Source organism: Burkholderia sp. AU45274, from assembly GCF_030482505.1.
Lineage (GTDB): Bacteria > Pseudomonadota > Gammaproteobacteria > Burkholderiales > Burkholderiaceae > Burkholderia.
In genome coordinates, this window is the sequence record NZ_JAUJQE010000009.1 from 55,815 (window position 1) to 113,021 (window position 57,207).

The 57,207-nt window shown below is 65.5% G+C and carries 54 protein-coding genes and 1 pseudogene (2 of these 55 running past the window's edge); 24 read left to right on the forward strand and 31 right to left on the reverse strand.

The genetic code is table 11. From position 1 onward, the window contains the following. From QZM35_RS27740 to QZM35_RS27755, 4 genes are all read left to right on the forward strand, one after another. Positions 1–988: the 3' portion of an acyltransferase gene (locus tag QZM35_RS27740; RefSeq protein ID WP_301777231.1), read on the forward strand. The gene continues 44 nt to the left of window position 1, outside the view; only the last 988 of its 1,032 coding nucleotides appear in the window; its start codon lies off the left edge, out of view; it ends in the stop codon at positions 986–988. A 63-nt stretch (positions 989–1,051) separates the two neighbouring features. Then, the gene (locus QZM35_RS27745; RefSeq protein WP_367620796.1) at positions 1,052–2,959 is read left to right on the forward strand and encodes a ShlB/FhaC/HecB family hemolysin secretion/activation protein; all 1,908 of its coding nucleotides are present in this window, start codon (positions 1,052–1,054) and stop codon (positions 2,957–2,959) included. A gap of 81 nt (positions 2,960–3,040) precedes the next feature. Continuing rightward, a complete protein-coding gene (locus QZM35_RS27750) occupies positions 3,041–6,601 on the forward strand; it encodes a GLUG motif-containing protein (RefSeq protein WP_301777232.1) in 3,561 nt (1,186 codons plus the stop codon). 176 nt (positions 6,602–6,777) lie between these two features. Next, positions 6,778–7,188 (forward strand): ESPR domain-containing protein, encoded by a 411-nt coding sequence (locus tag QZM35_RS27755; protein ID WP_301777233.1) that lies wholly within the window; start codon positions 6,778–6,780, stop codon positions 7,186–7,188. On the opposite strand, the gene QZM35_RS27760 is transcribed toward QZM35_RS27755, so the two are convergent. The 14 genes from QZM35_RS27760 to QZM35_RS27825 all read right to left on the reverse strand — a co-directional run bounded on the left by QZM35_RS27760 (position 7,155) and on the right by QZM35_RS27825 (position 24,848). Beyond that, positions 7,155–7,823, reverse strand: coding sequence for a hypothetical protein (locus QZM35_RS27760; RefSeq protein WP_254600291.1), 669 nt, complete (start codon positions 7,821–7,823; stop codon positions 7,155–7,157). The two genes, QZM35_RS27755 and QZM35_RS27760, sit on opposite strands and share 34 nt — an antisense overlap. A 77-nt stretch (positions 7,824–7,900) precedes the next feature. Beyond that, a complete protein-coding gene (locus QZM35_RS27765; protein WP_089428515.1) occupies positions 7,901–8,449 on the reverse strand; it encodes a hypothetical protein in 549 nt (182 codons plus the stop codon). An 8-nt stretch (positions 8,450–8,457) separates the two neighbouring features. After that, positions 8,458–9,186 (reverse strand): hypothetical protein, encoded by a 729-nt coding sequence (locus QZM35_RS27770; protein WP_143329859.1) that lies wholly within the window; start codon positions 9,184–9,186, stop codon positions 8,458–8,460. 378 nt (positions 9,187–9,564) lie between these two features. Beyond that, complete coding sequence (locus QZM35_RS27775; protein WP_089428516.1) at positions 9,565–10,038, reverse strand: hypothetical protein; 474 nt, start codon at positions 10,036–10,038, stop codon at positions 9,565–9,567. Further along, positions 10,038–10,700: a pilus assembly protein gene (locus QZM35_RS27780; RefSeq protein WP_089429193.1), complete on the reverse strand. Its 663-nt coding sequence runs from the start codon at positions 10,698–10,700 to the stop codon at positions 10,038–10,040. Before QZM35_RS27780 ends, QZM35_RS27775 begins: the two co-directional genes overlap by 1 nt. A gap of 28 nt (positions 10,701–10,728) precedes the next feature. Then, the gene (locus QZM35_RS27785; RefSeq protein WP_089433240.1) at positions 10,729–12,888 is read right to left on the reverse strand and encodes a TcfC E-set like domain-containing protein; all 2,160 of its coding nucleotides are present in this window, start codon (positions 12,886–12,888) and stop codon (positions 10,729–10,731) included. Positions 12,889–13,137: 249 nt separating this feature from the next. Beyond that, a complete protein-coding gene (locus QZM35_RS27790; RefSeq protein WP_089428517.1) occupies positions 13,138–13,686 on the reverse strand; it encodes a CS1 type fimbrial major subunit in 549 nt (182 codons plus the stop codon). Positions 13,687–14,166: 480 nt separating this feature from the next. Beyond that, positions 14,167–17,181, reverse strand: a complete 3,015-nt coding sequence (locus QZM35_RS27795; RefSeq protein WP_301777234.1) for a hybrid sensor histidine kinase/response regulator — start codon at positions 17,179–17,181, stop codon at positions 14,167–14,169. Positions 17,182–17,317: 136 nt separating this feature from the next. After that, positions 17,318–17,992 (reverse strand): response regulator, encoded by a 675-nt coding sequence (locus tag QZM35_RS27800; protein ID WP_089428519.1) that lies wholly within the window; start codon positions 17,990–17,992, stop codon positions 17,318–17,320. 465 nt (positions 17,993–18,457) lie between these two features. Then, the gene (locus tag QZM35_RS27805; protein ID WP_174975451.1) at positions 18,458–18,643 is read right to left on the reverse strand and encodes a hypothetical protein; all 186 of its coding nucleotides are present in this window, start codon (positions 18,641–18,643) and stop codon (positions 18,458–18,460) included. A 118-nt stretch (positions 18,644–18,761) separates the two neighbouring features. After that, the gene (locus tag QZM35_RS27810) at positions 18,762–21,821 is read right to left on the reverse strand and encodes an ATP-binding protein (protein ID WP_301777235.1); all 3,060 of its coding nucleotides are present in this window, start codon (positions 21,819–21,821) and stop codon (positions 18,762–18,764) included. Between the two features lie 338 nt (positions 21,822–22,159). Further along, positions 22,160–23,164: a hypothetical protein gene (locus QZM35_RS27815; RefSeq protein ID WP_301777236.1), complete on the reverse strand. Its 1,005-nt coding sequence runs from the start codon at positions 23,162–23,164 to the stop codon at positions 22,160–22,162. Between the two features lie 145 nt (positions 23,165–23,309). Beyond that, positions 23,310–24,137 (reverse strand): hypothetical protein, encoded by an 828-nt coding sequence (locus tag QZM35_RS27820; RefSeq protein WP_089428523.1) that lies wholly within the window; start codon positions 24,135–24,137, stop codon positions 23,310–23,312. A gap of 123 nt (positions 24,138–24,260) precedes the next feature. After that, positions 24,261–24,848: a tetratricopeptide repeat protein gene (locus tag QZM35_RS27825; RefSeq protein WP_089432014.1), complete on the reverse strand. Its 588-nt coding sequence runs from the start codon at positions 24,846–24,848 to the stop codon at positions 24,261–24,263. A gap of 360 nt (positions 24,849–25,208) precedes the next feature. Here QZM35_RS27825 and QZM35_RS27830 point away from each other — a divergent pair, with 360 nt between their 5' ends. From QZM35_RS27830 to atsR, 3 genes are read left to right on the forward strand one after another with little or no spacing between them, the layout of a single operon-like run. After that, entirely contained in the window at positions 25,209–26,081 is an 873-nt protein-coding gene (locus QZM35_RS27830; protein WP_089428525.1) for a helix-turn-helix domain-containing protein, read from the forward strand. A 42-nt stretch (positions 26,082–26,123) separates the two neighbouring features. Next, complete coding sequence (locus tag QZM35_RS27835; protein ID WP_069250582.1) at positions 26,124–26,627, forward strand: molybdopterin-dependent oxidoreductase; 504 nt, start codon at positions 26,124–26,126, stop codon at positions 26,625–26,627. After that, positions 26,624–28,444 carry a hybrid sensor histidine kinase/response regulator AtsR gene (gene atsR, locus QZM35_RS27840; protein ID WP_301777237.1) on the forward strand — a complete coding sequence of 607 codons (1,821 nt, stop codon included), beginning with the start codon at positions 26,624–26,626 and terminating at the stop codon, positions 28,442–28,444. Before QZM35_RS27835 ends, atsR begins: the two co-directional genes overlap by 4 nt. A gap of 43 nt (positions 28,445–28,487) precedes the next feature. Here atsR and QZM35_RS27845 read toward each other — a convergent pair whose 3' ends face one another. Continuing rightward, complete coding sequence (locus QZM35_RS27845; RefSeq protein WP_301777238.1) at positions 28,488–28,907, reverse strand: secondary thiamine-phosphate synthase enzyme YjbQ; 420 nt, start codon at positions 28,905–28,907, stop codon at positions 28,488–28,490. Positions 28,908–28,917: 10 nt separating this feature from the next. Further along, positions 28,918–29,236: pseudogene (locus tag QZM35_RS27850) on the reverse strand (thioredoxin family protein). A 227-nt stretch (positions 29,237–29,463) separates the two neighbouring features. On the opposite strand from QZM35_RS27850, the gene QZM35_RS27855 reads away from it, so the two are divergent. The 5 genes from QZM35_RS27855 (at position 29,464) to QZM35_RS27875 (ending at position 32,755) form a co-directional block, all read left to right on the forward strand. Beyond that, entirely contained in the window at positions 29,464–30,165 is a 702-nt protein-coding gene (locus QZM35_RS27855; RefSeq protein WP_301777239.1) for a flavin reductase family protein, read from the forward strand. Between the two features lie 198 nt (positions 30,166–30,363). Next, complete coding sequence (locus tag QZM35_RS27860) at positions 30,364–30,696, forward strand: DUF2322 family protein (RefSeq protein WP_041493406.1); 333 nt, start codon at positions 30,364–30,366, stop codon at positions 30,694–30,696. A 108-nt stretch (positions 30,697–30,804) separates the two neighbouring features. Then, a complete protein-coding gene (locus QZM35_RS27865; RefSeq protein ID WP_301777240.1) occupies positions 30,805–31,674 on the forward strand; it encodes a hypothetical protein in 870 nt (289 codons plus the stop codon). A 209-nt stretch (positions 31,675–31,883) separates the two neighbouring features. Continuing rightward, on the forward strand, positions 31,884–32,516 hold the full coding sequence (locus tag QZM35_RS27870; protein WP_089428531.1) for a LysE family translocator: 633 nt from the start codon (positions 31,884–31,886) through the stop codon (positions 32,514–32,516). A gap of 2 nt (positions 32,517–32,518) precedes the next feature. Next, complete coding sequence (locus QZM35_RS27875; RefSeq protein ID WP_301777241.1) at positions 32,519–32,755, forward strand: hypothetical protein; 237 nt, start codon at positions 32,519–32,521, stop codon at positions 32,753–32,755. Between the two features lie 103 nt (positions 32,756–32,858). Here QZM35_RS27875 and QZM35_RS27880 read toward each other — a convergent pair whose 3' ends face one another. The 3 genes from QZM35_RS27880 to QZM35_RS27890 form a co-directional block, all read right to left on the reverse strand. Continuing rightward, a complete protein-coding gene (locus QZM35_RS27880; RefSeq protein ID WP_089428532.1) occupies positions 32,859–33,560 on the reverse strand; it encodes a YebB family permuted papain-like enzyme in 702 nt (233 codons plus the stop codon). A gap of 137 nt (positions 33,561–33,697) precedes the next feature. Next, positions 33,698–34,267 carry a hypothetical protein gene (locus QZM35_RS27885; RefSeq protein ID WP_069252831.1) on the reverse strand — a complete coding sequence of 190 codons (570 nt, stop codon included), beginning with the start codon at positions 34,265–34,267 and terminating at the stop codon, positions 33,698–33,700. A 231-nt stretch (positions 34,268–34,498) separates the two neighbouring features. Further along, a complete protein-coding gene (locus QZM35_RS27890) occupies positions 34,499–34,957 on the reverse strand; it encodes an Lrp/AsnC family transcriptional regulator (protein WP_006486309.1) in 459 nt (152 codons plus the stop codon). Between the two features lie 124 nt (positions 34,958–35,081). On the opposite strand from QZM35_RS27890, the gene QZM35_RS27895 reads away from it, so the two are divergent. From QZM35_RS27895 to surE, 3 genes are all read left to right on the forward strand, one after another. Then, the gene (locus QZM35_RS27895) at positions 35,082–35,816 is read left to right on the forward strand and encodes an AzlC family ABC transporter permease (RefSeq protein ID WP_089428533.1); all 735 of its coding nucleotides are present in this window, start codon (positions 35,082–35,084) and stop codon (positions 35,814–35,816) included. Then, positions 35,809–36,117, forward strand: coding sequence for an AzlD family protein (locus QZM35_RS27900; RefSeq protein ID WP_011356491.1), 309 nt, complete (start codon positions 35,809–35,811; stop codon positions 36,115–36,117). The genes QZM35_RS27895 and QZM35_RS27900 overlap by 8 nt, the downstream gene beginning before the upstream one ends. Before the next feature lie 180 nt (positions 36,118–36,297). Beyond that, positions 36,298–37,077: a 5'/3'-nucleotidase SurE gene (gene surE, locus QZM35_RS27905; protein ID WP_089428534.1), complete on the forward strand. Its 780-nt coding sequence runs from the start codon at positions 36,298–36,300 to the stop codon at positions 37,075–37,077. Between the two features lie 295 nt (positions 37,078–37,372). Here surE and QZM35_RS27910 read toward each other — a convergent pair whose 3' ends face one another. The 6 genes from QZM35_RS27910 to QZM35_RS27935 all read right to left on the reverse strand — a co-directional run bounded on the left by QZM35_RS27910 (position 37,373) and on the right by QZM35_RS27935 (position 45,916). Then, positions 37,373–38,194, reverse strand: a complete 822-nt coding sequence (locus tag QZM35_RS27910; RefSeq protein WP_089432009.1) for an SDR family NAD(P)-dependent oxidoreductase — start codon at positions 38,192–38,194, stop codon at positions 37,373–37,375. A 14-nt stretch (positions 38,195–38,208) separates the two neighbouring features. Next, positions 38,209–38,349 carry a hypothetical protein gene (locus tag QZM35_RS27915; RefSeq protein ID WP_226272500.1) on the reverse strand — a complete coding sequence of 47 codons (141 nt, stop codon included), beginning with the start codon at positions 38,347–38,349 and terminating at the stop codon, positions 38,209–38,211. A gap of 223 nt (positions 38,350–38,572) precedes the next feature. After that, positions 38,573–41,239, reverse strand: a complete 2,667-nt coding sequence (locus QZM35_RS27920; RefSeq protein WP_301777242.1) for a GH92 family glycosyl hydrolase — start codon at positions 41,237–41,239, stop codon at positions 38,573–38,575. A 67-nt stretch (positions 41,240–41,306) separates the two neighbouring features. Continuing rightward, positions 41,307–43,778 carry a GH92 family glycosyl hydrolase gene (locus QZM35_RS27925; RefSeq protein ID WP_089428537.1) on the reverse strand — a complete coding sequence of 824 codons (2,472 nt, stop codon included), beginning with the start codon at positions 43,776–43,778 and terminating at the stop codon, positions 41,307–41,309. Positions 43,779–44,105: 327 nt separating this feature from the next. After that, positions 44,106–44,573 carry a cupin domain-containing protein gene (locus QZM35_RS27930; protein WP_089429195.1) on the reverse strand — a complete coding sequence of 156 codons (468 nt, stop codon included), beginning with the start codon at positions 44,571–44,573 and terminating at the stop codon, positions 44,106–44,108. Positions 44,574–44,692: 119 nt separating this feature from the next. After that, positions 44,693–45,916, reverse strand: coding sequence for a Zn-dependent hydrolase (locus QZM35_RS27935; protein WP_301777243.1), 1,224 nt, complete (start codon positions 45,914–45,916; stop codon positions 44,693–44,695). Positions 45,917–46,060: 144 nt separating this feature from the next. On the opposite strand from QZM35_RS27935, the gene QZM35_RS27940 reads away from it, so the two are divergent. After that, positions 46,061–46,978: a LysR family transcriptional regulator gene (locus QZM35_RS27940; RefSeq protein ID WP_089428539.1), complete on the forward strand. Its 918-nt coding sequence runs from the start codon at positions 46,061–46,063 to the stop codon at positions 46,976–46,978. A 3-nt stretch (positions 46,979–46,981) separates the two neighbouring features. Here QZM35_RS27940 and QZM35_RS27945 read toward each other — a convergent pair whose 3' ends face one another. From QZM35_RS27945 to QZM35_RS27965, 5 genes are all read right to left on the reverse strand, one after another. Further along, positions 46,982–48,334 (reverse strand): pyridoxal-dependent decarboxylase, encoded by a 1,353-nt coding sequence (locus QZM35_RS27945; RefSeq protein WP_301777244.1) that lies wholly within the window; start codon positions 48,332–48,334, stop codon positions 46,982–46,984. Positions 48,335–48,354: 20 nt separating this feature from the next. Beyond that, positions 48,355–48,654: a helix-turn-helix transcriptional regulator gene (locus tag QZM35_RS27950; protein ID WP_085038359.1), complete on the reverse strand. Its 300-nt coding sequence runs from the start codon at positions 48,652–48,654 to the stop codon at positions 48,355–48,357. 472 nt (positions 48,655–49,126) lie between these two features. Continuing rightward, complete coding sequence (locus QZM35_RS27955; RefSeq protein WP_174975468.1) at positions 49,127–49,546, reverse strand: type II toxin-antitoxin system VapC family toxin; 420 nt, start codon at positions 49,544–49,546, stop codon at positions 49,127–49,129. After that, positions 49,546–49,797, reverse strand: coding sequence for a type II toxin-antitoxin system Phd/YefM family antitoxin (locus tag QZM35_RS27960; protein WP_089429196.1), 252 nt, complete (start codon positions 49,795–49,797; stop codon positions 49,546–49,548). Before QZM35_RS27960 ends, QZM35_RS27955 begins: the two co-directional genes overlap by 1 nt. A 334-nt stretch (positions 49,798–50,131) precedes the next feature. After that, the gene (locus QZM35_RS27965) at positions 50,132–51,016 is read right to left on the reverse strand and encodes a LysR family transcriptional regulator (protein ID WP_089428542.1); all 885 of its coding nucleotides are present in this window, start codon (positions 51,014–51,016) and stop codon (positions 50,132–50,134) included. A gap of 131 nt (positions 51,017–51,147) precedes the next feature. Between QZM35_RS27965 and QZM35_RS27970 the strand changes: the two genes are divergently transcribed. From QZM35_RS27970 to QZM35_RS27995, 6 genes are all read left to right on the forward strand, one after another. Next, entirely contained in the window at positions 51,148–52,185 is a 1,038-nt protein-coding gene (locus QZM35_RS27970; protein WP_089432005.1) for an aldo/keto reductase, read from the forward strand. Between the two features lie 129 nt (positions 52,186–52,314). Then, positions 52,315–52,617: a helix-turn-helix transcriptional regulator gene (locus QZM35_RS27975; RefSeq protein ID WP_089428545.1), complete on the forward strand. Its 303-nt coding sequence runs from the start codon at positions 52,315–52,317 to the stop codon at positions 52,615–52,617. Positions 52,618–52,677: 60 nt separating this feature from the next. After that, the gene (locus QZM35_RS27980; protein ID WP_301777245.1) at positions 52,678–53,679 is read left to right on the forward strand and encodes a zinc-dependent alcohol dehydrogenase family protein; all 1,002 of its coding nucleotides are present in this window, start codon (positions 52,678–52,680) and stop codon (positions 53,677–53,679) included. Between the two features lie 283 nt (positions 53,680–53,962). Next, positions 53,963–54,439, forward strand: coding sequence for a GNAT family N-acetyltransferase (locus tag QZM35_RS27985; protein WP_089432002.1), 477 nt, complete (start codon positions 53,963–53,965; stop codon positions 54,437–54,439). Between the two features lie 155 nt (positions 54,440–54,594). After that, complete coding sequence (locus tag QZM35_RS27990) at positions 54,595–54,858, forward strand: helix-turn-helix transcriptional regulator (RefSeq protein ID WP_301777246.1); 264 nt, start codon at positions 54,595–54,597, stop codon at positions 54,856–54,858. Between the two features lies 1 nt (position 54,859). After that, positions 54,860–55,036 (forward strand): hypothetical protein, encoded by a 177-nt coding sequence (locus QZM35_RS27995; RefSeq protein WP_301777247.1) that lies wholly within the window; start codon positions 54,860–54,862, stop codon positions 55,034–55,036. Between the two features lie 14 nt (positions 55,037–55,050). Here QZM35_RS27995 and QZM35_RS28000 read toward each other — a convergent pair whose 3' ends face one another. Continuing rightward, entirely contained in the window at positions 55,051–55,776 is a 726-nt protein-coding gene (locus QZM35_RS28000) for a class I SAM-dependent methyltransferase (RefSeq protein ID WP_089432001.1), read from the reverse strand. 193 nt (positions 55,777–55,969) lie between these two features. Between QZM35_RS28000 and QZM35_RS28005 the strand changes: the two genes are divergently transcribed. Both QZM35_RS28005 and QZM35_RS28010 read left to right on the forward strand, forming a co-directional pair. Continuing rightward, the gene (locus QZM35_RS28005; protein WP_089428550.1) at positions 55,970–56,977 is read left to right on the forward strand and encodes a hypothetical protein; all 1,008 of its coding nucleotides are present in this window, start codon (positions 55,970–55,972) and stop codon (positions 56,975–56,977) included. Between the two features lie 222 nt (positions 56,978–57,199). Beyond that, a protein-coding gene (locus QZM35_RS28010) for a DUF4410 domain-containing protein (protein WP_301777319.1) crosses the window boundary here: on the forward strand, positions 57,200–57,207 show its 5' portion. It continues 583 nt past the right edge of the window; the window shows 8 of its 591 coding nt (coding positions 1–8); its start codon is at positions 57,200–57,202; the stop codon falls past the right edge of the window.

Below are 57,207 nucleotides of genomic sequence, written 5' to 3' on the forward strand. Positions count from 1 at the left end.
GTGCGCACGTGCGTTCGCGGCGCTCGCCGTCGTCGGTTATCACATGGGCGTGCTTCCGTTCGGACAGGCCGGTGTCGATGTCTTCTTCGTCATCAGCGGCTTCATCATGTCCGTCGTCACGCCGCGCGAGGGACGCGACTTCCTGCGCAAGCGCCTGATCCGGATCGTGCCGCTCTACTGGCTGACCACGCTCGGCGTGTTCGCGATCGCGGTCGTGAAGCCTCACTGGCTGAATTCGACGACGGCCGGCATCGACTATCTCGTCAAGTCGCTGCTGTTCGTGCCCTACGTGAAGGAGAACGGCCATTGGGGGCCGCTGAACCTCAACGGCTGGACGCTCGAATACGAGATGCTGTTCTACCTCGCCATCGCCGGATCGATGGGGTTCGTTCGCGCCCGTCATGCAACGACGTTCTCGGCGCTCGCGCTTGCGCTGCTCTGCGCATACGTGGCCGCCGGCGGCCCGGCTAGCGAAGTCGTCGCCCATCTTGGCCAGCCGTTCGTGCTCGAATTCGGGCTCGGCGTGCTCGCCTGTCGCCTTCTGGAAACCGGCATCGCGGGAAGTCTTCCGCGCGTCGCGTGGCTCGCGGTGGCCGCAACGGCGCTCGCGGCGATACCGCTCGCCGCCACCCTGTTCGGCACGCCGGCCGGCTTTGAACGTGTCTTCTGGTGGGGCGTGCCGGCCTGCGTATTGATCGTCGCCGCGGTCGCGCTCGACCTGTGGGGCTGGACCATTCGAAACGCGACGCTCGCCCGGCTCGGCGATGCGAGCTATTCGATCTATTTGCTGCATCCGTATGTGATCGGCGCGACGAACAAGATCGTCGGCGTGCGTCTCGATGCCGTCACGGGGTCGGGCATGGCGGCCGTGGTCGCGACGCTGGCCGCTGTTTGCGCGTGCGGCTACGCCTGTCATGCATGGATCGAGCGACCGATGCTTGCTGCGTTGAAGCGGCTGTCGTGGAGACGCCACGCATCGGCATCCTGAGCTCGGATGCAAGTGAATCGAATAATCTGACAAGAATGAATGATGGGGACAAGTCACTCGTACTTGTTCCATATTCATCCAAGGAAGCATTTCGTAACATCCTCGGCATTCCAAACGGCCGAGGCGAAAGACCATGCATCGGCCCAAAGGCGCAACCGATCGAGGTCGAAAATCCGCATCATCTATTCTCTTGACGCCGTGCCCGGGACGCCCGCGATGCCGGCGCAATTACCTGCCCCTCCTCCCGCCACGGTTGCGGTCGCGCTCCGTGCCTGCCCGCCAGACCACGCCAAACCAGTCACCGAAAGGCGATCAGGCCGGTTCCGCATCGCGTGCCTGACCAGCCTCGCGCTATCGCTTCACGCTGTCGCGCATGCACAGGTCCAGGTGCCCAATGCGGGCCAGTCGCTACGCGACGTCGAGACACTCCGCCCGGCACTGCCCGCTCCTGCCGCACCGGATCTCGCGATGCCCGCACCAGGCGAAGAGCCCTCGCCTGCCGCGGCTGACGGCCTGCGCATCCCGGTCAGCGCATTCGCGATCGAAGGCAACGCAGCGATTCCTGCCACGCGACTCGACGCGCTACTCGTCGATCTCGTCGGCCGCGAGCTGAGCTTCGGCGACCTGCAACAGGCCGCGGGTCGAATCACAACCTACTATCGCGAACACGGCTACGTCCTCGCCCGCGCGTATCTGCCGCGCCAGGACATCGAACACGGCGTCGTGCGCATCGCCGTCGTCGAAGGCCGCTACGGGCAGATCGAACTGCACAACCGCACGCGCGTGCTCGATCGCGCGCTGCGTCAGCCGCTTGCTTCACTACAGCCCGGCGAAATCGCTCACGGCAACCGTCTCGAGCGCAGCCTCATGCTGTTGAACGAGATGCCCGGCGTCGATGCGAAGGGCACGCTGCGCCCCGGCGGCGAACCCGGCACGACCGACCTCGTGATCGATGCCGAACCGGCCCGCTTCGCCACCGGCTCGATCGACCTCGACAACTTCGGCGATCCGCTGACCGGCCGCTATCGCGCGACCGGCAGCGTCGACGTCAACGCGCCGCTGCGCCTGGGCGATCGCTTCTCGCTGCGCGGCCTGACGAGCAACACGAACCAGCGCTACTACCGCGCGGCGTATCAGGTGCCGGTCGGCCCCGCATCCACTCGCGTCGGCGTCGCCTATTCCGACATGAACTACCGGATCGGCGGCAGTCTGAAGGAACTTCGCTACCACGGCGGCGCCGACGTCCGCTCCGCGTTCGTCACGCAGCCGCTGCTGCGCAGCCGGCGCACGAGCGTCGACGCGCAGGTCGTCTACGAAAACAAGCACCTGCGCGACGTGTACGGCGCGTTCGACGTGGTCAACGACAAGACCGTCGATCTGTGGTCGTTCGGCGTGAGCGGCAACCGCCAGGACAGCCTCGGCGGCGGCGGCCGCACCGGCTTCTCCGCGACCGTCGGCATCGGTCACCTGAGCGGCAACGATCCGCTCGACATGGACTACTACGTCCACACCATGGGCCAGTTCGCAAAACTGAATGTCAGCGCACTGCGACTGCAATCGCTCGGTTCGCGATTCCAGCTCTATACGCAATTCAGCGCACAACTGTCGTCCCGCAATCTCGACTCGTCAGAGAAATTCAGCCTCGGCGGCCCGTACGGCGTGCGTGCGTTCGCGCTCGGCGCCGGCAGCGGCGACCAGGGCTGGCAGGCCACGGCCGAACTGCGCTATCTCGCCTCGCCCGGCTTGCAGCTGAGCGCATTCGCCGATACGGGCCGCATCCAGCTCAGCAAGCAGCGCTGGTCGCGCGAGCGCAATACCGTGCAATTGTCGTCGCTCGGTATCGGCGCGAGCTGGTTCGGCACGCGCCATCAAATCAGCGTCACCGCCGCGCTGCCGATCGGCTACGCCGATCCGGTCGCATCGGCCACGCGCTCGCCGAGCGTCTGGTTGCAGGCCGCCCAGTATTTCTGAGCGGCATTCGACGAGCGGCTCGTCGGGCAGGGATGGGCCGCAAGTAGCACGGGCGGCGCAACCGCCCGCACCATCGGAAACGTGCATGCCACGTCTTTCCGCCTTCACCGCTTCGTTAGGTATACAAACCAAGCCGAAGCGATCTCCCAGTCCTTTTTAAAAGGGAAAAAACTCATGAACAAGACCTACGCACTGGTCTGGAACCAAGCCCAAGGATGCTGGAGCGCCGTCGGGGAAACCGCGCGCCGGCGCGCCAAACCCGGCAGCGCCAAGCGCGTCGCCGCCGCCCTCTCCCTGCTCGGCCTGACCTCGCTGCCCGCCTTCGCGTTGCCCACCGGCGAAAACATCACCGCCGGCAAGGCCGACATTCTGCGCGACGCGGACGGCAAGTCGATGTCCATCAACCAGCACACCGACAAGCTCATCACCAACTGGAACGACTTCAGCATCGCCGGCAACGAGCGCGTGTCGTTCCATCAGCCCGGCAAGCAGTCGATCGCACTGAACCGCGTGGTCGGCAACAACGGCAGCCAGATTCAAGGCCAGCTCGACGCCAACGGCAAGGTCTTCCTCGTCAACCCCAACGGCGTGCTGTTCGGCTCCGGCGCGCAGATCAACGTCGGTGGCCTCGTCGCGTCCACCCAGAACATCGCCGACGCCGATTTCCTCGCCGGCAACTATCGCTTCTCGGGTAACTCCACCGCATCGATCGTCAACGACGGCCGCATCGCCGCCGCCGACGGCGGCAGCGTCGCGCTGCTCGGCGCGCGCGTGTCCAACAACGGCGTGATCCAGGCGAAGATGGGCCGCGTCGCGCTCGGCGCCGGCAATGCGTTCAAGGTCAACTTCGACGGCAACGACCTGCTCAGCCTGCAGGTCGAAGGCGGCGCCGTCGACGCGCAGGCCAGCAACGGCGGCCTGCTCAAGGCCGACGGCGGCGAAGTGCTGATGACCGCGCGCGCCGCGGGCAACCTGCTGAACGCCGTCGTCAACAACACCGGCACGATCGAAGCGAAGGGGCTCGTCACCGACCTCAACGGCAAGATCGCGCTCGACGGCGGCAAGATCACGCTCGACGGCGACACGGTCACGGTCGCCGGCAAGCTCGACGCGAGCGCCGCCGAAGCCGAGGCGCCGGCAGGCTCCGTCGTCACGCGCGGCCAGCAGGTTCGCGTTGCACGCGACGCCACGGTCGACACGCGTGCGGGCAACACCGCCGGCACCTGGACCATCGAAGCGGCCAATGCAGGCGTCGCAAACAACAAGATCGACAGTCTCTATCCGGCCAACGCCTCGATCGATGCCGATACGCTGTCGAACAACCTCGGCACCACCAACGTCGCGCTCACCAACACGCAGGGCGACCTGACGGTCGGCGGCCCGGTCGCGTGGAACAGCGACCGCGCACTCACGCTCACGTCGCAGAAGGGCAACGTCGATCTGCAGCAAACGGTGTCCGCCACCGGCGCGAACGCGAGCCTGAACGTCAACGCCGCCGACAAGATCCGTATCGACGAGGCGGTCAAGCTCACCGGCCGCCATGCATACCTCGAACTCAATTCGAAGAACGGCCATACGCTGAACAACGGCGCTGCCGTGACGCTGTCCGGCGACAACGCGTCGTTCCGTTCGAACGGCGAGGACTACAAGGTGCTCCATACCGTCGCCGACCTGCGTAACGTCGATTCGAACCGCGGCGGCCGCTACGTGATCGGCAACACGATCGACGGTGCCAATACGAGCCTCCGCAGCATCGGCGGCAACCAATCGTTCTACGGCGTATTCGACGGCCTCGGCAACACGGTCGAGCGCCTGCGCATTTCCAACCCGGGCCAGACGACCGTCGGCCTGTTCTCGCACAACGCCGGCCGCATCGCCAACCTCAACCTGCGCGACATCGCGACGACCGCATCGGGTCTGCCGTACGGCTATCCGATTTCCGTCGGCACGCTCGCCGGCAGCAACTCGGGCACGATCTCGAACGTGACGGCCGACAACGTCGCAGTCTCGGCGACGGGGACGGCGATCATCGGCGGTCTCGTCGGCTCGAACTACGGCGGCACGATCGAGCACGCCAAGGTGTCCGGCCGCATCGACGGCGATCGCTACGCGCAGTCGATCGGCGGCCTCGTGGGCGAGAACCTGACGCTGCTGAACAAGCCTCCGGTATCGGCGATGATCCGCGACAGCCAGGCCAACGTACAGATCAACGCCGCGCACGACGGCGCCACGGGCGGCCTGGTCGGGCGCAACACGGGCATGATCGAGCGCTCGTCGAGCACCGGCAGCGTGAACGCGACGGGCAGCCAGTCGATGGTCGGCGGGCTCGTCGGCATGAACGACGGCAGCGGCATCGTCAAGCAGTCGTCGTCGTCCGCGAGCGTGACCGCGCGCAACAATGCCGTGGCGGGCGGGCTCGTCGGTCTCAACCTGGCCACCATCGCGGATTCGCGCGCCAGCGGCAAGGTAAGCGTCGGCGAGCGTAGCGTCGCAGGCGGTCTCGCAGGCGTGAACCTGGGCAACATCGACGCGTCCACGGCCGACGGCGACGTGTTCGCGGCCGCATCGAGCACCGTCGGCGGTCTCGTCGGCACGAACAGCGGCCGGATCATGAAGTCGCAGGCCAACGGCAACGTGACGGCGGGCAGCAAGGCGGCGGCCGGCGGCTTCGCCGGCTACAACGACGGCGACATCGACGAATCGACCGCGACGGGCAACGTCGTCGCCGGCGCCGACAGCCTCGCCGGCGGCTTCGCCGGGCGCAACGGCAAGTCGGGCCGCATCCATGCGTCCGACGCGCAAGGTCAGGTCCGGGCCACGGGCAAATCGACGCTCGGCGGCTTCGCGGGCGCGAACGACGGCTTCATCGAGACGTCCCTCGCCAGCGGCAACGTGACCGGCGACCAGAACAGCACGGTCGGCGGCTTTGTCGGCACGAATGCCGGCATCATCGAGGCGTCCGACGCATCCGGCAACGTGGCCGCGGGCGACAACGGCACGGCAGGCGGCTTTGCCGGGGTCAACACCGGCACGCTGGATTCCGCCAACGCATCGGGTACCGTCACCGTTCGGAACGCCGGCACGGCGGGGGGTCTCGTGGGGCTCAACCAGGGCCTCGTCCGCACGTCGAGCGCAAACGGCAAGGTCCTGGCCGGGCAATCGAGCTACGCCGGCGGCCTCGCAGGCCGCAATACCGGGACGATCGCCGATTCCCGTGCCACGGGCGCGGTGAAGGCGGGCGACTTCTCGTTGGCCGGCGGCCTCGTCGGCCGTAACGAGAGCGGCACCGTCGCACGCTCGACGGCGTCGGGCGACGTCGAAGCCGGCACGCAGAGCAATGTCGGCGGCCTCGTCGGCCTCCTGGCCGGGCAAGTCGACCAGTCGCGCGCGACGGGTTCCGTCAAGGGCGGCGACGCCAGCTACGTCGGCGGCCTCGTCGGCAACAGCGGCGGCCTCATTAATGCGTCGTCGTCGAGCGGCACCGTCTCCGGCGGCCGCTACGCACGACTGGGCGGCCTCGTCGGCGGCAACTTCGGCTTCGTCTACGGCTCGTCGAGCACCAGCCGCGTCGACGTGAAGGCTGGCTACGACCAGTCCTACGGCGCACTGATCGGCGTGAACTACGGTCGCGTGAAGCCCTGACGTGAACCCGGACGGCTCCGGCTCCGCCGCCTGAGCGGCATGCCGGATGCCGTCGCCTGATGCGAGCGGTCCGACCGCTCGTCGCCGGCGGCCGCGAGGCTGCCGGTTGTCACCCTCCGGCCGATCGGCCTTCGAGGTCGGCCGGACTTCCGAAAAACAACCAGGAAGACCGAACCATGAACAGAACCTACGTACTGGCCTGGAACCAGGCCCAGGGATGCTGGAGCGCGGTCGGGGAAACCGCGCGCCGGCGCGCCAAACCCGGCAGCGCCAAGCGCGTCGCCGCCGCTCTCTCCCTGCTCGGCATCGTCAGCCTGCCCGCCTTCGCGCTGCCCACCGGCGAGAACATCACCGCCGGCAAGGCCGACATCATTCGCGAAAACGACGGCAAGTCGATGCTACGGAGCGATCCAAACGGAGACGCCAAACCGGGACTCGATAAGATAGAGAGGAGTGTCGTTATCCGAAACATCGGCATGCATGGCGGCTGCAGCACCGGTACGCGATTGCGTGCCTCCCCGAGTACCGCGCATGCATCTTCAATCGGGCGGGCTTACTTCGCAGCCGCCCCGTCGCAGCGGGAATGACCGGGAATGTCGACGATGCGCCCGGACACGGGAAGCGGGACACCCGGATACACGTTGAAAGCGTCGAGATCTTGTCCGTCCGATTTGGCGCCTTCCACGCGATAGTGGACATTACCGGTGGCCGTCAGCCGTGCACCAGACGCTTCGCACGTGACGGCGAGCGTCGCCCGGGTTTTAGACGGCAACTGGCGTACGATCCCGCTGAACGCGAGGTTGGCAACGATACTGGCGGACGGCTTCGTATGGCCGGCGCCGAGCACCTTGATGACCGGCTTCACGTCGAGTCGGTAGACCGTTTCCGTGTCGACCGCACGCAATGCCTTGATCGTGATGGTCTTCGTCTGGCCAGGCGCCAGCGTCATTCGGAACGGATACGCATAAAGGGACGGCTGTGCGACATCGCCAACGGCTTCGAGACGCTCGCTTTCCAGCGGCACGCCGGGGTTCAGCAGGCGCGACAACGACACACTCACGTACTCGGTGCGCGCTCCGTTATTGACCACCTGGACCGAGTCGACGTCGTGTTTTAGTGTGATGTCCTTCGGAATCAAGTCAATCGCAGCGGCGGCTGATACGGGAAAGGCTAGCGCAGCCACGCGAGCAACCTGCAACAGCGCGCCTGAAATTCGTTTCATAGATAAATCTCCTTCGGCCGGTGTCCGCCCGATCTCCGACGACGCTGATTGATGCGTGCTCGATCGCACGTCGACCATCAAGGCGCCTTGATCACCGGTTCGAACGTCATCGACAGCACACCGCTATATGTACCTACGGTAGATTTGAAATCCCCAGCGGGCGGGTATGCCGACACATCGAGGTTGTAATAACCAATCGAATCGGTACCCGCCACCGGCGGCGCAGGATTCTGAAATTCCGTGCCCTGTCCGACCGCAATCGGCTTCAACACGCCGCCATCCGGCCCCAGCTGAACAACCGGCCTGCGAAAGACAAGTTCTGGATTCGACCGATGCGTAATCGTCAAAGGCGAATCGAGGCGCACCTGGAATTTCCCGCTGGTCGAAACGACCTTCAAGCGCGCCTGCACGTCGTAAGGTGTATCCCACCCGCCGAGTTGCTGCATCTCCATGCCCTGCTCGAACCAACCGCCTTTGTCGTCGGTCACGATCAGCTTGTTTGGTTTGACGACTCGTGCGGTCACCTTGCTCGTGAACTTGCCGTCCAGCACCACCGACTCCGCGGATACTGCGGCCGACACGCCGATCAACCCGGCACACACGCAACGTTGAATCACCTGTTTCATACGCGCTCCTACGCTTTCGTCACAACCGTAAAAACAAGAACGTCGTTGTAGTCGCCCTCTTTCAGTTCGCGCCCCACCGTCGTCTTGAACGTCGGAGCGAAACAAGTCTTTCCCGAACTGTTGAGAGACAACGCCGTGTTATTCGTATTCGGTAGATGAGTGGTCGACGAACCGCTGTTCAATGTCACGTCATACGGGATGAATTGTGTTGCGTCGCTCACATTCCTTAACCTGTAGCGATTCCCGACAACACCATTAACGCTGGTCGCATCGATCACGAATTTCTTGCCACTGACAACAGGACCATCATACGTAAAACAAAGCTGATCCGCGCCGGACAGCATCTTTTCCGAATCACCTTCCGGCAACTCGCCAAGGTTCCAATCAGGTGCGTTCATCTTGAGCACGATCGGGGGGGATGGCGGCGTCTCTGGATCAACCACCGTGCAGTTACTAGCAGTTCCGAAGCGCCCCAGATATGCCCCTCCCGTGGCTTCCACGACATGCGTATCGTCCGTGTAATTACCCGCTCGAATAGATAACGCGGGCCAATCCGAGACGACACTGTTGTTGATCACAACTTCCACATCAGCGACAAAAGCCCCTCTCTTATTCCATTCCGGCGTCTGATTCGAAGCCAACCCTCCGGTATACATCAAGTATCCGTACCCGCCCTGCCAAATCGCCTTATTGTGCACACCATTCATTGTGACCGAATTTGCCGGAGTAGAAGACAAGTTCATATTTCCATACTTGTCGTATGTATAAAGCAAGATCCCACGACTCTGGAAGATCCCCCTGGGGGGCACATCCCACCCCGGTTTAAAATCGATTCTTACTCTTAGCGTACTGGTCCCATCGCCGTTCTCGCTCCAAGAACAAGATCCGTATCTATCGATCACCGAACCCGGTATCGCAGTACTCCATGCAAACGCACTATCGGCAAATACCGAGAGGATCGAAATAAGGAAAGCCGTTTCGATCCACTTGAATACTCGTCCTTTAGATGTCATTTTTCCACCCATTGTCAAATCATTTCGGCCGTTCGCGCTGAAAGCCAGGAGGTATTCGCGCCGCCCCCGCCGCCAACTACCCGTCAACTACTCTGATGCCCCTTACTTGCCCATGTTTTTAAGCTGATAGATCACCACGCCGTAGCCGATACTGACGAACAGCGGCGCCGTTGTGTCGCCGTCGCGACCAGCGTCAACGACAACGTGCTCGCGGGGCCGGAATGTCACTCGCCACACTTGAGGCTCATCCGGTGTGGAAAGCGCTTTCAACGCCATCCGGTATTTCTGCCCCGGCGACAGCACTAGCCGATTGGGCAAGACCAGCAACGTCGGCTGCGACACCTCTTCGACCGGTACGAGCTGCTCCGGCATGTACCCCGGATTCGAGACGCGCTGCTGCGAGATGTCGAGATACAACGGCGTATCGCCGACGTTTTCCACCCACAGTTCGCTCGCGGGTTTGTCGGGCGACAACGTGAGCTCGGTGCGAGACAACTTCAGGATGCCCGCGGCAAAACTGCCGCTGCAGCAAAGCAGCGCCAACGCACCCAGCGCCCAGCACAGCGTGCGCTTCATCACGGACAGTGCAGCGTGTTGGGTGTACCGTCGACACTGAGCGTCATGCGCTTGGTCGCGAAATGCTGCGGCGTGCCCGGGAATACCGCGATCGTCTGCGGCTGCTTCACACCGTCATACGACACGTCCGAGAACAACGTGCGCACATTGCCGGTGCTTTCCAGCGTCATGCCGCCCTCCTCGCAGCGATGGGTCCATGCCACCTTCAACTTGCCGGGCGGTGGCAAATGCCGGACCAGCACGCCATAGCCGATTGCCACCGACATCGGCGCGGTAATCTTGTCTTTCGGCGCGTCGTCCACCTTCAGCGACCTGATCGGCACCACGTACAGCCGGTAGAGCTCTTCCTGCGCGGGTTCCATCAACGACTTCAACTCGATCTGCCGGCTCTGGCCCGGCCCGAGCGTGAGCTTGTCCGGGCTGGCGAGCACGCCCGGATTGTCCAGTTGCCCGAGGTCGACTTTCTTCTCGGGCGTCACGCCCGGATTCATGATCTTCTGCAGCGTGATCGACAAGTAGAGCGGTGCGTCGCCCATGTTTCGCACGGTCACTTTCTGATCGTGCGTGGCGTACACGCGGGTCGCGGCCGGCATCACCATCAGTTCGCCTTCCGCCTGCGCGGGCTGCACGGTCGCGCAAGCCAGCGCAACGCAAGCGAACATCCAATGCTTCACGTTGAATTTCATATGCTTACTCCTTTGATTCATTGAGCCCGGGCAATGTGCAGCGGAAATCGCTGCCACTTGCATCCTTGAGGCTGCAGGTGTACCGATGCCCGCCCTGGTCGACCGTGATCTGCGACAGCAGCGTCTTGCTGACGATCGAGAACAGGCCGTTGCGATGCGCGACGTCCCCCGTCTCGACGATCTTGCCGCTGACAGGCTTGCCATCGGCATCCTTCAGGAAGCCGCTGTAGATCATGTTGATGTCGACCTTCGCATTGGCCGCATACACCTGGCCCGGATGCGCGCGGACGATGTTGGCGGGCACTTCGATATTCATGTCGAGCTTGTCGTTGTTGCTGTACACGCGCGCGAATGCAACGTCGGAATACGTATTCAACGGCACCGCATAGGTGCTGCCGCCGCCCACCGGATTGCCTTCCACGTTGAAGCCGTAGTTCATTCCGTCGAGCTTCGGCGTGCGCAGCAACATCGCGCTGCCGCCATTGCTGTAGCGACCGAATGCGACGCCATCGCGGCTGGCCGCGACCATGCCGCGATAGTTGAAATCGACGTTGGAGGCATCGCCGTTGTAGCCGACGTTCAGCGACGCCTCGCCGCGTGTGCCCGAACGCGAGCCATATACGTTCACGCCGTAATCGGAATTGATGCGGTTGCCCGTGACCCCGAGCGTCGTCGTACCGAATCCGTCCTGGAAATCCTTCCGGTAGTCGCCGCTCAATTGCGTCTGGCCGCCGGAGCGCGCGGCGCTGAAGCTCGCCTGAACCTTGTCGAGCTGCATGGTCATGTTGAAATACACGCCATATCCGTCGCTCGTGCGGCTGAAGCTGCCCTTCTGCACGCCGAGCGCGAACGTTGCCCACAAACCGTTCGGCCGATAGTTCCAGCGCACTTCCGCCTGGTGCGTCGCACCGAAACCCGACTGCTGGTAGTTGTAGCCGACGGTCGCCTTGCGCAGCGTGCGGCTGTACGACACGCTGGTGCTCGACGTGCCTGCATAGAACCGCGACACCTCGTTGTTCAGATAATGACTGGCCGAAAGGCTGCCGAGGGCTTCGCTCGATGCGGCCATGCTGACGTAGCCGCCCGCCTTGCGATCGCCCGCCAGCACGCCGAGCGTGGGGGTGATGTCGACGTCGCCAATCTGCGTCGGGCGCGTGACGTTCACTTCCGCCGCCCAGTCGCCACCGCGGCCGACGAGCGTCGACGCGTTCATGTAGAACTGGCGGAAGTTCCGGCTCATCGCGGCTTCCATCAGGAAGCCGCCGCGCTCGCTCATCTCCTTGCCGACTGTGAAATGCCACGCATTGCCGCTGGCGGCGCCGAAGTTGACGTTGTTGATCTCGCGGATTTCCTGCGTGATCACGTTGCCGTTGCGGTCGACCAGGCGCACCTGCACCGGGTAATAGCCGCCGGGCAGATCCGCGAAGCTGATCTCGTTGCGGCCGAGCACGGCCGGGCGCTTCATGATCAGGCGGCCGTTCCGGTAAAACTCGTAGTTGCCTTCCGCCGTCGCATACAGCACCAGCGAACCCGCGCTGCGATCGACCTGCAGGTTGCTCTGGCTGCCGAATGTCACGAACTGGTCGAAACTCGGTGACAGCAGCGTGCTGACCGAACCGGACGCGTAGTCGATGCTGTTCTGCTTACCAGCCCGCACGTAGGTTCGCGCGAAGTTCTTTTGCAGGTAATACGACGAGACGCCCTGCGAGCCGTAGCTCGAGCCGCGCGTTTCCGTGCGGTTCGCGTACCAGCTGACGTAGCCGAAGCTGCGCGACGGCAGGCCGACCCAGGTCGCGCCATTCAGGTTGGCGGCGCGATAACCGTCGGACGACGCGCGGAAGTCGACCGACTGGTTGTTGACCAGGCCGAAGCTCGTTTGTGGTGCGAAGTAATCCTCGCGCGTATCGCGAATCGATATCGAGCGCTTGAGCTTGTCGATCGTGACGTAATAACCCTCAACCTCGATATCGCAGCCCTTGCTGCACCGCTTGTAGTCAACCTTGGAAATGACGTTGCGAATAATATCGACATCATCCGGCGAAACGCCGTTTGCCGCGTACTTTGCCGCGTCGAAATCGAGCGCTGCTTCCGTCGCCGAATAACGCACGAAACCCGGCAACGTCTTGCCGTTGAACGTCGCGACATAATTCGCGCTATCGTCCATTTCAGCGGCGCTGAACCCCTCAGGCACGCCATACGACACCTTGACTTCGGCAAACGACTGCGACGAGATGAGCACGAATGCACCGAGCCACAGCCTATTGAACGGAAACGGAGCTCGATAGGTCAACACGCTATTCTCTTGGCAACAGGAACGAAATCGGAATCCAGAGTGGAAATGCCACCTGGGCGCAGAAACAAGGCGCGGGAGCGAAGCCCCCGAGGCGGGGCTTCGCGAGGGAACTACTGAGAGTTACTTCGTGGCCGGCGTATCACCACCGCCGGCTGCCGCGACCGGCTCGAACACCATCACGAGATCGCCGCTGTAGCTGCCGTTGGTGCTGTTCGAACCGACCATCTTCGGTGCGTCGACCTTGATGTTCACGTTGTGGATTTCGTCGAAGCCACCGTTGCCCGCGACCGTTTGCTTGATCGGCTGGACCGCGCCGAACTTGACTTCCTTTTCACCCGCGGCACTGCCGAGCGTGATCACCGGGCTCGTCATTTCGTAGTTGCCATTCGACAGCTTCAGCGGCTGTGCGAGCGAAATGTTGAAGTCGGAGTTCTTCGTGAACACGCGGATCGGCAGCGACTTCGAGAACTTCGTTTGCGTGTAGTCGGTGGGCTGCAGCTCTTCCGTGCTGTACCACGTCGAGCCGTCCGGCTTCGACACGAAGATGCCGTCGTTGATCTGCGCGGTCAGCGTGATCTTCTTCGACACCGATTCGGCTTGAGCCGTGTGCGCCATGCCGAACAGTGCCGTGGTCACGCCCATTGCCAGAACGAGTTTGCTGAGTTTCATCGATGGATCTCAATTTAAAAGATTGATTTACGGAGATCGAATACCGACTAATTAATCAATCAGTATTCAAACGTGTGGAAGATCAATTCCACTGACGTAATTTTCGATGAGCAGCTGCAAGTGGGCGATAGGACAACCTTTCACAACGACTTCAAAATACCTAGTACAAGTATGAAATTAAAATATTTGTCGCGTTAATTCGTTGATTGTCAGGCCGTTTTAAAGATTTGTTCGTACCGGTCGTGCCACGGCGGGCGGCGGAACACCATCACGATGACCTGTCCGCTCATCGGACGGGCGCATCCGTCAATGCGCTGCGGGGCCACGCGATCGCGACCCATCCTCGTGCGGCGCGCTTGTTTTCTTTTAATGAAGTCGCCGCTATCCGATTTTGCTGCGGGTCATTTCAATCCGCGCGTCGAACGGCATCATGGCGTGCTGTCCGACAGGTGGGCGATCCTTGACGATCGCCGCGGCAATTCAATGGCCGATCCGCTCCAGTGCATGTTCGATCTCGCCCCTGAACGCGTCCCAGTGCGATTCGAACGCCGCCGCGCCGCCCGTATTCACGGTTGTTTCCATCTGTGCACATGCGTCGCGCGCGACACTGTCGCCGGCCAGCGCGAAACCGCCGCGCATCGAATGCAGTTCCACTGCAAGCGCATGCGCGTCGCCGTTCGACAGCGCCGCCTCGATCGTGCCCAGCGAGCGCAGCGTGGCTTCGCGCAGGGTGCGGCGAATTTCGCCGGTGACGACCGGCGCCTGCACACGCGTATCGGCCTGCGCGTGCGCCGCCGTCTCGCCGTGCCGCCCGTCATGCCGACGCAGCACCGCGTCGAGCACATCGATCGACAACGGCTTGAGCACCACCTCCGCCGCGCCCACCTGCACGCAGCGGCGCCGGTCTTCATCGGTCGCATGCGCGGTCATCGCGATCACCGGGACCTTCTCACCCTGCTCGCGCAGGAAATTCGCCAGCGCAAAACCGTCGAGCTGCGGCATGCTCAGATCGGTCAGCACGATATCGAACGGATGCACGAAATACGCGCGCATCGCTTCCATCCCGTTCTCGACGATCGTCGCGTCGTGGCCGAGCGCGTCGAGCTGATCCCGCAACAGCGCGCGGCTGGCCGGGTGATCCTCGGCCACCAGCACGCGCAGCGGTTCCACGTCATCGCGCTGGTCCGGCGTGCGCGCATCGTGCGCCGCATCCTGTTCGGGCTCGATGCTCCGCCAGCCGGCCGGTGCCTCGGGCAACGGCAGTGTTGCCGTGAACGTCGAACCCTCGCCCACCCGGCTCTCGACCGTCAGTTCGCCGTGCATCAATCGCGCAATACGGCGACACAGCGGCAACCCCAGCCCGGTGCCGCCGAATCGGCGATAGATCGACGCATCGGCCTGCATGTAGACGTCGAACAGTGTCGGCAACGCGTCGTCGGGAATGCCGACGCCCGTATCGCGCACGGCGATTTCGACGTCGCGCACGCCGGCGTCGCCGCACGCGAGTCGCGCATCGATCGCGATGCCGCCGTGCTCGGTGAACTTGATCGCATTGCCCACGAGGTTCGACACGAGCTGGCGCAAGCGCGTCGGATCGCCGATGTAGCCGTCGGCCAGGTCGGCCGCGACACCGCATTCGAGCGCCAGCCCCTTCGCTTCCGCGAGCGGCCGGAAGATCGCCGCGACCTCCGTCAGCACGCGCCGCGGATCGAACGGGATCTGCTCCAGCGCCATCTGGTTCGATTCCGCCTTCGACAGGTCGAGCACGTCGTTGATCACGCGCAGCAGCGCATCCGACGACGACACGATCGTCTTCAGGCGGCGCCGCTCGACCTCAGGCAGTTGAACTCGCTCCATGAGCTCCAGGTTGCCGACGATCGCATTGAGCGGCGTGCGGATTTCGTGGCTCATCGTCGCGAGGAACGTCGATTTCGCCTTGTTCGCATCGTCCGCCGCGATGCGCGCTTCCCTCAACTTGTCCTCCGTCAGCTTGCGGGCCGTGACGTCGGTCAGCGTGCAAAGCAACACATCGACGCCGCGGAACTTGGTCCTGACGACGTGAACGGCAAGATAGACCGTCTCGCGTCCCGCCCGCTCGACGGCGAACTCGTGCTGCACGATGCGGCGCCGGTCGCCTGTGCCGTCGTCGCGCTCCCGATAAGCCTGCCAGATGCGCTTGCCGAGCGGCAGCCCCGTTGCGTCGCTGTCGTAGGCAAGCACGGCTTCGTTGCACACCACCGTATCGCCGTCGGCCACCGACAGCAGCAGCAGCCCGGCCGGCGCATGGCGAATCAACGTCCGGTTGAACGCCTCGCTTTCGATCAGGCGGATCGCGCGCCGGTTCGCCGGAAGCAGGGCGCGACGGTCGAACAGGACGATCGTGAACCAGAGCAGCGCAATGCCGAACAGCGCCGTGCCGAGCGTCACGCTCACGCCGACCCACGTCGCTTTCGCCACGCTGCGCCACGAGAAAGTCGTCATCAAGACGAGACTCGAATCGGGCAGGCGGTCGCTGACGACGAACCGCGTGCCGACCCGGCGCACGGTCACGTGCTTGCCGAACGGATCGCGTGCGCCGGCCAGCGCGTGCCCGATCATCGCCGGATCGCGCAACCGCCCGAACACGATATTCCGGCTCGCATCGACGACAGCGACATCCTCGTCGTCCGAGTCCGGCGACATGACGTCGCTGAGGTTGAACGTGCCGGCGAACACGAGCCAGCCGAATGGCCGCCCGGCTTCATCGTCGAGCCGCCGGGCGAACCGCACGAGCGTGCGCCCGGCGATCGGATCGAAGCGGCGATCGAGCATGAACGTGACGTTCTCCATGTCGGGCTTCTGCTTCGCCGCACCGGTGGGCATCAGCCCGGCAATCAGCGCCGTCACGTCCGTATCGGGTGGAAGCGCACGCGTGCGCGCAACGAGCCCTTCGCCCATCACGGCGAGGAACGGTGCGTCGAGTCCGATCAGATAGCCGCCGAAGGGTTCGGCACCGGCCGGCTGAGGCCGATATCGCGTATACGAACCGACCAGCCCGAGCACGGTGCCGAGATACCGCGTATAAGATTCGGCGGAATGGCCCGCCCCGATCCCGGCCAGCAAAAAGATCGGCTGCCCTCCGCCCCCGGTCCGCACGGGCAGCCGGCCCTGCTCCGCTGAAAATGAGTGGAACGCGTCCGGCGACGGTTGCACGTCCCGGTTCCAGACCTGTTCCACCCGGTTCCCGAGGTCCAGTAGCAACCGGTCCGTGGTCCGCTGCGTCGCGTAAAACACGGTTTCGCGCTGCAGAAACGTCGAACGCGCGCGCGAGTAATAGTCCTGCACGTCGAGCCGCACGACAAGCGCCGCACAGACGAGCATGAACAGCGTGACCGCCGTGCCGCCGCCGTACAGCAGGAACTGCTGTTGACGCCGGACCCGGTGCGGATCGAACGCCTTGTTGCCGGTCACGGCCGTGGCCGCGTGCGACGCGAGTCTTTTCAGTTTTGCGGGCATGGATCGTTATCGGCGGCGCCGGACGGAAAGGTCACATTCGGTGCGCATGGCGTCCGGCTTGCCGCCCGGCCGGACTGTCCGCCGTCGTGCGGTGCGGCTTCCGATGCATCCGGCATGACGATGCGCGGCGTACTGGCTATTCGCCGGCGGCCGGGCCATCGGGCGCCGCCACGTCGGCCAGATTGCCGTCGCTCGCATAGCGGATCAGGTCGGCGTCGCGCGCGATGCCAAGCTTCTTCATCGCGCTCGTTTTCTGCGAACTGATCGTCTGCTTGCTGCGATGGAGCTGCGTGGCAATCTCGCCGACCGTATAGCCGGCGCCGAACAGCCGCACCACCTCGATCTCGCGGATCGTCAGCGGGCGGCTCGTATCCGACGTGCCCGCCGACTCCAGCAGTTGCTTGATATGCGGCGACAGGTAATTGGCGCCGACGTATGCCGCGTGCACCGCGCCGACGAGGTGGGAAATCGCATCCGACTTGCTCAGGATGCAACCGACGCCCTGCTTGCGGATCGCATGCAGCACGCTGGGGTTGTCGATCATCGTGATCGTCACGAGCTTCAGCGCCGGGTAGCGACGCTGCAGGAACGACAGCAGCACGAGCCCGTCGCCGAACTTGCCGCCGGGCATGACGTAGTCGACCACCAGCACGTCGCTCGGTTTCTCGTCGAGCGCCGCCACGAGATCGGTCGAATTGGACACGGAACCGACGAGCCGGATCGTGCTGCTGTCGGCAAGCGCCTGCGACATCCCGATCGCGGCTGATGGGTGGTCGTCCGCCACCATCACACGCACAAAGAATTCATCCATCGTCCCATTTCTCCCCGAGGCTTTTGATCGCGCACTCACCGACAGCCGCAGGATGCGGGCGGGCAACCGTTCCGGTTCCGTTCCATCCAACCGACGGGCCGTCGATTCGACCCGCCGCATTCGACACATCGGAGAATGCAAGCGCGACTCGATTTTAAGATAAAACGTGGGCAAGACCGTAAGCATCGGCCGACAGGCTGATGCTTACGGTAAATCGCGTCGCCGTGCGACATGCCCTGCACGGGCACGACAGCCGCGCGCGCGCAGGCTGTTGCCGATCGGCATGCCCTTCCGGGCCGGCACTACGCATGTGTACGAGACACGCGCCGACGCATGCAGTGGCTTCCCGGGCCGGAACGCAGCGCCGGGCTCGCCCTGTCCCGTCCCGATCCCTGTCCCATTGCAACCACTCGCGCAGCAGCGAGCCGGCCGCGCATCGAGCGCTTGCCGGCATCCGAATCGCCGTTAGGGTCGGTGGACACCTTCGCCCGATTCGCCCCGTTCCTCGATCGTCTGCTTCCATTCGGTGATCGCGCGCCGCTTCTGCATCGGCGACATGATCAGGAATTCGTTCATCCTGCCGAGAAAATCCCGTCTGGATTTCTCGGGAAGCGTGGCGAAATCGAGCAACATCACGAAGACTTTCACCATGTAGCGCACGGTCTTCCCCTCTTCTCACCTGATTGATCTACGCCGCCGTAGCCCGTGCGACGCGCTGCCTTCCATCCTTCGGACCTCGTCGGGCCCGCCCACGACAATCGACACGCGTTCATGCCGTGCCACCGTGTGCGAAGTGCGCAACGTCCTGTTCTTGTGTCCCGACTCCCCGCTCCGGCGCACCGCGCCGTCGAGCGATGCCTGCCAACGCGCCGCGCAGGTGCGCGAGCGTCACCGGTTTCGTCAGCACGCAGTCGATGCCCGCGTCCGCATACTGCCGCCGGTCGGCGGGCGCGACATGCGACGTCACGACCACCACGTCACCGCCCATGCCGAGATCGCGCACGGCGTTCGCCAGCGCGCAGACCGACATGTCCGGCAGGCCGGCGTCCACCAGCAGCATGTGCCACGCTCCGGTGGCCAGCAGGTCGAGCGCCGCTTCGGCCGACCCGGCCGTCTGCACCTCGCAGCCCAGCACGTCAAACTGCTCCCGCAACAGGGTGCTGGTGACGGAATCGATGCCGGCGAGCACCACACGCCATGCGCCCGGACGAGCGGCTTCCACGTGCGTGAGCGCCGGCCGTTGCGCGGCAAGGCCTCCGGTGTCGGTCATCGCTTGCCCGAGCGCGGCCTTGAAGCCACTCAGCGCATAACTCGACACGCGTATCGTCCTGCCCGCCCGATAGGCTCGCAGCGGGCCGTCCGGCGTGGCGAGCACGACCGGGCACGCGCCGCCCAGGCCGTCGAGCTCCACGCGCGACCAGGCGTCCGAATCGCCGAACAGGACGATCGCGGCAGCCCGCGCACGACGGTCAGCCGGGATCAGTGCCGGGCGCTCGTAACCGTGGACGTCGAAGCCCCATGCGCGCAGATGCGGCAACGCGAAGCGCTGCCATTCCGTGCGCCCGACGACGATCACCGGCGCGCGCACGCCGCGCGCGGAATGCGCGTCGAGCGGCACGACCGCCTCCCCGAGCGGCACCGTCAACGTGAAGCGGCTGCCGGTGCCCGGTACGCTCGCCACGTCGATCCGTCCGCCCATCGCGACCGCGAGGCGATCGCACAGCGCAAGCCCCAGCCCGGTGCCGCCATAGCGGCGCGTGATCGACGCATCGACCTGCGAGAACGCCTTGAACAGCTTGTGCCGATCGGCGCCCGCGATGCCGATGCCGGTGTCCTCGACCGCGATCGACAACTCGGCGTCGCCGCATCCGGCCGACGCAATCGACACGCGCACCAGCACGTGCCCGCTGGCGGTGAACTTGATCGCGTTGCTCAGCAGGTTGCCGAGCACCTGCCCGAGCCGGGTCGGGTCGCCGCGCATTCGCTGCGCATCGCTCGCGTCGATTTCGCAGAACAGCGACAGCCCCTTCGCCTTCGCGACCGGCGCGAACGCGCCGAGCGTGCGCTCGATCACGCCGATCACGTCGAATTCGATCGCTTCGACGGTCATCGCACCCGCTTCGATTTTCGAGAAATCGAGGATGTCGCTGACGAGGCCGAGCAGCCCCGATGCAGCGGTACGCAGCGTCTGCACGCGACCGTGCTGTGATGCATCCAGCGCGGAACGATCGAGCAGTTCGAGATTGCCGAGGATCACGTTGAGCGGCGTGCGGATCTCGTGCGTGATCGCCGCCAGGAACGACGACTTGGCCGCATTCGCCGAATCGGCCGCGCGCACGGCTTCCTCGAGTTGACGAACGAGTTGCCGCCGAGCGGTGACGTCGGCAACCGCGACGATCAGCACGTCGATCTCCTGGTAGCGCGCGCCGCTGGCGCTCACCTCGAGATGCAGCGGCGCCGCGCCGGCATCCGCATCGGCCAGCACGAAATCGGTCTGCATCGTGCCGCCGGCCGCGCCGCCTTCGATGAACGCGTCGTAGCGCGCCACCGCCTGCGCGGACAGCGCGCGATAGTCGCTGCCGAGCCGCGCGAGCATCTCGGCCAGCGCGGGGCTGACGAGCATGAAGTGGCCATCGGCGCGCGAGATCAGGCCGAGGCCGATCGGCGCCGTCTCGATCACGCTGCGGCACAGCGCTTCGCTGTCGAACACGCGCTGCGAGCGCGCATAGACGGACGCGAACACCCGGCGATGGAAGCGCACGAGCAGGATCCACATGATCGCGATGGTGAGCAGCGACGCGCCGAGCAGCAGGCTCGCCCGCCACGCGACGTTCGCGACGACGTCCGTCCACGGCAACGCATACGCCAGCGTCCAGCCCGTTGCATCGAGGGTGCCGTGGAAAATCACGAAGCCGTCGCGGAACGCAGCCTGCTCGGGCTTCGTGCGATCGCGCGACGGATCGAGCGCCAGCAGGCGGCCGGTGCGTGCTTCATCGCCGGCCACGCCGGCGCTCGCCGCGACGAGACGGTTGTCGCCGGTCGTCACGAAGAATACGCCGTCGACCGGATGCTCGATCTGCCACGACAGCAGGTGCTCGGGCGCATATTCGGTGACGAGCACCGCGAACGGCTCGCCGTCGACCTGCGCCTGCGCGGCGAGCCGGATGCGCGCGGCGCCCGATATCGGATCGACGAACGGCGGCAGCCAGTGCACGTGCGGGCGGCCGGTGGTGCCGGCCGCCTGCGCCGGGCCTGTGCCGAAATCGATCCGCAGCGCATCCATCACGCGCGCGCGGCCTTCCGGCGTCGCAAGCACCCCACCGCCGGCGCCCGAATCCGGCACGAGCCCGAGCAGGCCCGTGCGCGTGCTGTAGTGATAGCCGACGAGCGTGTGCCCGCGATTGATCGAACTCGCCGCGCAGATGCGCGCCAGCAGCACCGACAGCGACAGGTAGCGGGCCACCTCGGCTCGGTCGGCAGGCTGCTCCGATACGCCGAACACGACAGATGGATAAGGCTTGATCGCGGTGCGCTCGCCCGCTTCATAGAACGCGTCGACCACCTCGTCGGGCACCGGCCCGGTTTCGCGCCAGATCAGCTGTGCATTGGTCACGCCGTTGCGGAACGACGTCTCGCTCACCTTGATCTCGTTGAGCGTCTGCACCATGCCCGTCAGGAAGTTGTGCCGCTCACCATCGAGATAGCCGTACACGATCGAACCCATCCCGAGCGCGCAGGCGATCAGGATCAGGATCGTGACGACGATCCCGCCGCCGAACACCGAGATGTTCTGATAGCGGCGAATGGATTGGAGCGGACTGTTTGGCATGTCGCAATGCGACGACGCCGGGGCACCGGAACGCGTCTGCATCCGGCTCCGGTATCGCGGACGAAAGTGGCCCAGGGAATTGGAATGCCACGATCATGCCAAACGGTTTTCCTAAAATCAGTCCGAAATGAACGGTTTAGTACACGTCCAATATAAATTAATTACTATTTGGAACTTGAACTAAATCCCCATCCCGATTCGGTCAGCGAGGGTCGGAACGACGTACGTGATCGCCGGGTCCGTGCCGGATGCAAAAAAGCAGGGCAGTGCCATTCTCCGGCCCTCGCCCCGCTTCGAAAAATGCCCGGGCCGGCGGCTGTCGCAGCCGCGTCGTTCGCTCAGTTCTGCGTGAGCGGATTCAGCGTCGTGCACAGGAAACCCGTGCAGTTCTTCGGCGTGAAATAGAACGATGCCATCGCGAGCGGCGGCGTGGTGCCGAGCGCCATGTCGCTCAGATACGCGCTGCCCTGCCCGCCGAACGTGTTCGACTGCTGGACGAAGCTCGCACCGGTCGACTGGATCGCGGCCGACTGGTACGTGAAGGTCGGCGACTGCGTCTGGTCCTTCACGTAGACCCATGAGATCGCCGCGCCGAACGCCATCGCACCCTTCGCGCGATACCCCTTCGCCCCTTCGCTGTTGGCCTGCGCGATGAAGTCGCTGACGGTCGACGCCGGCGCCAGCGCGTCGTACGTATAGGTCGCGCTCGACGCGTCGTTCTTCATGTAGATGTTCGCCTGCACCGATGCCACCGCGATCGGCCCCAGGAACCAGTAGCCCGACTGGCCCTGGCCGTTTGCCTGCGTGAGGAACGCATTCGCGTCGGCCGGCAAGCCCGTCGTCGTGTACGTGTACGTCGCCGACGAGCCGCCGTCCTTGCGATAGAGATCGCCGTACGTGAGCGGCCCTTCGTAGCGGTAGCCGCCCGCCCCTTGCGCATTGGCCGTGTTGACGAAGGACGTCAGGTCGGCCGGGGCGTTCTGCAACTGGTACGTGTAGGTTTGCGCGGTGCCGTCGTTCACGAAGATCGATTGCGTCCCGCCGTTGCTCGCGCTGTAGAAGTAGTCGCCCAGATAGCGGTAGCCCTTCGCGCCTTCGCTGTTGACCAGCGTCAGGAAGCTCGCCTTGTCGGCCGCGACGGGCTGCGCCTCGTAGCGCCACGTCAGCGTGGCGCCGCCCGAGCCGCCCGAGCCGCCGGAACCACCGCTGCCCCCGCTTCCCGTCCCGCCCGAACCCGTGCCGCCGGTTCCACCGGTGCCGCCGTTGTTGCTCGAGCCCGATCCGCCCGACGCCGCGGGCGAGGAATCGTCGCCGCCGCAAGCGGTCAGCGCCAGACAGGTCAATGCGATCAGGGCACGGCTTTCATCGGGATCACCTCAATGCAAAAAGGACGAACGAAGCCGGTACGCGCGGATCACGCCGCGCGCACGGACAGTCACGAATCAGGAATCACGAATCGGCCGGCGGTGCATCGCCGGCCCGGGGACGTCAGTTGACCTGCAGCTGGCCACCGCGGCCGAGGCCGCCCTTGACGTCCTGCGCCTTGTAGCTGCGCAGCGCAACGACCATCTTGTTGTATGCGTCGATGAACGCGACGACGGTCGCCTTGCCTTCCGGCGTCGACGAGAAGCCGGCGAGCGCGCCGCCCACGCCGCCGCCGAAGCCGCCCAGCGCCGCACCGTAGTTGGTCGCCGTCGAGCTGCCTTCCGATGCCGCGATCTGCACGGCCGAGCGCACGTCGAACAGCGTCAACGTGACGACCGAGGCCTTCGTCTGCAGGTGGCCGGCCACCGCCGCGACCGCGCTGTTGCCGATCAGCCCGCCGATCATGCTGCCGATGCCGCCGATCGGCGAATCGTTGATGACGATCTGCGGTTCCATGTAATAGTCGGCCGCGACACGCTGGCCCTTCTGCTGCTTCGAGCCCGCACGGTATTCGCCCGAGTTGCGCTGCAGCTGCGTGATGCGCGACAGGCGCGCGTCGCTCTTCTGGTTGCCGATCGACGTGATCACGAAGCAGTTCGACTGTTGCACGGCCAGGCGCAGCAGCGGGTCGATCGTCGTCATCTTGGTCGCGCTGCCGAACGGGCCCCACCAGTCGGCGTTGCGCCCGTCGTCGACCGCGATCGTGCCCAGCGGCGACGTGCAGCGCTGCAGTTGCGAATCGGCGCCGGCGCTCGCGCCGCCGGCCGCCGCGCCCGTCACGCCGGCGTTCTGGCCGCCGGGTGTCACCACGCCGCCGCAGCCTGCCACGGACGCGCACAGCGCTGCCGCCAGCGCACCTTGAGTGAGACGTTGGGAAAGGTTGGTCTTCATGTCGTTGTCGATCGATTTAGAGTCGTTGTTCGGCTTATGTGTTCGTGCGAACTTCGATAAGCCCCCCCCGGCTGGCGCGCGATGGTGGTCTCCCCGCGACTGCCCCCGTTGCTTCAGGCCCGGTCAGTAGTACCAGTACGTCTGTTGCCAGACGCCGTAGTACGGATAGCCCGAGTACCAGTAGCCGTAATAGCGGTCACGCCATTCCGTGCGCCATTTCCAGTCTTCTTCGTCTTCCTTCTTGGCCTTGCGCGCCAGATCGAGCAGCTTCTTCGACTCCTTGTCGCCGCGGCCGGCCGCGATCGACAGCCACTTCTCCGCTTCGCGCGCGTCGGAGCCCATTTCCTCGAGGCCGAACAGGTAGAAACTGCCGAGCGCCTTCTGCGCCTGCAGGTCGCCACGCTCGGCGGCCTCGCGCATCCACTTGAGTGCCTGGTAGCTGTCCTGGCGCACGCCGTCGCCACGGAAATAACGCAGGCCGAGGTCGTAGGCGGCCTTCGGCTGGGTCTTCGCGGTCTGCTTCAGCGCAGCGATGCGCGGGCTTTCCTGGTCTTCCGAATCGTCCCTCTTTTGATAGGAGACCTGATCTTTAGGACGGTCGGAACAGCCGGTGTCGTCGCAGATCCGCACCGTGTTGCTGGTGAGGGACGGATCCTGCGCGCACGCGGCCAATAGCAACAGCAGCCCCGGTGCGATCAAACGGCGGTACATTGTTACTTTCCTCAGGTTTTATTGGCGCCGCAATTCTTCGAGCTATCCCACCCCCGTGAGCTCGCACCCGGTGGCGTGCGGCGCAACGGATACGATCCGCCGACGCCGACACGCACTCCAAGGCTCTCTCAGGTTCTCTCTTCGAATCGTTCCGTCACTGCTTTATTGCTGTCGCTTTTCGTTGTTCCGGCTGTTGCCGGCATCGATCTCCAAACATGACGCGACAAACAATAGTGACGTGGTGAGCAATAATAATGAAGAAAAAAGGCATGTCAAGGTCATTCGCTTTTTCAAAGCTTGCATGACACGTCAGTTTTGATATGCTCACCCTCGCCAAAAACCCCTGGAGACCCCATCGAGATGCCCAACAGCGAGCAGGCCAACGTCGATCTGATCACCGCCAACAAGGTGCGCGACCTACTGAACCGGAACGGGATTCCGCCGCGAAGTCACAACACGACGATCGCGAACGTGCTCGGCCTGAGCTTCTCGGTCGTCACGCGCAAGATGAAAGGCCTGATCCCGTGGAACCTGTCGCAGTTGCAGGACATCGCGACGCACTTCGGCGTGCCGCCCGCGATCCTGCTCGACGACAAGGGCACGCAGCCGGCCGCCGCCGAGATGATCGACGCGACGCTCGTGATCGAGTCGCGGCGCTTTCGCTGCCGCGCCGCGATCTCGACCAAGGCCAGCAGCCAGAGCGAGACGGATTTCGTCGCGCTGCAGTGGCAGGGCGAGTGGCTGATCACCGAGCGTCAGCACGCGCGCGAGGGCCGCACGTATCCGGTCGACGTCATCGAACTGCGCTCGACCCAGCCGAACGTGTATGCGGCGCGCATCGCCGTGGTCGACGATTCGCAGGATGTCGCTGAAACGGTATGTGAATATTTCATCGAAAAAGGCGTGAACGCGATTCCGTACTTCGACGGCACGGCGTTCCGCAAGGCACTGGAGGTCGAGGATTTCGACGGCTACATCCTCGACTGGATGCTCGGCGACCAGACCGCCGCCGAACTCGTGCGCGGCATCCGCTCGAGCGAGAACAGCGGCGCGCCGATCTTCCTGCTGACCGGCAAGATCTCGACCGGCGAAGCCAGCGAGGACGAAATCGCGCACATCGTGTCGCACTACAACGCGCGCTGCGAGGAAAAACCGGTGCGCCTGCCAATCCTGTTCGCCGAAGTGGCGCGCGAACTGAAAATCACGCTGCCGGCCACGGCCGCCGCGAACTGAGACCACAACGACACATCACCATCGCACGACCGAGGGCAAGACATGCGAATCTCGACCATCTGGACCAAGTGCCTGCTGACGGCCTGCCTGCTCGGCATGGCCGCCGCGACCTGGGCTGCTTCGTCGTTCACGTTCACCGTCGACGGCAAGATCGACAAGCACAACCAGCAGGGCAAGACAGCGTACGTGTTTTCCGAGCAGGCGCTGATGGCTCTGCCGCAGCACACGATCGTCACGTCGACGAGCTGGACGCCGAAGGCGGCCTTCACCGGCCCGCGCCTGTCCGACATCCTGAAGACCGTCGGCGCGCACGGCACGCAGATCGAGTTTCGCTGCATCGACGAGTACACGTTCACGATTCCCGTGTCCGACGCCGATCGCTACGGCGTGATCCTCGCGCGGACGATGAACGGCAAGGTGCTCGGCAACGACAACTACGGCCCGCTGTGGATCATGTACCCGCGCGACCAGTATCCCGATGAACTGAAGACGCCGCTCGGCGAAGCCAAGTTCGCGTGGCAGATCATCGGCCTGACGGTGAAATGAAGCGCCGGCGATGGAAAAATAGAAAAATCATCCTGGTCCTCGGCGCGCTGTGGATCATGGGGTTCGCCGCGTGGGCGTTCCTGCTATGGGACCTCCTCGCCACCTCGGTCAACGAAGGCGTGCTCGAAGGGCCGCGCGAAGGCGTGTTCTGGACCGCCGCGCAATACCGCAACGTCTATACGCGGTTCGACCGGCAGTTGATCCTCTACGCGACGCACCAGGACGACGACTTCAATCACGTGCAGATGCAGCTCGACAGCCTGTCGGTGTCGTTCGGCTTTCTGCAGCGGCCGTCGGAAGTATCCGAATACTGGCTGCGCATCCCGCGCGCGCGCAACGAGATCGACGCGCTCGGCGAATTCATGACGCGCCTGAAGCGCGAAGTGCCGTTGCTGCGCGATTCGCCGAAAGACGCGCAGCAGGTGATCGACGAGGTCAATGCGTACTGGCCGAAGGTCAACGGCCTCGCGAACTATTTCCGCGCGATCGAGATGGCGCAGCGCGACTTCACGTTCCATCAGCTGAAGGAAAAGCAGCGCGCGATCCTGATCCTCGGCATCGTGCTCGGCGTGATCCTGTGTGCGCTGTTCCTGCTGCTGTTCTATACGATGCGCACGCGTGACGACCTGCTCGAGCGGCAGGACGCGGCGCTCGACGCGGAACGCAAGGCGTCCGACCGCGCGTTCGAAATGATCGAGGCGAAGAACGCGTTCCTCGGGATGGTCAGCCACGAGTTGCGCACGCCGCTGCAGGCGATCTGCGGATCGGTCGAGATCCTGCTCGCGCGCCCGCAGTCGGAGGCGAACCTGAAGACGATCCGGCGGCTGCAGAATTCCGCGTTGTCGCTCGAGGCGCTCGTCAAGGATCTGACCGACTACATCAAGCTGCGCTCGACGAAGCGCCTCGCCGAACGGGAAACCGTCGGCATGGCGTCGCTGCTCGCCGAGGTGCTCGATCCATTGCGCGAGAAGATCGCGGCGAAGCGGATCGCGATCGCGCAGCAGGTCGAGCCGCACGACCTCACGATCCGTTCGGATCGCAAGCTGCTGCGCCAGGTGCTGTCGAACCTGATCGAGAACTCGGTCAAGTACACGCTCGGCGGGTCGATCGACGTGTCGATCACGCTCGCCGACGCGCCGGCCGGCCAGCAATTGAAGATCGCCGTGCGCGACACGGGCACCGGCATCGCGAAGCCGCACCTGTCGAAGATCTTCGAGCCGTTCTATCGCGCGAACGACGCGGTCGGGCTGCATGTGGACGGGATCGGCATGGGGCTCGCCGTCGTGCGCGAAATCGTGACGACGCTGCGCGGGCATGTGGACGTGCGCAGCGTCGTGGGCGAAGGCAGCGAGTTCGTCGTGACGCTGCCGGCCGAAGTGCCCGGCATCGACACCGCCGGCCACGCGGCCGGCGACGCGCTCGCGCTGCCGCACGCGGCCGTACACCGCGACCGGCGCGCGCTGGTGGTCGACGACGACGACAACGCGCGCGAAACGCTCGGCGCGATGCTGTCGGCGCTCGGCCTCGACGCCGATCTGTGCGGCACCGGGCAGGGCGGCGTCGCGCGCTTCGGTACGGGCCATTACGACATCGTCGTGATCGATCTCGAACTGCCGGACTTGAGCGGCTTCGAAGTCGCGCGGCGCATTCGCACGGTCGCGGTACCCGACGACGACGGCCGGCATCCGGCGATCCTCGGCGTCAGCGCATATGAATCGGCCGCGCTGCGCGAGAACAAGCAGGTGTTCGACGCGTTCCTGCCGAAGCCCGTCCACCTGCGCGAACTCGGCACGCTCGTCGAGAAGCTGCTCGCCTGAGCCGGTGTGCCGGCGAGGCGCCCTTGTTGCCGCTGGTTGCCGCTTACTCGCCGATCAGGTGCAGCACGATATCGCGGCGGTGCGCCGCGCGGCGATGCTCAAACAGGTAGATCCCCTGCCACGTGCCGAGCACCATGCGCCCCTGCTCGACCGGGATCGACAATTGCACCTGCGTGAGCGCCGTGCGCAGATGCGCCGGCATGTCGTCGGCGCCTTCGGTGTCGTGTTCGTAGCGCGTGGCGTCCTCGGGCGCGAGCGTCGCGAAGTAGCGCTCGATGTCGCGCTGCACCGACGCATCGGCATTCTCCTGGATCAGCAGCGATGCCGAGGTATGGCGACAGAACACGGTGAGCAGGCCGGTGCTGATGGCCTGCTGGTCGACGAACGCGCGCACCTGCGACGTGAATTCGACGAGGCCGCTGCCGCGCGTGTCGATGCCGATATGCGTGATCGCCTGTTGCATCGTCGTGACCTCAGGCAAGTGCAGCGAAGCCGTCGGCTTCGATCTGCTTCGCGTCGGCGGGGCGCACGACGCGCGCGACTTCGACACCATCACGCAGGAACACCAGGGTGGGCCACAGCTTCACGCCGAACGAGCGGGCGGCCCGGGCCATCCTCGATCTTCAGGTGCCGCACGGCGGGATGCGCGGAAAACGACGCGACGATCGCCGGCTGCGCGCCCGCGCAAATCCCGCACCAGTTCGCGCCGAATTCGATGACGGTCGGGCCGCCCAGTGCGTCGACTTCCGCGCGCGTCGGCGCGTTGGCGGTGTAGCGTTGCTCGGTATCCATCAGGCCCTCGTGTGCGTTGGCGGAGCGAGGCCGCGCGTGCCCGTGTGACGCGGCGGGCGCGGCCTGCGATCTCCTACTGTAGCGGAAAAGCGCGCGCGATGCCGGGCGGTCCTGCCCGGCGCAAATGCCGTTCCTGCCCCCTCCGGAATGACACGACAAGATTCGGAGCGCCGTGCCGTCGCGACAGGATCAGCATGCGGACTGATCCCTCAACGAAGGCACCGATCATGAACGCTCCGCATTGCGTCACCGAACCGAACATCCTCTATTTCGGCACGCCCGTCGTGCTGGTCAGCACACTGAACGAAGACGGCACGGCCAATCTCGCGCCGATCTCGTCCGCGTTCTGGCTCGGCTGGCGCGGCGTGATCGGCATCGCCGCCAGTTCGCAGACCACCCGCAACCTGCTGCGCACCGGCGAGTGCGTGCTGAACCTGCCGTCGTCGGCACAGGCGCACGCGGTCGACCGGATCGCGCGCACGACGGGCACCTACCCGGTGCCGGACGGCAAGCGCGCGAAGGGCTACGTGTACGAACCCGACAAGTTCGGCACGGCCGGGCTCACCGAGGCGGTATCGCAAACCGTCGCGCCGCCGCGTGCGCTCGAGTGCCCGGTGCATATGGAAGCGGTCGTCGCGGCCACGCATGGGATCGGTGAGGAAACGCCCGACGTGCGTGGCCACATCCGCGTGTTCGAGTTGCGCATCCAGCGCGTGCACGTGCATCCCGACCTGCTGATGGACGGTCATGCGGACCGCATCGATCCGGACAAGTGGTCGCCGCTGATCATGAGTTTTCAGAAATTTTACGGCCTTACGCCGCATCAGGTGCATGCATCTCGGCTCGCCGAGATTCCCGAGCGCGCGTATCGCAGCCCGGACATCGAGCGCTCGCGCGATGCGGGCGTGCCGGCCGGCGCGGGGCGGTAGTGGCGTGGGGTGCAATGGCCGACGCGTTGGGGCAACGACCGCGTATGCCTGAACCGCATCGTTGCCGCTGGACGATAGCGCGGCGCTGGCGTGGCACACGGCCGGCGCCCGCGTGCCGGCCGGTGCGCAGAGGCCGATCGGATAAGATACGGCCGGCCATGCTCATTGGCCCCTGACCGAACCGACGGAGTGTTTTCAGTGATTCAACCGACCCAAGTATTCAAGGACAACCTCGCGCAACTGCCGGCCATCGACGGCGTCGCGCGCATCGATCTCGTCGGCGCGAACGGCGACGTGGTCGCGACCATCGAGAACCAGCCGGGCAAGCAAGGCTCGCTCGCGGTGTACCACTACCTGAAGCAGGCATTCGGCACGCTCGACGCGAAAGCGGCCGAGCACGGCCTCGCGGTGTTCGCCGAACATACGGCCGACGCACGCAATCGCCCGGGCGCGCATCCGAACGTCGATCGCCTGCTGGCCATTGTCGACGGCGGCGAAGCGCTGCGGATCGACGTCGTCGCGAAGGGCTGAGTCGTCGGGGGCGTGCAGGTGAACTGCCGGCCGATGCGCGCGATCGTGCTACGCGGGCGAAAACCCGCGATCATCGCTCCCGTACCCCTTTTCCCGGAGACAGCCTGCGTGTCCCGTTTCGTTGTGTTGCCGTTTGCCCGTGGTCTGGCTTCGATCGTTTCGATCGCGGCCGTTGCATGTGCCGCGCTCGGCGGTACGGCATCGGCCGAAACGCTGCGTACGACCTCCGATATCGCGGGCGCGTCACTGGTACCGCTCGGCGTGCTGCCGCATTCGCCGGAGAACGGGTCGCTCGACCCGTTCTGCACGCAATATCGCGCGAAGACGACCACCGCGGCCGGCCGTGAAGTCGCGAAGCGCGACTGGATCGTGACTTCAGAAGCGCCGCTCGGCCGCTACACCGTCGTCACGTTCGCGAGCGGATTCAGTGCCGGCACGAGCGCGATCTGTTTCGCGCGCAACGGCAACGTCGGCGTGTTCGACGGCACGACGCTCGTCGCGCTCGGCTACACGGCGCGCAAGGCGGGCTGGCAGCTCGGCACGGCCGATCGGCTGGAAAGCGGCGCGCTGCTGATCTGGGGCGGCGACGGCCCGGCACCGCCCGTCGGCGAGTTGCATGAAGAGAACGGTGGCCTGCGCTTGACCGGCGTCGCGGCTGAAAGCACGTACTGCCAGGGCCGCGCGGTCGTGCCCAACGTGTACGGCAAGCCGCTCGACGTCGCGCGACGGATCCTGATCGCGAAAGGCTGGCAACCGCTGCGCCCGCGCGAGAAGCCGGATGCGATGGACGGCGCGGCGACGCTCGCGACGCACGGCATCATCGAAGCCGAAGCATGTTCGGGCACCGGCATGGGCTATTGCGCGCTGCGCTACCGGAGCGCCGCCGGCGTGCTCGGCGTGACGACGGTCGGCGGCGAGCCGGACAAGCCGTCCGCGAACACCGTGATCGATTATCAGGTGGCTTGCCGCAAGCGTTGAACGATGCGGCGGTCGCGCACGCAGGCGCTGCATCGGTGTGTGCCGTTGATACAGCGTCGAGCACGATCGGCGTGCCGCAGGCAGCGCGTCTGGGTTGACGATCGACCTCGACGGCCCGCCAGACCATCGTCCGTTCGTTCGATTGACCGGCCTCGCGCGCCCTCCTAAACTGACCTCCCTTTTACGCAGCATCCACAAAAGGGACTCCCATGCTCGACCTCTCCACGCTCGCGCTGTTCTCCGGCGCGTGTCTCGCGCTGACCGCCACGCCGGGCCCCGACATGCTGCTGATCGCGTCCCGCAGCGTGAGCCAGGGCCCGCGGGCAGGCTTCGCGACACTCGCGGGCATCCAGGCCGGCACCTACTGCCACGCGCTGGCGGCCGCGCTCGGGCTGTCGCAGCTCTTCGTCGCGGTGCCGCTCGCCTATGACGCCGTGCGCTTCGCGGGCGCCGCCTATCTGCTGTATCTCGCGTGGAAGACATTCCGTTCGGATGCGACCGCACTGTCGCCCGTCGCGTCGCCGCGACGCCACTCGAGCGCGGCGATCTTCCGCCAGGGGCTGACGACGAACCTGCTGAACCCGAAGATGGCGCTGTTCGTGCTCGCGCTGTTTCCGCAGTTCGTGCGGCCCGAACATGGTTCGATCGCCGTGCAGATTCTCGTGCTGGCGACGGTGCTGAACCTGATCGGCATCGTTGTGAACGGCGCGGTCATCCTGTCCGCGAGCCGGCTGAGCCAGCGGATCGGCGCGCGCCGCCGCCCGTCGAAGCTGCCGCAATATCTGCTCGGGTCGGTGTTCGTGGGGCTGGCAGCGCGGTTGGCGGTGGCGGGGCGGCAGTAATCGTGAATCTGCCGGGGAATCGCGCCGGTGCAATCGAATTGATGAGGTTTGATATGGGAACGTATGACGATCTGCGCAAACGCGCATTGTCCGACCCCGAGTTGCGCGCTGAATACGAACGACTGAACCGCGAGGAATTTGCAGCGCTCGACGCAATGCTCGCTGCCCGGCGAGCGGCCGGCGTAGCGTCGACCGATATCGTGGAAGTCACGGAGCCGAGCGCGCCCACTGTGGAGTAACACCGGCTCGCGTTCGTGGCGAGCCGGCGTGCGCCGTCACTCGATACGCTGCTCAAGCAGGCATCGGCCGGTGACAAAAGGTTCGTGCCCCCGCTCGCTTGAGTCAAACGCTATCCGGATCGTCACCTTCGGACACGTTTTCAACGTGCTTGCGCGTATCCGCCACGACCTTCAACGCCGCGCTGTCGAGCAAGCTCGCCGGCGTCACCGTCCGGCGGCGCCACGGAATCCGGCCGAAGTACCAGACCCGCCAGAAGCCGAGCGGATGATCGGGATTCCGGCGCAGCAGCCTGTCGAAGGTCTCGACGTCGCCGAGCACGATCCGCGTCGCATCGCGCACGACTTCGCGCACGAACCGCGAGCAAAACTGCCGGCGCGACGCAAGATTGAACCCCGTGTCGTAGACCACGCCGATCCGGCGCATCGCCGCGTCAACAAGCCGGCGCCGCTGCGCGGCATCGAGTGGCTGCTTCAGCCGCGCGATCACGCACGCGCCGCGATCGGAGCGCGCAAGAAACCGCGACATCGTCGTGACGCGCGATAGCGGAAACGTGCTCTCCGCAATCAACGGCTCGCCGCCGCGCTCGCCGACGACGATCCCGACGTGATTCGTCCACGAACGCGTCGCGCTCGCCACTTCGAGAAACGGCCGCACGGTCACGCGGATGAAGACGATGTCGCCGATCTCGGGCTCGATCGGCAACCGCATGTCATGCGGATCGTGTGAACCCACGGAGAAGAGACGCCGCCGGCCCGCTTCCGGCGAACGGATCATGAGCGGCTGGCAGCCGGTATCGACACGCATACGGACCTCGCGCGAGTGGGGATGCCGCGAGCATGTCAGCCGCCGCCGCGCGCCGCATCCGCTTCTTGCGCAAGGGCGGGTATCCGCGCCGCCGGGTGGCGGATTTCGATACCCGTGCGCGTACCGCCGCGCTTCGTTCAGCGCGTCGCACCCAGCGCCACGCGCAGCCGCTCCATCAACTGCGTGTAGTACCGCAGCACGTCGTCCTTCGGCACGACATTCGCCGTCGCGAAACGGTCCGACCACGCCGGCTTCCATTCATACGAGCCGTGCACGCTGCGATCGCCGTCGGGCGCCTGGACCAGCGAACGGATCCGCGCATCGCGGCCCGGGCCCGTATGCACGTCGAACAGCGCGTGGATGTACGTGTGATACGCGTCGTACACGTCGTCGTCGAACAGGTAGCGGTAGATATGGAACGTGCGGTCGAGGTCGCGCTTCGCGCGGATCACGTCGTCCGGCGAGATGTCCTTCCAGTAGCCGATCCACGTGTAGAAGCACAGCAGCGCATTGAGCTGCGGCGCGACCGCGTCGTACAGCGCGAGCCGCTTCTCGATCAATCGCTGGTTGGTCCACTGCACGAGTTCGAGCCGCTTCAGCCGGCGCGCGACGAGCCAGCCGAGACACGCGACCGACAACGGCGTCAGCACGCCCAGCACGAGCTTGACGATTTCCAGCGAATTCCACGGAGTGTTGATTGGCTGCATGAATGGCTCGACAATAAATAACGCATTCGCGCCGACGCACGATCCGGCGCGCAGCGCCGCCTGCCCGATTGCGTCGACATTGACCGTTAGTTGCTTGCGCATCGAACGTCGCGCAACCACTCAGGTAACAGGTTCGAAGCAGCGTGATTCGTCAGTCTATCGGACGATTGTCACCGAGCCGTGACCGCTCGTCGACCCGTCGTCGTCGCGTGGCCATGCACTCGCGTCACGCTAGGTCGGGAGCGCCGACGTGAGCTTGACCTTCTGCATCGGGATGTCGGTCTTCACGCTCAGCACACCCGGAATGCGCGTGAGGTATTCCATCTGGAAACGCCGGTAATCATCGATGTCGGCCGCGACGACGCGCAGCAGGAAATCGCAATCGCCCGCCATCAGGTGGCATTCGACGACTTCCGGCATCTGCTGGACGGCCTCCGCGAAACGGTTCACCGATTCTGCGTCCTGCCCCTTCAGCCATACGCGCGTGAAGATCGTCAGCCCCTTGCCGACTTTCGCGGGATTCAGCACGGCCACGTATTTCTCGATCACGCCGGCTTCCTCGAGGAGGCGCACGCGCCGCAGGCACGGCGACGGCGACAGCCCGACCTCGTGCGCGAGTTCCACGTTCTGCATGCGGCCGTCGCGCTGGAGCGCGCTCAGGATCCGGCGGTCGATGGCGTCAAGTTTCATTGGCATCCGATTCCAAAAAATTTTCAAATCACGCGTTCAATGCCAAATTCTGAGAAAAATATGGCCACAACGCAACCCGATTCGAGTCAAAAAAGCAGACAATTCCTCCCCCGAAGGAGGAGTAATGAGCAGTAGCGTTTCAACGTCGTCAGGGCTTCGCGACAAGCCCGCCTATGTCGCCGAGATGGGCCGCGGATTGCGTGCGGCGCTGCCCGTCATGCTGGGTTTCGTGCCGTTCGCGCTCGTGCTGGGCGCGCAGGCCGCGCAGAAAGGGCTGAGCCTGTTCGAAGTGCCGATGATGACCGGCATGAACTTCGGCGGCGGCTCCGAATTCGCGGCGATCCATCTGTGGTCATCGCCGCCGCACATCGCGCTGATCGTCGCGATGTCGTTCCTCGTGAATTCGCGCCACATCCTGATGGGCGCCGCATTCGAGCCGTATATCCGCCGCCTGCCGCGCCGCCGCGCGTTCTTCGCGCTGTTCTTCATGTGCGACGAAAGCTGGGCGATGTCGCTCGCCGACGCCCGGGCGCGCTCGGCCACGCACATCAGCGTGCCCTATTACGCGGGCATCTGCATGGGGCTCTACCTGACGTGGATCTCGATGACCACGCTCGGCGCGGCGGTCGGCCCGACGATCGGCAACGTCGAGCAATATGGCTTCGACATGGCGTTCACGGCCGTGTTTCTGGTGCTGCTGCGCGGGATGTGGAAAGGAATGCGGGCAAGCCGCCCGTGGTTCGTGAGCCTCGTGGTCGCAGCGGCCACACACCTGGCCGTGCCCGGCGCATGGTACGTCGCGACCGGCGCCTGCGCGGGGCTGATCGCCGCGCTGCTGTGGGAGCCGCGCGATGCCTGATTTCCCGGATTTCAGCACGGTCGCGACGATCGTGCTGATGGCGTCGACCACCTATCTGTCGCGCATCCTCGGCTACGTGCTGCTGCGCAACCGCACGCTGAGCCCGCGGATGGCGTCGGTGATGGAGAACGTGCCCGGCTGCGTGCTGATCTCGGTGATCGCCCCGGCCTTCGTGTCGACGCGCCCGGCCGACCTGCTCGCGCTGGCCATCACGCTGATCGCGGCGACGCGCCTGTCGATCCTGCCGACCGTCATCGTCGGCGTCGTGTCGGCCGGCCTGCTGCGGCACCTGCTCGGCTGAGCGGTTCCGACCCGCCGCGCGCACCGCGGCACGGCCACCGACGAACGGGCGCGCGATGCGCCCGTTTTCACATCCGCGCCCGTCGCGCGACACGACGATCCTCACGCGGGAATGCTAGCCTTGTGGCTTGCGCCACGCTGCATTCCCCTCTCATTGCCCAACTCCGCGAGGATCGTCCCGATGCCAGAAACCCGCCCGCTGTTCGACCGCGTCCTGCTCACCAACGACGACGGAATCGACGCCCCCGGCCTTGACGTGCTCGAACAGGTCGCCACGCAACTGGCGCGCGAAGTGTGGATCGTCGCACCGGCGGAAGACCAGAGCGGCACGTCGCACTCGCTGAGCCTGCACGAACCGCTACGCGTGCATCGCAAGGGCGAACGCCGCTTCGCGGTGCGCGGCACGCCCGGCGATTGCGTCGCCATCGCGATCAGCCACCTGATGAAGGACGCACGGCCCGACATCGTGCTGTCCGGCGTGAATCGCGGTGGGAATCTCGGCACCGAAACGGTGTTTTCCGGCACGGTGGGCGCCGCGATGACGAGCATGCTGGTCGGCGTGCCGGCCATCGCGCTGAGTCAGGCCTTCATCGATCGCAACGCGGTGCCGTGGGACACGGCACGCACGCTTGCGCCGGACGTCATTCGCCAGCTCGTGGCCGCGGGCTGGGACGGCGACGCCTGCCTGAACGTGAATTTCCCGCCGCGGCCCGCGCAGGACGTGCGCGGCCTCAAGGTGACGAACCAGGGCGCCGGTACGCTGCAGGGCGTCGAGATCGTGTCGGGGCGCGACCCGCGCGACCTCGAGTATCACTGGCTGAAGCTCTCGCGCGCGCCGCGCGACGACGATGCGGATTCGGAAACGGTCGCGCTGGGTGACGGGTATGTCGCCGTCACGCCGCTGAAGTTCGAGCGCACGCACGATCAGGCACTCGCGCAACTGCGGTCGCGGCTCGGCTGATCGCGTCGTTTGGCAAGTTAGCGGTCGCGGTAATCGCGCAGGTGACATCTGCGCGCGGGTTCGCGGCCGCTTCACTGCATCACTGCATTCCCGCTTCTCCGCTTCTCCGCTTCTCCGCTTCTCCGCTTCTCCGCTTCTCCGCTTCTCCGCTTCTCCGCTTCTCCGCTTCTCCGCTTCTCCGAGTCTCCGAGTCTCCGAGTCTCCGAGTCTCCGAGTCTCCGAGTCTCCGAGTCTCCGAGTCTCCGAGTCTCCGAGTCCCCGAGTCCCCGAGTCCCCGAGTCCCCGAGTCCCCGCTTCAAGTCAGGTTCATTCCCCCGTCGAGCATCACGATCTCGCCCGTCACGTAATCGGACGCGACGAGCATCGCGACCGTCTGCGCGATGTCATCCGGCGTCGCCGGACGGCGCATCGGCGCGCGCTCGCGCCAAAGCTGCTGCGCATCCGTCCAGTCGGCCGTGAGCGGCGTATCGACGAGCCCCGGCGCGACCGCATTGACGCGAATCGCCGGCGCGAGCGTTTTCGCGAGCAGCCGCGTCGTGTGATTGAGCGCGGCCTTCGCCGCCGCATACGGAATCGACGCGCCTTTCGGCCGCACGCCCGCATGCGAGCTGACGTTCACCACGCACCCGGCCCGCCCATGCGACGCCGCCTCGCGCAGCGCGGCCTCCGCCTCGGCGACGAGCCGGAACGGCGCAATCACGTTGATCTCGTGCATCTCGCGCCACACGTCGGGCGTCGCCGCAGCGAGATCGTCATGCGGAATCACGCGGCTGACGCCCGCATTGTTGACGAGCACGTCGAGCCGCCCGTGCATGGCCACGGCTTCGCGGATCAGCCGCACGCGTTCCGCATCGTCCGCGAGATCGGCCTGCACATAAGCTCCGCCGAGTTCGCGCGCCATCGCACGTCCCTCGTCGGCCGAGCGGCGCGAATGCAGGATCACCGCGTAGCCGTCCGCCGCCAGACGGCGCGCGATCGCCGCGCCGATCCCCGACGTCGATCCGGTGACGAGCGCGACCGGCCGATGCACGCGCGACGCGCGCGGCTCGGCGACGGTTTCGGTTTCAGGTTCCGTTTCGGAAATCGGGGCAGACATCGGCGGGAGCGGCGCGTCCATATCGGGGAACCCTGTCAGTGGCGTTCCCGCATCATAAGCGCGACGACGCCCCATGACACGAACGTGACGGCGACCACCACCGGGATTGAACCGGTCAAGCCGAAGCGGCCGGCCGTCAGGTGCCGGATCCATTCGATGCCGAGCCGGAGCGGCATGAGCGATCTGCCGGCCGGGACGGAAACCATCGCCTGCTGTCGCGCCCCGTTTGCGTGTGAGCCGCCGAAGCAGTCACCGCGTTGGCGCATGGGGTCCCCGCCGCGCGGCCCGACGACGGATTCCCGGGGCAGGCCGCTTCCTGTTTCGCGGCCGCGCCCCGCACCGTCCCGTCAAATGAAGGGGGGGAGAAGCGGCCCGCGTTGCAGCGGGCCGCTTGCGCTTCTACGTGCCGGCCAGCGCCAGCGACGGCGCGAGCGCGCTGTTCGGATCCTGCCCGTTCCAGGTGCTGACCCACGCGTCGTTCGGCGTCGACCCCATCACGAAATCGAGCGTGCCGCCGGCCTTCATCTCGTCGTACGTGATATACGGCCGATGCAGCGGCGTGCCGTTCAGGCTGACCGACTGGACATAGCGATTGACCGATGACGGCGCGCCGCCGCCGGCCGTATGCGCGGTCACCTTGAAGCGCCGCGTCGCGCCGAACTTCAGGCTCTTGCCGTCCCCGCCGCCCGACGCCACCGGAATGTCGATCGTCGCCTCCTCGAACAGCGGCGTGCCGAGGTAGAACACGCCGCCCACCGGATTCAGCGAATAAATGCCAAGCGCGGACAGCACGTACCACGCGGACAACTGCCCGCAATCATCGTTGCCGGGAATCGCCGCATCGCGCACGCGGCGCGGATCGGCCAGCGCGGCCTTCAGGCTGTCGCCACTGAGCAGCGCGCGATCGCCGGCCGTCAGCGTCAGCGAGTACATGTCGTCCATCACCGACCGCACGCGATCCTGCGTCTTCGACGGCATCCCCGCGACGTCGTACAGGTACGGCAGGTGGTTCGCCGGCTCGTTCCCCGCGAAGAACTGGCCGCTGCGTCCGGTCAGGTCCGGAAAGCCCTGGTTGTTGAGGAAGGTCAGCGGATTGGCCGGATCGAACGTGCGGTCGAGCTGCGCGATGAACTGGCTCTTGCCGCCGAGCAGCGCCACGAGGCCGGGGAAGTCGTGGAAGATGTTCCACGTATCGACCCACGAATTCGATTCGGAGAAGTCCGTCTTCTCGGCGGCCGTCGGGTCGAAGCCCGCGACCCAGTTGCCCTGCGCATCCTTCGGCTGCGCAAACTTCCAGCCGTTGTTCGGCACCGGGTTGAACACGTTCCGGTAGTTCTGGCTGCGCTGCAGGTAGGGCCGGTAGTCGGCCGTGCTCTTGCCCGCCGCCTTGCCGACCGCGGCCGTCGCCCAGTCGTCGAACGAATAGTCCTGCGTCGTCGACACCGATGCGTTGTCGCCCGCGGTCACGTAGCCGCTCTGCCGGTACTGGTCGAAGCCGTGCGCGCTCGCGCTCTGCGTGGTCGTCAATGCAGTCCAGATGTCGTCGATGCCCGCGCTCGTCAGGTGCTTCAGGTATGCATCGGCGATCAGCGGGATCGACGGGTGGCCGGCCATCGTGAAGGTTTCCGTCTGCGCGAGCGGCCACACCGGCAGCTCGCCCTTGCCGTTCTGCCTGAACTGCGTGAGCAGCGACTTCACCCAGCCGTCGACGCGCTCGGGCTGCACCAGCGTCATCAACGGCGACTCGGCGCGGAAGGTGTCCCACAGCGAGAACGTCGACGAATAGTCGAAGCCCGGATTCGCGTGCTTGCTCGTGGTCGGCGGCGACGTCGTGGCGTCGTTGGTCGAATCGGTGCCGACGTAGCTGCCGTCCGCATTGTTGTAGACGGTCGGCGCGAGCATCGTGCGGTACAGCGACGTGTAGAACATCGTCCGCTGGTCGGCGCTGCCGCCCTTGATGCGGATCCGGTCGAGCGCGGCGCTCCACACCCGCTCGGCCGCCCCGCGCACCTGGTCGAACGACTTCGCGCCGACTTCCGAGGCGAGATTGGCCTGCGCATCCGCGACGCTCGACGGCGAGATGCCGACCTTCACCGTCACCGCGCCGCCGCTGTCGTTGCCGTCGGTAAACGTCAGGTAGGCCTTGAAGCCGTCCGCGCTGAATGCAACGTGCTTCGTATCGAAAGGCTTCGAGAAACGCGCGACGAAATAAGTCGGCTTGTTGTTCGCCCAGTTGTTCGTGATCTCCCAGCCGGCGATCGTCTGCGCATCGATGACCTGGAGCTTGCCGCTCGCGGTCGAGCCGCCGATCGGGTTGTCGATGCTGACGATCATGCTGCGCTTCTGCGCGGCCGCGCTCGGGAAATACGTGTAGCGATGCACGCCCGCATGCGCGGTGGCCGTCATCTCCGCGAGGATCTTCGCGCCCTGCACGTTCCACGGCGTGTTGCCGCTGCCGACCGGCGCCATCTTCACGCGGTAGTAGCCGGGGCTCGCGATTTCGTCGTCGTGGCTGAACGACGCGTTGTAGGTGATCGACGAATCGGCCGCGACCTTCGCCAGCGTCGCGGTGTCGACCGGCGCCAGCGTCGGCAGGAACCGCACTTCGCCGCCCGAGCCGATGCCGGTGCCCGACAGGTGCGTATGCGTGAAGCCGGTGATGAACGGATCGTCGTACTGGTAGCCCGACGTGCGATCCCAGTTCCACGGCAGCGTGTGCGCACCGCCGGTCGTGTCCGGCCCGAGCTGCACCATCCCGAACGGCACGGTCGCGCCCGGGTACACGTGGCCGTGGCCCCGCACGCCGCTGCTCCAGTCCGCGTTGATGTCGAGATTCGCGGTACCGATCATCGGATCGACGCTGTGCAGCACCGACCGCTTGGCCGCGCCGCCGTTTTCGCCTTGATCGTTCTGATCGCCCTGGTCGTTCTGGTTGCCTTGATCGTTCTGGTTGCCCTGCACGTTCGACCGCTGCGCGAGCACGCTCGCATCCGTCGAACCCTGATCGCCGCCGCACCCCGACAACACGGCAAGGCACCCGATACCCACCACATGACGTAGCTTCATCCGTTCGTCCCTCCCTCTCTCTGCGTCGATCCTGTTGGCAAGAACCGCTCGTTGATCCCCCTGGCCGTTACGGCGCGCTGGCCGCCCGCGGGAACGACGGCATCGCCGATGCGTCGGTGCCCCAGGTCGTGGCGCTCGCGTCGGCCGTCATCGCGTACGACAGCTTTCCGCCCTTCGCGATCTGCTCGAACGGCAGCCACGCGGTGGAGTAAGGTGCGCCGTTCAGCTTCAGCGACTTCACATAGAACGACGCGTTGTCGCCCGAGCCTGCACCCGGCGCGACGATGTGCAACAGTCGGTAGCTGCCGTCCTTCTGCCCGACGCGCACCGTGATCTTCTCGAACTGCGGGCTCGACAGCGCGACGCCGCTGACGCCCGGCACGACCGGATAAAGACCGAGCGCGGCCCACACGTACCAGCCGGAGATCGCGCCGAGATCATCGTTGCCCGGCAGCCCGGCCGCGCCGGTGCCGAACTCGTTCGCGAGCGACGCGTGCAGCACGCGCTGCGTATGCGACGGCGCGCCGGCCCATGCGTAGACCCACGGCACGGCCATCGTCACTTCGTTGCCGACGTAGAAATACGGCTGCACGGTGCCGATGTTCAGGTGCGTGAAGAACGTGTCGAGGCGCTTGACGACCGGCGCGGCGCCGCCCGCCTGCGCGACCACGCCGGCGAGATCGTGCGGCACGTACCACGTGTACTGCTCGGCATTGCCTTCCATGAAGCCGGTGCCGTCGGTGACCCACGCGCCGGCCGACGTCTTCGGCTGGATCGCGCCCTGATCGAACAGGTTGTGCCAGTTGCCGCTCGACTTCAGCAGCGCACCGGCCGTCGTCGTGTCGCCGAGCGCCGTCGCGAAGCGCGACACCGCGAAATCGCGCACCGCATATTCGAGCGTGTTCGAGGCGGTCTGGTTGTCGCCCGAGCCCGACGACGGCACGTAGCCGAGCCGGTCGTAGTCCGCGCGGCTGCCCATCACCGGCGTGCCGGCGCACGCGGCGCCCGGCGCCGTGCTGTTCTTCATAATCGACAGCGCGGCCTGCGTGTCGAAGTTCGTCGCACCGAACGCATGGGCGTTCGCGACGATGATCGAGCCCGCGTCGCCCGGCATCACGGCCGTCTCGGTATTGAAGTACGCCCAGCGCGGGAACGCGCCGCACGCCTTCGCATCGAGCACGAGCGACTGCACGATGTCGCTGGTGCGCACCGGATCGAGCAGCGCCTGCAGCTGGATGAACGAGCGGTCGATGTCCCAGCCGGAGAAGTTCGCGTACATCGTGCGGCCTTTCTCGACCTGACGTGTCGGCGCGGCCGCCGCGCCGTTCGACGCGTAGAAATCCGGATACTGGCCGTTCACGTCGTTGAACACGTTCGGGTGCAGCGACGCGTGATACAGCGCGGTGTAGAACTTCGTCTTGTCGGCGTCGCTGCCGCCGGTGACCTGGATCGCGTTCAGGCGCGCGTTCCACGCGGTGCTCGCCGCGCGGCGCACGGTGTCGAATCGCCAGTTCCGGTTGCCTTGCGCATCCGTCTCCGGATTCTCCGCGCGCAGGTTCGCCTTCGCATTCGCTTCGCTGACGAACGAGATGCCGAGCTTCATCATCACGTCGGGATGCTTGCGGTCGACATTGAACGTCACCGTCACCGGGCTGTTGTTCGACAACGCCGGCTTCGACGCGAACGGCTGGCTGAATTCCGCGTAGTAGTAGACGGGCACCGCATGCCCGGCCCAGCAGAATCCGCCGCCCGCGATCGTGCCCGACAACGCGCGGTCGCCGACCTGGCTGATTGTGTCGGCCGTCGTGCCCTGCGCGCGGTTGTTCAGCACGGTCGGATCGATCGCGATCGTCGCCTGCTGGCCCTGCGCGAGTGCCGGATACGTGAAGCGGGCGAAGCCGGTGCGCACCGTCGTCGTCAGCTCGGCCTTGATGCCGTTGCCGAGCGTGACGCCGTAATAGCCGGCCTGCGCGGTTTCGTTCGCGTGAGTGAAGCTGGCCGGCGTGCCGGCGTCGCCCGGTGCGAGCTGCGGCATCACGTTCAGGTAGCCGCCGTTCGCCCAGCAGCCGGTGCCGCTCAGGTGCAGGATGCTGAATGCATTGATCGACGTGTCGCCGTACCAGTAGCCGCCGGAGAAACCGGAGCCGTCGCCCTTGCTGCTGTCGTATTGGGCAGTCGGCGTCATCGGGCTCCATTGCATCATCCCGAACGGGACCGTCGGCCCCGGGAACGTGCCGCCGCCGAGGCCCGAGCCGACCGGGTCGGCCGGCTGGTCGGTCGCGTAGTCGGTGCCGATCAGCGGATTGACGTATTGCGCGACGCGGATGTCGGCGTTTTTCTTCGACGACTCGTTGCCGTTGCTGTTGTCGTTTTCGTTACCGTTGTCGTTGCCGCCGTTGCCGTTTTCATTGCCCTGCGACTGCGCGGCAGCCGACAGGTTCGCCGCGGCCACCGACGGTGAATCGCCATCACCACCGCAGGCAGACAAGACCACGCACAGCGCCAGCAGCGCCGTTCCCAACCCCCAGTTCCTGGACATCGCCCGTCTCCGTATCGTTCTTGAATCAGGATGGTGATTCGAACTACTGAGCTTTAAATCAGGATGCTTTTGATGAATTCCGCTTGCCCGGCCGATCGGTCGAAAATCCCGGGGGCGTGTCGTTATTGCCGAATGCGCACACCGGGAAAAAGACGCGCCGGCATGTGGAAATACCGGCGCCCAGGAGCGGACAATGCGCACAAGCGTGCCCAAATAAACGCGATTTCTCTACCCCGTGTTTTTACGAATTTTTATTTTGTTTATCTAAACAAGCGGTTATTGATTCGGTTTTTATGTGGAATGGGGCATTGAATGCGCGATTGGCGATCAAGGCTGCTTCGGCAAATCCACATAGTCTTCGAGCTCGCCGGCGATATACAGCCGCTTGCCGAGTCGCGGGTATTCGCAGACGTCGTGTTCGAGCCGTTGCCCGCCAACGAGCAGCTCAAGCGGCGTATCGCCGGTGTTCTGCACCGTATGCGCTTCACCGCCGCGCGGAAAGCCGATGAAATCGCCCGGCCCGATTTCACTGGCGCGTTCGCCGATCGTGACCGCGCCCGTCCCGGACAGCACGTACACGAACTCTTCTTCGTACAGGTGACGGTGATACTCGGCCGATTCGTGACCAGGCATCAGCGTGAGCAGGTGAACACCGAATTGCGTCAAGCCGGTCAGGTCGCTGAGTTGTCGCTTGAGACGAACGGCATTGGGATTCAGCGAATGCACCGCGCGCATCGGTTCCATCTTCGCGATATCGGCGGCCTTCAGCAGTTCCCGGGGAAAGGGAGTCGACATGGGGATCTCGCAAACGTGAATGCTTTGGTTGAACGCGGCGCCGGCGTGGCGCGCGCAGCGGCCATTGTCCGACATTTTCACGCTTGCGGAGGAGTCGCGAACTCCGCCATCGCGCGTGCCTAGCGCGCGCAATCGGCCAGCAGGTTCGCCAGCACCGACGCGCCTTGCGCGAGGTGCACCGGATCGGCATCTTCCGCTTCGTTGTGGCTCAAGCCGGCCTTGCACGGCACGAACACCATCGCGGAAGGCGCGACGTACGACAGGTTCACCGCGTCGTGCCCCGCACCGCTGCACATCTCCTTGTACGGATAGCCGGCGGCAGCCGTTGCCTGCCGCACGCGCTCGACGCATGCCGCATCGAACACCACCGGCTCGTATTCGGCGATCGTCTCTACCTGCACGCTCGTGCCGCGCAGCGCGGTGCGCTGCATGCAGATCGCTTCGATGTCGGCGACCAGTTGCTGCAACGCCGTCTGCGACGGGTGGCGCACGTCGACGCTGAACCGGACCTTGCCCGGAATCGTGCTCGGCGAATTCGGCTGGCACGCGACATGACCGACCGTCACGCGCGCATCGTCGTCGAAGGTGTGACCGTGCTCGACGATCGCCGCGATCATCGCGGCCGCCACGCCCATCGCGTCACGGCGCACGCTCATCGGCGTCGTGCCTGCATGCGACTCGAAGCCGGTCACCGTGACGTCGAGTTCGTAGATGCCCTGCACGCCCGTCACGACGCCGATCGGCAAGCCGGCCTGCTCCAGCACCGGCCCTTGCTCGATATGCGCTTCGAAATACGCCTTCGGCATCTGCCGCTCGCGCGCAGGGCCGGCGAAGCCCGTGCGTTCGAGTTCGTCGCGCAGCAGCGCGCCCGTCTGCATGCACGGGCGATCCAGTGCGTAGTCGAGATCCAGCGCACCGGCATAGACGGCCGAGCCCATCATGCCCGGCGTGAAGCGCGAACCCTCTTCGTTGGTCCACGCGACGACGTCGATCGGATGTCGCGTTTCAATGCCGCGCTCGTTCAGCGTGCGAATCGCTTCGAGGCCCGCGAGCACGCCATAGACGCCGTCGAATCGGCCGCCGAGCGGCTGCGTGTCGAGATGGCTGCCGCACGTCACGGGCGGCAAACCCGGTTCCGTGCCCGGCCGGCGAGCGAACACGTTGCCGATCGGATCGATGCGGATCTCGCAACCGGCTGCTTCGCACCACGCGATGAAGCGGCGCCTGCCGCGCGCGTCGTCGTCGCTGAGCGCGAGCCGGCAGTTGCCGCCGTGCGCGGTCCCGCCGATCGTCGCCATCTCCATCAGCGAATCCCACAGCCGTTGCTGGTTAACGAGAAGCATCGTGACCGCTCCTGAAAAGCACCGAGCATATACACTCGACCCAATAAGAAAAATCCAAGATTTCGTTGTGGTCGATAACTTTTTCTTGTCACCCGGCGTTCGACCCGGCAGCCCGCGCTTTCTTCGTATTCGGATCAGTCATTCATGAAGCTCAAGCAGCTCGATGCGTTTCTCGCGGTCGCCGAGCATCGCACCATTCGCGGCGCGGCGCGCGCGCTCGGCGTCACGCAACCGGCCATCAGCAGCATCGTGCGCGAGCTCGAACAGGAACTCGGCGTGCCGCTCGTCGTCCGCAGCGTAAAGGGAATTGCGCTGACCGATTACGGCAGCGCGTTTGCGATTCGCGCGCGGCTGATCGTCGAGGAGATCCAGCGCACGCGCGACGAAATCGAGCAGTTGCGGCTCGGCACGACCGGCTCGGTGTCGATCGCGGTCAGCCCGACCGTCGCGCTGACGCTCCTGCCGCGTGCATTCACCGCGTTCTCGCGCGACCTGCCCGGCGCCACGCTGAACGTCGACGATGCGCTGACCGCGACGGATCTCGCGCGACTGCGCGACGGCTCGCTCGACTTCATCGTCACGCATCAGTTGTCGAATGCGATACCGGACCCCGACGAATTCGCGAGCATTCCGTTGTTCCGGACGGCGTTCGCGGTCGTCGCGAGAAGCCGGCATCGGCTCGCGCGCGCCCGCTCGCTGCGCGAGCTCGTCGATGCGCAATGGTGCGTGCCGCGCTACGGCGACGAGGGAGACGATCTGGTGCGCTCGATCTTCATGCCGTTCGGCATCGACGTACCGAAGCGGGTAATCCACTGCCCGTCGTTTGCCGCGACGCTCGGGCTCGTGTCGCAAACGGATGCGCTCGGCGTGTTCGCACGGCCGCTCGCCGACGTCGAACGCAAGTCACGGGGCATCGTCGCGCTGGATCTTGCCGAGCCGATGCCCGCGTTGACGGTCGCGATCGTGATGCGGCGGCATGCGTTGCTGACGCCCGCCGCGCTGCATTTCATCGAGTGCCTGAAGGGGGCGGCTGCAACCGTTCAGGGCGCGGACGGCGCATGATGCTCAGCGCACGTGCACGCCGCGCAGCTCCGTCAGCAACGCCACGAGACGATCGATGTGCGCGTCTTCGGTGCGCCACGACGACACGCTGATCCGGAACGCCGGCCGCCCCTGCCACACCGTCGCGCCGAACCACACGTCGCCCGACGCCTGCGCGGCCGCGAGGATCGCCGCCGTTTCATCGTCGGTGCCGGCGCGCATGAGCACCTGGTTCAGCACGACGCGGTTCAGCACGTCGTAGCCGGCCGCACGCAGCCCGTCCGCGACCCGCGCCGCCTGCGCGCAATGCCGCTCGACCATCGTGGCCACGCCGGCGCGGCCGAGTGAACGCAGCGCGGCCCATACGGGGATGCCGCGCGCGCGCCGCGAGAATTCGAGGTTCAGGTTCTTCTGCGCGTCCTGCGCGCCGCTCAGGTACACGGCGTCGCTGTTCATCGCGGTCGCGAGCGCGGCCGCGTCCCGGCAGATCACCATCGCGCCGTCGTACGGCGTGTTGAGCCACTTGTGGCCGTCGGTGGTCCAGCTGTCCGCGCCGTCGATGCCGTCCGTCAGCGCGCGCTTCGACGAGGCGCGGGCCCACAGGCCGAACGCGCCGTCGACGTGCACCCACGCGCCGGCCGCCTTCGCGGGCGGAATCAGCGCCGCGAACGGATCGAACTCGCCCGTGTTCACTTCGCCGGCCTGCACGCAGAGGATCGTCATGTCGTCGAGGGGCGGCAGCTGTGCCGGATCGATCCGGCCATGCGTGTCGACCGGCGCGACGACGAGGCGCTTCATCCCGAAACCGAGCACGCGCAGCGCCTTCTTCACCGTGATGTGCGCCAGCTCGGAGATCACGACCTTCACCTCGGGCGCGCCGATCAGGCCGTCCGCGTCGACGTCCCAGCCCTTGCGTGCGAGCAGCGCGCGCCGCGCGGCCACCAGCGCGACGAGCGTGCAGGCCGTCGCGCTCGTGCCGAACCCGACCGCACTGCCTTCGGGCAATCCGAGCACGTCGACGACCCAGCGCGCGGCCTGGCGCTCGATCGTTGCGGCCACCGGTGAATTCGCATACGACGACGCGCACTGGTCCCACGCGAGCATCAACCGCTCGGCCGCCGCCGCGGCCGGCAGCGTGGCGCCGATCACGAAGCCGAAGTAGTTCGGGCCGTTCGACGCGACGGTCGCGGGCGTGCCGCGCTCGTCGAGCAGGCGCAGCACGTCGTCGGCGGGGCGGCCCGCGTCGGGCAGCGGCTCGTCGAACGCCGCCAGGCCGGCCAGTGCGGCCGCGTCGGGAAACGCGCGCCGCTCGTTCGTCGCGGCCAGATACGCGTGCGCGCGCCGGTCGGCGTCGGCCAGCAATGCAAGTTCGTCCATGTCGGTTGCCTCGGTGTGAGTCAGAGTTGCAAAAGATCGCGGCCGAGCTGCTGCAGCGCGCCGTCGATCCGCTTGTAGTACGTGAACTTGCCGACGCGGGTCGCCTGCACGAGCCCGGCATCCGCGAGGATGCGCATGTGGCGCGTGGTCGTAGCCGGCGCGATGCCGAGCTTCTCGGTGATGTACGTGCAGCACACGCCGAGTTCGTCGACATCGCCGTGCGGCTGCGGCGGGAAATGCTTGCGCGGCTGCTTGAGCCAGCGCATCACGGCCAGACGGCTTTCGTTGGCCAGTGCGCTGATGCGGGTGACGTCGTCCATGGGAATGCGGAGCGCGATTAACGTTTCGAATATTAGCTAAATGACGAAATGTGTGCAATTGGTTCGAAGGGCGACTTGAGCTGACGCTGGGGTGTATTTGCCCGCCGTATCGGCACCGGATGCGATCGCGGCAAGCGCGCCGCTGCAACGCGTTGCACACAGCGCCGGGAACACGCTTCAGCTCGCCGTCAATGCCGAGCGGCCATTCCGCATACAAGTCGGGCCCGAAACGCATTGCGATCCGTCATGTGCGGCAGGATCGTCCCGACGCGCCTGCCTGCCGTGTGCGGCGCGCACACCACGCGCCGCGCACGGCCGAGCGAGCGGCCGCGCAATGCACTATCCGTTGGCCCGGCCCATCCGCCAGTGCGGGGGATGCAAGGGGTGCGCGGAAGCGTTACCGTGAAATGCATGCGCGGTCTGTCAACGAACCCGCGCCCGTTTCATTGTTCGAGAGGGAGGGTTTGCTAGCTCAATCCCACGGATTAACGATAGGAACGCCGGTTTCAACAAAATCGGCGACATTGCGCGTCACGACGGTCATGCCATGCACGAGCGCCGTTGCGGCAATGAGTGCGTCCCGCTCCGACCGCCGATCCGGTACATGGAGTCGTGCGCATCGTTGCGCGACCGCAGTATCAACCGGCAGCACGCGACCCGCGAACTCCGGCAGGACATGCCCGTCAAGCCATGCCCGCAGAAGCGCACCTTGAGCCGTGTCCCGGCGTTCGATTTGCAAGACGCCTGTCTCCAGCTCCATGATCGTGATTGCCGAGACAAAAAGCGTGGGTGCGTCGACGGTTGAACTCCAGGCCACCAGGCCTTTGTCCGCCTTGCCGGTTCGCACCTTCCTGAGTTCCGAAACAACGTTGGTATCGAGGACGAACATCATCAAAAATCAACCTTTTTGATGCCGATCTCCGCGCGCGGAGGCTCAAACTCGATGTCCTCGACACCGGGCATGGCCAACGCGTCGGCAATGTTGCGCCGTTGCTGCGTGAGACGCTGGTATTCCTCGAAACTCAGCAGCACATGGGCAGGCCTGCCACGATCCGTAATGAACACCGGGCCATCCTTTGCTGCCTTCTTCGCTTTGGTCACATCCTGGTTAAGTTCGCGACTCGAGAGCGTTGTGATGGTCATCATGGGCTCCTCAAACCAATCAATGTAGGTATGTTACTACAATAAATGAGATTGCGCGGCCTTGCCCGCCCCGGTTGATCCGGCCCCGTGCGCGTCTTCTTCGTCGATGACTCTTGCGCCTACGTACGAGTTACGTTTCCGGCGGCAAAGTCCTCTGGCCGGAAGCGCGATACGCACCGCTACGAATCGTTTCCGTTCAATCACGCGCATCCGATTCTGAGGACAACCCATGCCGAGTTTCGCCGTTGCCGAAGCGAACTCGCCACAATGACCACCCGAAGGGCACGAAATTGGCGTCGTCACGTCGAGTCCGACGCAATTACATCCAACACGTTCACGCCGCCAGCGCCTGCGCCAGCCGTTCGATCAGCGCCCGCACGCGCCGCGGCTGCACGGCGTTGCCCGCATAGACGATCTGCAGATCGACGTCGCCCGGCGAGAACGCGCGCAGGACTTCCACGAGCGCGCCGGACGCCAGATCCTGCTCGACGTCGACCAGCGACTTCAGTGCGACGCCGTGCCCCGCGACGCACCACGCGCGCACGAGTGCGCCGTCGTTGGCCACCCGCCGGCCGCGCACCGTCACGCGCCGGGGTTCGCCATCGATGCTGAACGGCCATTCGGCATACAGGTCCTGCCCGAAGCGCATCACGATGCAGTCGTGTGCGGCAAGATCGTCCGGATGCCGCGGCGTGCCGTGCGCCGCGAGATACGCGGGCGACGCGCACACGACGCGCCGCGCGCGGCCGAGCGACCGGCTGCGCAGCGAACTGTCGGCGAGCACCCCGCGACGGATCGCGAAATCGAGCCCCTGCCCGACGACATCCACGTAGCCGTCACCGAGATGCAGGTCGACCGTGACGCCCGGATGCTCGGCCAGAAACGCGTCGACGACGGGCACCACGCGCTCGCGCCCGAGGTCGGCCGGCGCGCTTAGGCGCACCGGCCCTGACAAGGTCTGCACGCCGAGCCGCACTCGGCCTTCGAGTTCATCGGCCTCCGCCAGCAGGCGTCGCGCACCGTCGACGAGCGTGCGGCCCTCGTCGGTCAGGCTGATCGCGCGGGTCGTGCGCGTGAGCAGCGCCGCGCCGTAGTGGCGCTCGAGCGCAGCCAGTCGCTCGGACACGGTGGCCGGCGACAGCCCGAACTCGCGGCCCGCCGCGGCCAGTCCGCCCTTCTCCACGATGCGCAGGAACAGCGCGAGATTGTCGAGCAGCATTATTCGCCCTTTCCGAACGATATTTTCGAAGTCTGCCCAATTATCCGAAATATCCGCAAGCGATACAGTGTGCCAATGCGTCGCCTCGCGGCCGCCCCTCGACCCGTCGATCACCCCAAAGGAAACCCGCCATGGAATACCGCACCCTCGGCCGCTCCGGCCTCAAGGTTCCTGCCCTGAGCTTCGGCGCCGGCACGTTCGGCGGCACCGGCCCGCTGTTTAGCGCCTGGGGCAACACGGGCGTCGATGAAGCGCGCCGCCTGATCGACATCTGCCTCGAAGCCGGCGTGAACCTGTTCGACACGGCCGACGTGTATTCGGACGGCGAATCCGAGCGCGTGCTCGGCGCCGCGATCAACGGACGTCGCGACCAGGTGCTGATCTCGACGAAAACGGGCCTGCCGACCGGAAGCGGCCCGAACGACGCGGGCACGTCGCGCGCGCGGCTCGTCCGCGCCGTCGACGATGCGCTGCGCCGCCTCGACACCGACTACATCGACCTGCTGCAACTCCACGCGTTCGATGCGAGCACGCCGGTCGAGGAAGTGATGTCGACGCTCGACGATCTCGTGCGCGCGGGCAAGCTGCGCTACATCGGCGTATCGAACTTCGCCGGGTGGCAGATCATGAAGTCGCTGGCGGTGGCCGATCGGCACGGCTGGTCGCGTTACGTGGCGAACCAGGTCTACTACTCGCTCGTCGGCCGCGATTACGAGTGGGACCTGATGCCGCTCGGCGCCGACCAGGGGCTTGGCGCGCTCGTCTGGAGCCCGCTCGGCTGGGGCCGGCTCACCGGCAAGATCCGGCGCAACGCGCCGCTGCCCGAAGGCAGCCGCCTGCATGAAACGGCCGGCTTCGGGCCGCCGGTCGACGATGCGCGCCTGTACGACGTGGTCGATGCGCTCGACGCGATCGCCGAGGAAACGGGCAAGACCGTGCCGCAGATCGCGCTGAACTGGCTGCTGCAGCGCCCGACGGTGTCGTCGGTGATCATCGGCGCGCGCAATGAGGCACAGCTGCGGCAGAACCTCGGCGCGGTCGGCTGGGCGCTGACCGATGCGCAGGTCGCGAAGCTCGATGCGGCGAGCGCGGTGGTAGCACCTTATCCGTACTTCCCGTATCGCCGCCAGCAGGCGTTCGCGCAACTCAATCCGCCGCTGCGCGGGTGAGCGCCGACGGCCTCCCTTTTCACGGGAGGCTTGCAAATTCGAGCGTTGCTCCGGAACCATCCAGACTCGACAAAACGGCGGTCGGCGCTCACATTGACATATCGGTAATTCTCGATATACTCGCTGCCCATGGAATTGCTCGACATCTTCAAAGCCCTCTCGAACCGGACTCGCCTTGAAATCCTGCAGGGTTTGAAGGACCCCGTGAAGAACTTCCCGCCGCAGGATGAAGGGGACGTTCATACGGTGGGCGTCTGCGTCAGCAGTATTCAGGAAGGTGTCGGGCTGTCGCAGTCGACGGTGTCCGATTATCTTGCGACGCTGCAACGAGCCGGCCTGGTGGAAGTCAGGCGCATCGGCCAGTGGACCTACTACAAGCGTAACGAAGCAGCCATCAGTGCGCTGGCCAAGGCCATCGGGAAAGACCTGTAATTTTTTCCCCATAATATCGACAATTCTCAATATCCCTATTTACCGAAACGAGGATGTGCAATGAAAGCGCTGTTGCTCAAGTCATTTGGCGGCCCGGAATCGTTCGAGCTACGTGACGTACCCAAGCCGGTGCCGCACGCCGGACAAGTCCTGGTTCGCGTCCATGCCACCTCCATCAATCCATTGGATTACCAGGTTCGACGGGGAGACTATCCGGACCTGGTACCCCTTCCGGCCATTACCGGACACGACGTATCGGGCGTGGTCGAAGCCGTCGGGCCCGGTGTGAAGGCCTTCTCGCCGGGGGACGAAGTCTGGTACACCCCGCAAATCTTCGACGGGCCAGGCAGTTACGCCGAGTACCACGTGGCGGCCGAAAGCATCGTCGGGAAGAAGCCGCCTTCGTTGAGCCATCTCGAGGCGGCCAGCCTGACCCTGGTGGGCGGAACGGTTTGGGAAGCACTTGTCGTGCGTGCGGCGCTTCGTGTCGGGGAAAGCATTCTGGTACACGGCGGCGCAGGAGGCGTCGGCCATGTGGCGATCCAGCTCGCCAAGGCCATCGGCGCAAGGGTGTTCACGACCGTGCGCGAAGCAAACGTCGAGTTCGCCCGCAGCCTGGGGGCCGATGTGGTCATCGACTACGAACAGGACGATTACGTCGACGCAGTCATGCGGGACACCGGCGGCCGCGGCGTCGATGTCGTGTTCGACACCATCGGCGGCAACACCCTGTCGCGCAGCCCCGATGCGCTCGCCCAGCTTGGTCGCGTCGTCACGATCGTGGACATCGCCCAGCCACAAAACGTCATTCAGGCGTGGGGCAAGAACGCGAGTTATCACTTCGTCTTCACGCGACAAAACCGCGGCAAGCTGGATGAGTTGAGCGCGTTGATCGAACGCGGACAGCTGCGGCCACACGTTGGCGCCGTCTATTCCCTTGCCGACGTTCCGCTCGCGCATGCCCTGCTGGAGCGTCCCAACAACGGGGTTCGAGGAAAGATCGCGATTGCGGTCGCGCCGTCGGCGTATCCCGAACGTGTTGCCGGTACTCGAGCGGCGTGATCTTTTTCTCGCATGTGGGCCGGAGCAAGCTGTGCGTGATTCGCCGTGCGTCGCGAGCATCGGGGTTGCGCGGGGGCCGAACCTGACAGCCCGAAGCACAGCCGGCGGGATCGCAGCAGGTTCTGACGGACAGTCGACCTCGTGAGCATGATGCGGCCCGTGGCACCATGAAATGCCGTCGTCATGGGCCTACCCATGGGGCCGCGAACTTCCTATCGTGGAGACCTGCGACGCGCCCGCCGAATCGGCGGCGCGCCCTCTTCTCCTCGACAGGTCCGCCAATATGAACGCCAACGACACCGGACTGACCGTACGCGCGGTCACGGAACACGACTACGACCAGTGGCTGCCGCTGTGGGACGGCTATAACCGTTTCTACGGCCGCTTCGACGATAAGGCCCTGCCGCTGCGCATCACGCAGCTCACGTGGTCGCGCTTCTTCGACGGCTACGAACCGGTGCATGCGCTCGTCGCCGAGCGCGCCGGCCGGCTCGTCGGACTCGTGCATTTCCTGTACCACCGCAGCACGACGCATATCGGGCCGACCTGCTACCTGCAGGACCTGTTCACGCTCGACAGCGAACGCGGCAAGGGTGTCGGCCGTGCGCTGATCGAAGCCGTGTACGACGCCGCGCGTGCGCATCGCGCCGAGCGCGTGTACTGGCAGACGCACGAGACGAACCACACGGCGATGCGGCTCTACGACACCGTTGCGGCAAAGCCGGGGGCCGTGCTCTATCGGAAGGAGCTGTCGCGCTGAGCGGAGCGGCGAAACGCGAACCAATGCCCTCTCCAGAATCGCCTCACCTGATTGCATGCCGCGATCCCCCCTCGGAACGGCAACCTCGGTAATTTGGTAGCCCAAGGGACACAAAATTACCCTTATGATCATTTTTTGTATCCATGGGGCTACAGATGACGACATTGGCCGACGTTGGAGAGATGCTGAAACATGCTCGCCACTCAGCGGGGCTTTCACAGAAAGAGCTGGCCGAGCGCGCCGGCGTCGCACGTACCACACTCGCTCGCATGGAAACGCTTGCGCGAGGCGACATGAGCGTATCTGCGCTCGTTCGTCTCCTTGAGGCCGCCGGCTATGACCTGCGGGCGGTGAAGCGCGGACACGCGCGCACGCTCGACGACGTGCTGGCCGAGCAGCGCACGATGGGAGATGCGTGACATGCGCCTTCACATCTCTGTCAAAGGCAAGCGCGTCGCTCACCTCTATCGCCAGGCGCACGACTATGCGTTGCGCTACATCGAAGCTGCCGGATTCTCGGACGCGGATCGAGCCGATACCGCGAGACAGGTCATCGGTCGCTCGGAATTGCTGGCAGATCCCGACAAGGGGAATTGAGAGCCCGGCGAAATTCACACGATCGGCCGCGCCTTCATCCACAGAAACAGCGGCACGCGCGCCCACTGCTTCAACTGATCCGTATCGGCGTGGTCGGGCGGCGGCTCGCGCAGCGACACGATCGCGAACCCGGCCGCTTCCAGCGCCTCCATGTACGCCTGCAGCGGCAGCGACCAGCCGGCGAAGTGCATCGACAGCCCGTCGCGCGTTTCCACGCCATCGAAATGCTCCCGCCCGAAATAGCTGCCCTTCAGCACGAACGGCGCATCCGGTTGCGGCCCCGCGAAGCCGCCACGATCGCGGAACGGATGCACGAGCGAGATGAACAGCGTCCCGCCCGGCTTCAGCACGCGGCGCGCTTCGTTCAACGCGCGCTGCATGTCATCGAGATCCATCAGCACGTTGTACGCCATCACGAGATCGAAGCAGGCCGCGTCGAACGGCAGCGACGCCGCGTCGGCCAGCTTGTAGCGATGCGCGGAATCCGCGTGACGCGCGGCGTCGAGCATCGCGGGCACCACGTCGGTCGCCGTCACGTCGTAGCCGAGCGCCTTCAGCTCGCGGCTCACGCGGCCTTCGCCGCAGCCGATCTCCAGCGCGCGGCCGGTATCGCGGCCAATATAGGCCGCGAGCCCCGCACGGTATTTCCAGAACGCGTCGTGCCCCGGCTTGCCGGCCCAGTCGATCCATTGGTCGGCGACCTGCGTCCAGTGTTCGGTGATGGCTGTCGTGTCGGTCATGTGCGCTCCCGCCCGGTGTGCGTCGTTGGCTCAGGATGCGCATGGTAAGCCGAAGCGGCGGAACGCGTCGGCGGGGTGCGCCGCGCAACCGGATTCCGTTTCCGGCTGCGACGTTCTACAGTGACATAAAACAATCTGCGCCGTTGCACGTCGCCGCCGCCCGACGATGCGCACCCGATTCCGAGGACATCCCATGCCGAGCATCCTGGCCGCGCCCGCCAATCTCCCCCCGAGCCCCGTCGCGGCGGAAACGCGCATGGTGCACGACGTCGCGACGCTCAAGCCGTCCGACTACCGTGGGGCGGACGGTGCGTCGTGGGTCATCGCCACCGTCACGCCGGCCGCGGACAGCGGCACGAACGTGACCGGCACGAGCTACTTCGACACCGCGAAAGGCCAGACCGTCCCGGTACCCGACGCGCGGCGCCGCTATGCGAATCGCGGCACGTGGCAGGTCGTCGCGAGTTCGAGCCCTTCCGTGCCCGCCACCGGCCGCTACGACTGGCTGACGCTCGCGTGGCTGCCGATCAACCGGCGGCCGCTGCCGCAAACGCCCGAGCACCTGTATTCGCCGTTCATTCGCGGCGGCACGATCGTGTATCGATGGAATCCGGCCGCGGAAGGCGGCGAGCAATTCGGCAACGTGCGGATGATCTTTCCGGAATGGACGCAGCAGGTGGCCGATGCGTTGCGGGCCGCTTCGGCAGCGTCGCCGGACGGGGCGAGCGCGTCGGCCGCACCGCCGCCGCTCGATCGCCTGCAAGCGGACACGAATCCGATGACCGCCGTGCTCGACTTCAGCGATGCGCTGCGCGACGAGCCGGTCGAGAAGGTCGTCGCGCGGCTGCCGGGCCTGCTACGCGTGAAGGATCTGCACGAACTGTCGGCGATCGTGTTCCTGTGCCTGTCCGGATCACGCGCAGAAGACCGGCCGCGCTTCGCGGCAATGATCAACGGCTCGATCGCGTCGACCGACGACAGCGCGCGGCTGCTCGCGATCGCCTATGGCGCGTTCGCAGCCGGCCGGGCGCGGCCTTATCCGTTCAACGATGCAGGGCAGACGGCGCGGATCAACGACGTGTTCGGCGCGTTGAAGCGGCGGACGACGGCGCTCAACGTGCCGGTCGGGGAAGGGTCACCTTGGTATGAGTTCTTCACGGCATATCGGCTCGGCGACGCGGTGTCCGGCACGGGGCAATGAGTGACCGCGGCGACCCGCGCCGCGACGGCAAGACCCGATCACGGGTGTGAGAAATCTTTCGCCGCGCAGTCGCCGGCTCATTCACGCATGCCAAACGCGGCAATGAAGCCATGCCGACTCGATTTTCGATCTTTTCGACCTTTTGAATCGAATCGTCCGGTGTTAAATTCCCGCCCGGCCACAGAGCCACCTCAAATAACCCGAACTAAAAAAGACCAAATCATGAAATC

Coding starts and splice junctions, on each gene's coding strand:
- QZM35_RS27755 (WP_301777233.1), top strand. CDS start 6,778: ATGAACAGAACCTACGTACTGGCCTGGAACCAGGCCCAGGGATGCTGG.
- QZM35_RS27760 (WP_254600291.1), bottom strand. CDS start 7,823: ATGAAACGAATTTCAGGCGCGCTGTTGCAGGTTGCTCGCGTGGCTGCG.
- QZM35_RS27765 (WP_089428515.1), bottom strand. CDS start 8,449: ATGAAACAGGTGATTCAACGTTGCGTGTGTGCCGGGTTGATCGGCGTG.
- QZM35_RS27775 (WP_089428516.1), bottom strand. CDS start 10,038: ATGAAGCGCACGCTGTGCTGGGCGCTGGGTGCGTTGGCGCTGCTTTGC.
- QZM35_RS27780 (WP_089429193.1), bottom strand. CDS start 10,700: ATGTTCGCTTGCGTTGCGCTGGCTTGCGCGACCGTGCAGCCCGCGCAG.
- QZM35_RS27785 (WP_089433240.1), bottom strand. CDS start 12,888: ATGGACGATAGCGCGAATTATGTCGCGACGTTCAACGGCAAGACGTTG.
- QZM35_RS27790 (WP_089428517.1), bottom strand. CDS start 13,686: ATGAAACTCAGCAAACTCGTTCTGGCAATGGGCGTGACCACGGCACTG.
- QZM35_RS27795 (WP_301777234.1), bottom strand. CDS start 17,181: ATGCCCGCAAAACTGAAAAGACTCGCGTCGCACGCGGCCACGGCCGTG.
- QZM35_RS27800 (WP_089428519.1), bottom strand. CDS start 17,992: ATGGATGAATTCTTTGTGCGTGTGATGGTGGCGGACGACCACCCATCA.
- QZM35_RS27805 (WP_174975451.1), bottom strand. CDS start 18,643: ATGGTGAAAGTCTTCGTGATGTTGCTCGATTTCGCCACGCTTCCCGAG.
- QZM35_RS27810 (WP_301777235.1), bottom strand. CDS start 21,821: ATGCCAAACAGTCCGCTCCAATCCATTCGCCGCTATCAGAACATCTCG.
- QZM35_RS27820 (WP_089428523.1), bottom strand. CDS start 24,137: ATGAAGACCAACCTTTCCCAACGTCTCACTCAAGGTGCGCTGGCGGCA.
- QZM35_RS27825 (WP_089432014.1), bottom strand. CDS start 24,848: ATGTACCGCCGTTTGATCGCACCGGGGCTGCTGTTGCTATTGGCCGCG.
- QZM35_RS27830 (WP_089428525.1), top strand. CDS start 25,209: ATGCCCAACAGCGAGCAGGCCAACGTCGATCTGATCACCGCCAACAAG.
- QZM35_RS27835 (WP_069250582.1), top strand. CDS start 26,124: ATGCGAATCTCGACCATCTGGACCAAGTGCCTGCTGACGGCCTGCCTG.
- atsR (WP_301777237.1), top strand. CDS start 26,624: ATGAAGCGCCGGCGATGGAAAAATAGAAAAATCATCCTGGTCCTCGGC.
- QZM35_RS27845 (WP_301777238.1), bottom strand. CDS start 28,907: ATGCAACAGGCGATCACGCATATCGGCATCGACACGCGCGGCAGCGGC.
- QZM35_RS27855 (WP_301777239.1), top strand. CDS start 29,464: ATGAACGCTCCGCATTGCGTCACCGAACCGAACATCCTCTATTTCGGC.
- QZM35_RS27870 (WP_089428531.1), top strand. CDS start 31,884: ATGCTCGACCTCTCCACGCTCGCGCTGTTCTCCGGCGCGTGTCTCGCG.
- QZM35_RS27880 (WP_089428532.1), bottom strand. CDS start 33,560: ATGCGTGTCGATACCGGCTGCCAGCCGCTCATGATCCGTTCGCCGGAA.
- QZM35_RS27885 (WP_069252831.1), bottom strand. CDS start 34,267: ATGCAGCCAATCAACACTCCGTGGAATTCGCTGGAAATCGTCAAGCTC.
- QZM35_RS27890 (WP_006486309.1), bottom strand. CDS start 34,957: ATGAAACTTGACGCCATCGACCGCCGGATCCTGAGCGCGCTCCAGCGC.
- QZM35_RS27895 (WP_089428533.1), top strand. CDS start 35,082: ATGAGCAGTAGCGTTTCAACGTCGTCAGGGCTTCGCGACAAGCCCGCC.
- QZM35_RS27900 (WP_011356491.1), top strand. CDS start 35,809: ATGCCTGATTTCCCGGATTTCAGCACGGTCGCGACGATCGTGCTGATG.
- surE (WP_089428534.1), top strand. CDS start 36,298: ATGCCAGAAACCCGCCCGCTGTTCGACCGCGTCCTGCTCACCAACGAC.
- QZM35_RS27910 (WP_089432009.1), bottom strand. CDS start 38,194: ATGGACGCGCCGCTCCCGCCGATGTCTGCCCCGATTTCCGAAACGGAA.
- QZM35_RS27915 (WP_226272500.1), bottom strand. CDS start 38,349: ATGCCGCTCCGGCTCGGCATCGAATGGATCCGGCACCTGACGGCCGGC.
- QZM35_RS27920 (WP_301777242.1), bottom strand. CDS start 41,239: ATGAAGCTACGTCATGTGGTGGGTATCGGGTGCCTTGCCGTGTTGTCG.
- QZM35_RS27925 (WP_089428537.1), bottom strand. CDS start 43,778: ATGTCCAGGAACTGGGGGTTGGGAACGGCGCTGCTGGCGCTGTGCGTG.
- QZM35_RS27930 (WP_089429195.1), bottom strand. CDS start 44,573: ATGTCGACTCCCTTTCCCCGGGAACTGCTGAAGGCCGCCGATATCGCG.
- QZM35_RS27935 (WP_301777243.1), bottom strand. CDS start 45,916: ATGCTTCTCGTTAACCAGCAACGGCTGTGGGATTCGCTGATGGAGATG.
- QZM35_RS27940 (WP_089428539.1), top strand. CDS start 46,061: ATGAAGCTCAAGCAGCTCGATGCGTTTCTCGCGGTCGCCGAGCATCGC.
- QZM35_RS27945 (WP_301777244.1), bottom strand. CDS start 48,334: ATGGACGAACTTGCATTGCTGGCCGACGCCGACCGGCGCGCGCACGCG.
- QZM35_RS27950 (WP_085038359.1), bottom strand. CDS start 48,654: ATGGACGACGTCACCCGCATCAGCGCACTGGCCAACGAAAGCCGTCTG.
- QZM35_RS27955 (WP_174975468.1), bottom strand. CDS start 49,546: ATGATGTTCGTCCTCGATACCAACGTTGTTTCGGAACTCAGGAAGGTG.
- QZM35_RS27960 (WP_089429196.1), bottom strand. CDS start 49,797: ATGACCATCACAACGCTCTCGAGTCGCGAACTTAACCAGGATGTGACC.
- QZM35_RS27965 (WP_089428542.1), bottom strand. CDS start 51,016: ATGCTGCTCGACAATCTCGCGCTGTTCCTGCGCATCGTGGAGAAGGGC.
- QZM35_RS27970 (WP_089432005.1), top strand. CDS start 51,148: ATGGAATACCGCACCCTCGGCCGCTCCGGCCTCAAGGTTCCTGCCCTG.
- QZM35_RS27975 (WP_089428545.1), top strand. CDS start 52,315: ATGGAATTGCTCGACATCTTCAAAGCCCTCTCGAACCGGACTCGCCTT.
- QZM35_RS27980 (WP_301777245.1), top strand. CDS start 52,678: ATGAAAGCGCTGTTGCTCAAGTCATTTGGCGGCCCGGAATCGTTCGAG.
- QZM35_RS27985 (WP_089432002.1), top strand. CDS start 53,963: ATGAACGCCAACGACACCGGACTGACCGTACGCGCGGTCACGGAACAC.
- QZM35_RS27990 (WP_301777246.1), top strand. CDS start 54,595: ATGACGACATTGGCCGACGTTGGAGAGATGCTGAAACATGCTCGCCAC.
- QZM35_RS27995 (WP_301777247.1), top strand. CDS start 54,860: ATGCGCCTTCACATCTCTGTCAAAGGCAAGCGCGTCGCTCACCTCTAT.
- QZM35_RS28000 (WP_089432001.1), bottom strand. CDS start 55,776: ATGACCGACACGACAGCCATCACCGAACACTGGACGCAGGTCGCCGAC.
- QZM35_RS28005 (WP_089428550.1), top strand. CDS start 55,970: ATGCCGAGCATCCTGGCCGCGCCCGCCAATCTCCCCCCGAGCCCCGTC.